The sequence below is a fragment of the Sphingomonas sp. SUN039 genome, assembly GCF_024758725.1.
GTDB lineage: Bacteria > Pseudomonadota > Alphaproteobacteria > Sphingomonadales > Sphingomonadaceae > Sphingomonas_O.
This window is the reverse complement of sequence record NZ_CP096972.1, coordinates 3,180,098-3,234,999: the sequence shown is the minus strand read 5'-3', so window position 1 is coordinate 3,234,999 and position 54,902 is coordinate 3,180,098. Positions and strand designations below refer to the sequence as shown.

At 64.4% G+C, this 54,902-nt stretch carries 66 protein-coding genes (2 of these 66 running past the window's edge); 40 read left to right on the top strand and 26 right to left on the bottom strand.

Going from position 1 to position 54,902, the window contains the following annotated elements:
• From tolB to ybgC, 5 genes are all read right to left on the bottom strand, one after another.
• Positions 1-212, bottom strand: partial view of a Tol-Pal system beta propeller repeat protein TolB gene (gene tolB, locus M0209_RS16020; RefSeq protein ID WP_408988242.1) — the 5' portion only. Its footprint begins 1,174 nt before the window's first position; 212 of the gene's 1,386 nt are visible here — the first part of the coding sequence; its start codon is at positions 210-212; the stop codon falls past the left edge of the window.
• 5 nt (positions 213-217) lie between these two features.
• Positions 218-1,042: a TonB C-terminal domain-containing protein gene (locus tag M0209_RS16015; RefSeq protein WP_258889278.1), complete on the bottom strand. Its 825-nt coding sequence runs from the start codon at positions 1,040-1,042 to the stop codon at positions 218-220.
• Entirely contained in the window at positions 1,029-1,472 is a 444-nt protein-coding gene (gene tolR / locus M0209_RS16010; RefSeq protein WP_258889277.1) for a protein TolR, read from the bottom strand. The genes M0209_RS16015 and tolR overlap by 14 nt, the downstream gene beginning before the upstream one ends.
• Positions 1,473-1,593: 121 nt before the next feature.
• Positions 1,594-2,295 (bottom strand): protein TolQ, encoded by a 702-nt coding sequence (tolQ, locus tag M0209_RS16005; RefSeq protein ID WP_258889275.1) that lies wholly within the window; start codon positions 2,293-2,295, stop codon positions 1,594-1,596.
• On the bottom strand, positions 2,296-2,739 hold the full coding sequence (gene ybgC / locus M0209_RS16000; RefSeq protein WP_258889273.1) for a tol-pal system-associated acyl-CoA thioesterase: 444 nt from the start codon (positions 2,737-2,739) through the stop codon (positions 2,296-2,298).
• A gap of 123 nt (positions 2,740-2,862) precedes the next feature.
• Here ybgC and M0209_RS15995 point away from each other — a divergent pair, with 123 nt between their 5' ends.
• Positions 2,863-3,303, top strand: a complete 441-nt coding sequence (locus M0209_RS15995) for a hypothetical protein (protein ID WP_258889272.1) — start codon at positions 2,863-2,865, stop codon at positions 3,301-3,303.
• Positions 3,300-3,506, top strand: coding sequence for a helix-turn-helix transcriptional regulator (locus M0209_RS15990; RefSeq protein WP_258889271.1), 207 nt, complete (start codon positions 3,300-3,302; stop codon positions 3,504-3,506). The genes M0209_RS15995 and M0209_RS15990 overlap by 4 nt, the downstream gene beginning before the upstream one ends.
• On the opposite strand, the gene ruvB is transcribed toward M0209_RS15990, so the two are convergent.
• The 6 genes from ruvB to M0209_RS15960 form a co-directional block, all read right to left on the bottom strand.
• Positions 3,486-4,541 (bottom strand): Holliday junction branch migration DNA helicase RuvB, encoded by a 1,056-nt coding sequence (gene ruvB / locus M0209_RS15985; RefSeq protein WP_258889270.1) that lies wholly within the window; start codon positions 4,539-4,541, stop codon positions 3,486-3,488. The genes M0209_RS15990 and ruvB overlap by 21 nt on opposite strands.
• A gap of 303 nt (positions 4,542-4,844) precedes the next feature.
• The gene (locus tag M0209_RS15980) at positions 4,845-5,123 is read right to left on the bottom strand and encodes a virulence factor (RefSeq protein ID WP_258889269.1); all 279 of its coding nucleotides are present in this window, start codon (positions 5,121-5,123) and stop codon (positions 4,845-4,847) included.
• Positions 5,123-5,311 (bottom strand): DUF5397 domain-containing protein, encoded by a 189-nt coding sequence (locus M0209_RS15975; protein WP_258889268.1) that lies wholly within the window; start codon positions 5,309-5,311, stop codon positions 5,123-5,125. The genes M0209_RS15980 and M0209_RS15975 overlap by 1 nt, the downstream gene beginning before the upstream one ends.
• A gap of 21 nt (positions 5,312-5,332) precedes the next feature.
• A complete protein-coding gene (gene ruvA, locus M0209_RS15970) occupies positions 5,333-5,923 on the bottom strand; it encodes a Holliday junction branch migration protein RuvA (protein WP_258889267.1) in 591 nt (196 codons plus the stop codon).
• 60 nt (positions 5,924-5,983) lie between these two features.
• Positions 5,984-6,466: a crossover junction endodeoxyribonuclease RuvC gene (gene ruvC, locus M0209_RS15965; RefSeq protein WP_258889679.1), complete on the bottom strand. Its 483-nt coding sequence runs from the start codon at positions 6,464-6,466 to the stop codon at positions 5,984-5,986.
• A complete protein-coding gene (locus M0209_RS15960) occupies positions 6,463-7,206 on the bottom strand; it encodes a YebC/PmpR family DNA-binding transcriptional regulator (protein ID WP_258889266.1) in 744 nt (247 codons plus the stop codon). The genes ruvC and M0209_RS15960 overlap by 4 nt, the downstream gene beginning before the upstream one ends.
• 98 nt (positions 7,207-7,304) lie before the next feature.
• Here M0209_RS15960 and M0209_RS15955 point away from each other — a divergent pair, with 98 nt between their 5' ends.
• On the top strand, positions 7,305-7,958 hold the full coding sequence (locus M0209_RS15955; RefSeq protein ID WP_258889265.1) for a hypothetical protein: 654 nt from the start codon (positions 7,305-7,307) through the stop codon (positions 7,956-7,958).
• An 11-nt stretch (positions 7,959-7,969) separates the two neighbouring features.
• Here M0209_RS15955 and M0209_RS15950 read toward each other — a convergent pair whose 3' ends face one another.
• The gene (locus M0209_RS15950; RefSeq protein ID WP_258889263.1) at positions 7,970-8,212 is read right to left on the bottom strand and encodes a DUF2312 domain-containing protein; all 243 of its coding nucleotides are present in this window, start codon (positions 8,210-8,212) and stop codon (positions 7,970-7,972) included.
• A gap of 179 nt (positions 8,213-8,391) precedes the next feature.
• Between M0209_RS15950 and pyk the strand changes: the two genes are divergently transcribed.
• Positions 8,392-9,849: a pyruvate kinase gene (gene pyk / locus M0209_RS15945; protein WP_258889262.1), complete on the top strand. Its 1,458-nt coding sequence runs from the start codon at positions 8,392-8,394 to the stop codon at positions 9,847-9,849.
• Here the strand turns inward: pyk and M0209_RS15940 are convergent.
• Together M0209_RS15940 and ykgO are read right to left on the bottom strand one after the other, a co-directional pair.
• Positions 9,846-10,454: an HAD family hydrolase gene (locus M0209_RS15940; RefSeq protein ID WP_408988213.1), complete on the bottom strand. Its 609-nt coding sequence runs from the start codon at positions 10,452-10,454 to the stop codon at positions 9,846-9,848. The two genes, pyk and M0209_RS15940, sit on opposite strands and share 4 nt — an antisense overlap.
• Positions 10,455-10,462: 8 nt before the next feature.
• Positions 10,463-10,588, bottom strand: coding sequence for a type B 50S ribosomal protein L36 (gene ykgO / locus M0209_RS15935; protein WP_003046794.1), 126 nt, complete (start codon positions 10,586-10,588; stop codon positions 10,463-10,465).
• A 140-nt stretch (positions 10,589-10,728) separates the two neighbouring features.
• Between ykgO and M0209_RS15930 the strand changes: the two genes are divergently transcribed.
• Genes M0209_RS15930 through gpmA form a run of 6 tightly spaced genes read left to right on the top strand, consistent with a single transcriptional unit; the run spans position 10,729 to position 14,305 of the window.
• On the top strand, positions 10,729-11,283 hold the full coding sequence (locus M0209_RS15930) for a DUF4136 domain-containing protein (protein ID WP_258889255.1): 555 nt from the start codon (positions 10,729-10,731) through the stop codon (positions 11,281-11,283).
• Positions 11,280-12,395 (top strand): M14-type cytosolic carboxypeptidase, encoded by a 1,116-nt coding sequence (locus M0209_RS15925; protein WP_258889254.1) that lies wholly within the window; start codon positions 11,280-11,282, stop codon positions 12,393-12,395. The genes M0209_RS15930 and M0209_RS15925 overlap by 4 nt, the downstream gene beginning before the upstream one ends.
• A gap of 56 nt (positions 12,396-12,451) precedes the next feature.
• Positions 12,452-12,862, top strand: coding sequence for a GNAT family N-acetyltransferase (locus tag M0209_RS15920; protein WP_309547077.1), 411 nt, complete (start codon positions 12,452-12,454; stop codon positions 12,860-12,862).
• Positions 12,863-12,902: 40 nt separating this feature from the next.
• Entirely contained in the window at positions 12,903-13,181 is a 279-nt protein-coding gene (locus M0209_RS15915; protein ID WP_258889252.1) for a hypothetical protein, read from the top strand.
• On the top strand, positions 13,178-13,618 hold the full coding sequence (locus M0209_RS15910; protein ID WP_258889251.1) for a PIN domain-containing protein: 441 nt from the start codon (positions 13,178-13,180) through the stop codon (positions 13,616-13,618). Before M0209_RS15915 ends, M0209_RS15910 begins: the two co-directional genes overlap by 4 nt.
• Complete coding sequence (gpmA, locus tag M0209_RS15905) at positions 13,619-14,305, top strand: 2,3-diphosphoglycerate-dependent phosphoglycerate mutase (RefSeq protein ID WP_258889250.1); 687 nt, start codon at positions 13,619-13,621, stop codon at positions 14,303-14,305. It abuts the gene before it with no gap.
• On the opposite strand, the gene M0209_RS15900 is transcribed toward gpmA, so the two are convergent.
• Positions 14,287-14,853 carry a GGDEF domain-containing protein gene (locus tag M0209_RS15900; protein WP_258889249.1) on the bottom strand — a complete coding sequence of 189 codons (567 nt, stop codon included), beginning with the start codon at positions 14,851-14,853 and terminating at the stop codon, positions 14,287-14,289. The genes gpmA and M0209_RS15900 overlap by 19 nt on opposite strands.
• Before the next feature lie 137 nt (positions 14,854-14,990).
• Between M0209_RS15900 and purE the strand changes: the two genes are divergently transcribed.
• Complete coding sequence (purE, locus tag M0209_RS15895) at positions 14,991-15,491, top strand: 5-(carboxyamino)imidazole ribonucleotide mutase (protein WP_258889248.1); 501 nt, start codon at positions 14,991-14,993, stop codon at positions 15,489-15,491.
• Between the two features lie 10 nt (positions 15,492-15,501).
• On the top strand, positions 15,502-16,569 hold the full coding sequence (locus M0209_RS15890; RefSeq protein WP_258889247.1) for a 5-(carboxyamino)imidazole ribonucleotide synthase: 1,068 nt from the start codon (positions 15,502-15,504) through the stop codon (positions 16,567-16,569).
• A 514-nt stretch (positions 16,570-17,083) separates the two neighbouring features.
• Here the strand turns inward: M0209_RS15890 and M0209_RS15885 are convergent.
• The 4 genes from M0209_RS15885 to M0209_RS15870 form a co-directional block, all read right to left on the bottom strand.
• Positions 17,084-17,635 carry a GNAT family N-acetyltransferase gene (locus M0209_RS15885; RefSeq protein ID WP_258889246.1) on the bottom strand — a complete coding sequence of 184 codons (552 nt, stop codon included), beginning with the start codon at positions 17,633-17,635 and terminating at the stop codon, positions 17,084-17,086.
• Positions 17,636-17,753: 118 nt separating this feature from the next.
• The gene (locus tag M0209_RS15880) at positions 17,754-18,062 is read right to left on the bottom strand and encodes a hypothetical protein (protein WP_258889245.1); all 309 of its coding nucleotides are present in this window, start codon (positions 18,060-18,062) and stop codon (positions 17,754-17,756) included.
• Positions 18,063-18,089: 27 nt separating this feature from the next.
• A complete protein-coding gene (locus tag M0209_RS15875) occupies positions 18,090-20,936 on the bottom strand; it encodes a pitrilysin family protein (protein WP_258889244.1) in 2,847 nt (948 codons plus the stop codon).
• A 70-nt stretch (positions 20,937-21,006) separates the two neighbouring features.
• A complete protein-coding gene (locus M0209_RS15870; RefSeq protein WP_309547075.1) occupies positions 21,007-23,145 on the bottom strand; it encodes an acylase in 2,139 nt (712 codons plus the stop codon).
• A gap of 77 nt (positions 23,146-23,222) precedes the next feature.
• Here M0209_RS15870 and lnt point away from each other — a divergent pair, with 77 nt between their 5' ends.
• The 8 genes from lnt (at position 23,223) to M0209_RS15830 (ending at position 33,213) form a co-directional block, all read left to right on the top strand.
• Positions 23,223-24,767 (top strand): apolipoprotein N-acyltransferase, encoded by a 1,545-nt coding sequence (gene lnt / locus M0209_RS15865; protein WP_258889243.1) that lies wholly within the window; start codon positions 23,223-23,225, stop codon positions 24,765-24,767.
• 48 nt (positions 24,768-24,815) lie between these two features.
• Positions 24,816-26,036 carry a methionine adenosyltransferase gene (metK, locus tag M0209_RS15860; protein ID WP_258889242.1) on the top strand — a complete coding sequence of 407 codons (1,221 nt, stop codon included), beginning with the start codon at positions 24,816-24,818 and terminating at the stop codon, positions 26,034-26,036.
• Between the two features lie 95 nt (positions 26,037-26,131).
• Positions 26,132-27,160, top strand: coding sequence for a hypothetical protein (locus M0209_RS15855; RefSeq protein ID WP_258889241.1), 1,029 nt, complete (start codon positions 26,132-26,134; stop codon positions 27,158-27,160).
• A 66-nt stretch (positions 27,161-27,226) separates the two neighbouring features.
• The gene (locus tag M0209_RS15850; RefSeq protein ID WP_258889240.1) at positions 27,227-27,937 is read left to right on the top strand and encodes a tRNA (guanosine(46)-N(7))-methyltransferase TrmB; all 711 of its coding nucleotides are present in this window, start codon (positions 27,227-27,229) and stop codon (positions 27,935-27,937) included.
• 76 nt (positions 27,938-28,013) lie between these two features.
• The gene (locus tag M0209_RS15845; RefSeq protein ID WP_258889239.1) at positions 28,014-28,502 is read left to right on the top strand and encodes a MarR family winged helix-turn-helix transcriptional regulator; all 489 of its coding nucleotides are present in this window, start codon (positions 28,014-28,016) and stop codon (positions 28,500-28,502) included.
• 28 nt (positions 28,503-28,530) lie between these two features.
• A complete protein-coding gene (locus M0209_RS15840) occupies positions 28,531-30,741 on the top strand; it encodes a TonB-dependent receptor (RefSeq protein ID WP_258889238.1) in 2,211 nt (736 codons plus the stop codon).
• Complete coding sequence (locus M0209_RS15835) at positions 30,741-32,492, top strand: tannase/feruloyl esterase family alpha/beta hydrolase (RefSeq protein WP_258889237.1); 1,752 nt, start codon at positions 30,741-30,743, stop codon at positions 32,490-32,492. Before M0209_RS15840 ends, M0209_RS15835 begins: the two co-directional genes overlap by 1 nt.
• Before the next feature lie 289 nt (positions 32,493-32,781).
• Positions 32,782-33,213, top strand: a complete 432-nt coding sequence (locus tag M0209_RS15830; protein WP_258889236.1) for an organic hydroperoxide resistance protein — start codon at positions 32,782-32,784, stop codon at positions 33,211-33,213.
• On the opposite strand, the gene M0209_RS15825 is transcribed toward M0209_RS15830, so the two are convergent.
• The gene (locus M0209_RS15825) at positions 33,203-34,384 is read right to left on the bottom strand and encodes a PQQ-dependent sugar dehydrogenase (RefSeq protein WP_258889235.1); all 1,182 of its coding nucleotides are present in this window, start codon (positions 34,382-34,384) and stop codon (positions 33,203-33,205) included. The genes M0209_RS15830 and M0209_RS15825 overlap by 11 nt on opposite strands.
• A 134-nt stretch (positions 34,385-34,518) precedes the next feature.
• Between M0209_RS15825 and rimP the strand changes: the two genes are divergently transcribed.
• The 19 genes from rimP (at position 34,519) to M0209_RS15730 (ending at position 50,845) form a co-directional block, all read left to right on the top strand.
• The gene (gene rimP, locus M0209_RS15820; RefSeq protein ID WP_258889234.1) at positions 34,519-35,094 is read left to right on the top strand and encodes a ribosome maturation protein RimP; all 576 of its coding nucleotides are present in this window, start codon (positions 34,519-34,521) and stop codon (positions 35,092-35,094) included.
• Positions 35,094-36,689, top strand: coding sequence for a transcription termination factor NusA (nusA, locus tag M0209_RS15815; RefSeq protein WP_258889233.1), 1,596 nt, complete (start codon positions 35,094-35,096; stop codon positions 36,687-36,689). Before rimP ends, nusA begins: the two co-directional genes overlap by 1 nt.
• On the top strand, positions 36,670-37,398 hold the full coding sequence (locus M0209_RS15810) for a DUF448 domain-containing protein (RefSeq protein ID WP_408988212.1): 729 nt from the start codon (positions 36,670-36,672) through the stop codon (positions 37,396-37,398). The genes nusA and M0209_RS15810 overlap by 20 nt, the downstream gene beginning before the upstream one ends.
• 18 nt (positions 37,399-37,416) lie before the next feature.
• Positions 37,417-39,927 (top strand): translation initiation factor IF-2, encoded by a 2,511-nt coding sequence (infB, locus tag M0209_RS15805; protein WP_258889232.1) that lies wholly within the window; start codon positions 37,417-37,419, stop codon positions 39,925-39,927.
• 8 nt (positions 39,928-39,935) lie between these two features.
• A complete protein-coding gene (gene rbfA / locus M0209_RS15800; protein ID WP_258889231.1) occupies positions 39,936-40,325 on the top strand; it encodes a 30S ribosome-binding factor RbfA in 390 nt (129 codons plus the stop codon).
• 30 nt (positions 40,326-40,355) lie between these two features.
• Positions 40,356-40,619: an AbrB/MazE/SpoVT family DNA-binding domain-containing protein gene (locus M0209_RS15795; RefSeq protein ID WP_258889230.1), complete on the top strand. Its 264-nt coding sequence runs from the start codon at positions 40,356-40,358 to the stop codon at positions 40,617-40,619.
• Positions 40,620-40,628: 9 nt separating this feature from the next.
• Positions 40,629-41,030, top strand: a complete 402-nt coding sequence (locus M0209_RS15790) for a type II toxin-antitoxin system VapC family toxin (RefSeq protein ID WP_258889229.1) — start codon at positions 40,629-40,631, stop codon at positions 41,028-41,030.
• A gap of 1 nt (position 41,031) precedes the next feature.
• Positions 41,032-41,610, top strand: coding sequence for a thymidine kinase (locus tag M0209_RS15785; protein WP_258889228.1), 579 nt, complete (start codon positions 41,032-41,034; stop codon positions 41,608-41,610).
• The gene (locus tag M0209_RS15780; protein WP_258889227.1) at positions 41,574-42,155 is read left to right on the top strand and encodes a GNAT family N-acetyltransferase; all 582 of its coding nucleotides are present in this window, start codon (positions 41,574-41,576) and stop codon (positions 42,153-42,155) included. The genes M0209_RS15785 and M0209_RS15780 overlap by 37 nt, the downstream gene beginning before the upstream one ends.
• Positions 42,156-42,163: 8 nt before the next feature.
• Positions 42,164-43,120 carry a tRNA pseudouridine(55) synthase TruB gene (gene truB / locus M0209_RS15775; protein WP_258889675.1) on the top strand — a complete coding sequence of 319 codons (957 nt, stop codon included), beginning with the start codon at positions 42,164-42,166 and terminating at the stop codon, positions 43,118-43,120.
• Positions 43,121-43,143: 23 nt separating this feature from the next.
• Positions 43,144-43,413 carry a 30S ribosomal protein S15 gene (gene rpsO, locus M0209_RS15770; protein ID WP_258889226.1) on the top strand — a complete coding sequence of 90 codons (270 nt, stop codon included), beginning with the start codon at positions 43,144-43,146 and terminating at the stop codon, positions 43,411-43,413.
• A 147-nt stretch (positions 43,414-43,560) separates the two neighbouring features.
• The gene (gene pnp, locus M0209_RS15765; protein ID WP_258889225.1) at positions 43,561-45,936 is read left to right on the top strand and encodes a polyribonucleotide nucleotidyltransferase; all 2,376 of its coding nucleotides are present in this window, start codon (positions 43,561-43,563) and stop codon (positions 45,934-45,936) included.
• A 100-nt stretch (positions 45,937-46,036) separates the two neighbouring features.
• Positions 46,037-46,384 carry a type II toxin-antitoxin system RelE/ParE family toxin gene (locus M0209_RS15760; RefSeq protein WP_258889224.1) on the top strand — a complete coding sequence of 116 codons (348 nt, stop codon included), beginning with the start codon at positions 46,037-46,039 and terminating at the stop codon, positions 46,382-46,384.
• Positions 46,385-46,388: 4 nt separating this feature from the next.
• Positions 46,389-46,685, top strand: a complete 297-nt coding sequence (locus M0209_RS15755) for a DNA-binding transcriptional regulator (protein ID WP_258889223.1) — start codon at positions 46,389-46,391, stop codon at positions 46,683-46,685.
• A gap of 11 nt (positions 46,686-46,696) precedes the next feature.
• Entirely contained in the window at positions 46,697-46,999 is a 303-nt protein-coding gene (locus M0209_RS15750; RefSeq protein ID WP_258889222.1) for an addiction module antidote protein, read from the top strand.
• A 165-nt stretch (positions 47,000-47,164) separates the two neighbouring features.
• Positions 47,165-47,620, top strand: a complete 456-nt coding sequence (locus tag M0209_RS15745) for a hypothetical protein (protein ID WP_258889221.1) — start codon at positions 47,165-47,167, stop codon at positions 47,618-47,620.
• On the top strand, positions 47,613-48,641 hold the full coding sequence (locus M0209_RS15740; RefSeq protein WP_258889220.1) for a serine/threonine-protein kinase: 1,029 nt from the start codon (positions 47,613-47,615) through the stop codon (positions 48,639-48,641). Before M0209_RS15745 ends, M0209_RS15740 begins: the two co-directional genes overlap by 8 nt.
• A 328-nt stretch (positions 48,642-48,969) precedes the next feature.
• Positions 48,970-49,722, top strand: a complete 753-nt coding sequence (locus M0209_RS15735; RefSeq protein ID WP_258889219.1) for a hypothetical protein — start codon at positions 48,970-48,972, stop codon at positions 49,720-49,722.
• A 160-nt stretch (positions 49,723-49,882) separates the two neighbouring features.
• Positions 49,883-50,845 (top strand): cupin domain-containing protein, encoded by a 963-nt coding sequence (locus M0209_RS15730; protein ID WP_258889218.1) that lies wholly within the window; start codon positions 49,883-49,885, stop codon positions 50,843-50,845.
• Positions 50,846-50,860: 15 nt separating this feature from the next.
• Here M0209_RS15730 and M0209_RS15725 read toward each other — a convergent pair whose 3' ends face one another.
• From M0209_RS15725 to rutB, 6 genes are read right to left on the bottom strand one after another with little or no spacing between them, the layout of a single operon-like run.
• Positions 50,861-51,406 (bottom strand): pseudouridine synthase, encoded by a 546-nt coding sequence (locus M0209_RS15725; RefSeq protein ID WP_258889217.1) that lies wholly within the window; start codon positions 51,404-51,406, stop codon positions 50,861-50,863.
• On the bottom strand, positions 51,397-51,576 hold the full coding sequence (locus M0209_RS15720; protein WP_258889216.1) for a hypothetical protein: 180 nt from the start codon (positions 51,574-51,576) through the stop codon (positions 51,397-51,399). Before M0209_RS15720 ends, M0209_RS15725 begins: the two co-directional genes overlap by 10 nt.
• A gap of 5 nt (positions 51,577-51,581) precedes the next feature.
• Positions 51,582-52,637, bottom strand: coding sequence for a pyrimidine utilization protein A (rutA, locus tag M0209_RS15715; RefSeq protein ID WP_258889215.1), 1,056 nt, complete (start codon positions 52,635-52,637; stop codon positions 51,582-51,584).
• Positions 52,638-52,640: 3 nt separating this feature from the next.
• On the bottom strand, positions 52,641-53,420 hold the full coding sequence (gene rutD / locus M0209_RS15710; protein ID WP_258889214.1) for a pyrimidine utilization protein D: 780 nt from the start codon (positions 53,418-53,420) through the stop codon (positions 52,641-52,643).
• Positions 53,413-53,796, bottom strand: coding sequence for a pyrimidine utilization protein C (gene rutC, locus M0209_RS15705; RefSeq protein ID WP_258889213.1), 384 nt, complete (start codon positions 53,794-53,796; stop codon positions 53,413-53,415). The genes rutD and rutC overlap by 8 nt, the downstream gene beginning before the upstream one ends.
• Before the next feature lie 3 nt (positions 53,797-53,799).
• Positions 53,800-54,528, bottom strand: coding sequence for a pyrimidine utilization protein B (gene rutB / locus M0209_RS15700; RefSeq protein WP_408988241.1), 729 nt, complete (start codon positions 54,526-54,528; stop codon positions 53,800-53,802).
• A 72-nt stretch (positions 54,529-54,600) separates the two neighbouring features.
• On the opposite strand from rutB, the gene M0209_RS15695 reads away from it, so the two are divergent.
• Positions 54,601-54,902, top strand: the beginning of a protein-coding gene (locus M0209_RS15695) for a peptidylprolyl isomerase (RefSeq protein ID WP_258889212.1). 406 nt of this gene lie beyond the right edge of the window; 302 of the gene's 708 nt are visible here — the first part of the coding sequence; its start codon is at positions 54,601-54,603; its stop codon lies beyond the right edge, outside the window.

Sequence of the window (54,902 nt, the reverse complement as noted above, 5' to 3'; positions counted from 1 at the left end):
GCCGTGGTCGCGACCTGCGGCGTCGGCATGACAGGGACCGCGATGACGAGGTCGTTCGACGTTTCGTCGGTGACGTCGACCTTGATCTGCGCGGTCGCGGGGGCGGTCAGTGCCAGCAGTGCTCCTGCGAAAGCAGGAGCCTTGGCGACGCGAGCTAAAGTACAAATCGACAGGGCTCCTGCTTTCGCAGGAGCACATTGCTTGTGGCGCATCCTCATCATCCCAACCTTTTGTCGAAGCCTACCGGCTCCAGAACCTTCCATGCGTCGTAAAGTTCTGCGGGCAGGACGAATGGAGCCGCCAACCGCACCGCCTTGACCGCCGCTTCCTGGTGCAAGCGCACCTGCGCGCGATTGCTGTCAGTGACGCCCGTTGTCTCGATCACCCGCACGGCCGCTACGGTGCCATCGCGCGCGAGCGAGATGCTGAGCGTGGTGCGGAGCTTTTCGGCGTCGGCCCCGGTCGGCGCCTTCCAGTGCGGTTTCAGCTGGCGCAGCACTTCGCGCGCCAGCGACGCTTCGACGGCAGGACCGGCGGCGGCGCGCGGGGTTTGCGCGGTGCTGGCGGTCGGGCGGTCGCTGACGCCTTTCAGGAAATCATTGCCCAGCCGCGACCCGCGCGGCGGCGCTTGCGGCAGCGGTCGCGACAGGTCGAGTGCGAGTTTCGGACGCGGCGGCGCGGCGGGAGCGGGCTTTGCGGCTGGTTTGGGCGAAGGCGTCGCGACTTTCGGCGCGGGCTTCGGCGTCGGCTTGGGCGGCGTCGGCGCAGGCGCGACTTTGGGCAAGGGTGCGGGGGTCGGTTCCGGCAAAGGTGCCTCGACCGGCGGTCCCACCTCGGGTGCGACGCTCGGCGCAGGCTCGACCGGCGACGGGTTCGGCGCAGTGTCGCGCAGGCCCACTTCATCGACAATCTGGATATCGACCGGCTGGGTCAGCGACGGCACCGGCTTCGGCGCGAGCGTCAGCCCGAGCGACAATATCCCGAACAACAGGATATGCCCGACGGCGGCGACGCCGAGGCCGGTCGCTTCAGCGCGCTGCATCCGTCCCCGAACCTTCGACCGTCACCAGCGCCACCCGCGTCAGGCCCGCGCGGCTCAGTTCGCCCATCACGCGCATCACCCGCCCATAATCGAGGCTGCGGTCGGCGCGCAGGAATACCTGCGGCCCTTGATCGCCCGTGCCGCGCGCCGCAACGCGGGTCAGTTCGTCGGGAAGCGCGGCGGGCGCGACTTCGAGGTCGTTGAGGAAAATTCGTCCGTCGGCATCGAGCGACAGCTGCACGGGCTTGGCATCCTGATCGAGCGCCTTCGACCGCGCATCGGGCAGGTTCACCGGCACCCCGGCGACCAGCAGCGGTGCGGTCACCATGAAGATGATCAGCAGCACCAGCATGACGTCGACCATCGGCGTGACGTTGATCTCCGCCATCGGCGCACGGCGGCGGGACGTGTGGCGCGAGGGGGGGGTCATGAGCAACGCTCCTCGCCGAGCGCCAGCGAGGTGCTCGTTCGAGCGCCAGCGAGAACCACAGCGGCGCGGACCTCGCTATCGCTCGGCAGGGCTTCTCGCTGGCGCTCGAAGAAGAGCACGCTCACAGCCCGTCCAACTCCCGGCTAAGCGTGGCGTGGAACCCGTCGGCAAAGCGCCCCAGCCGCGCCTCGATGCGGTTCAGGCGGTGCGAAAAGCGGTTGTAGGCGACGACCGCCGGAATGGCGGCGAACAGGCCGAGCGCGGTCGCAAACAGAGCCTCGGCAATCCCCGGCGCCACCACCGCCAGCGAGGTGTTCTGCGCCGCCGCGATGCCGGTGAAGCTCCGCATGATGCCCCACACCGTCCCGAACAACCCGACGAACGGCGCGACCGAACCGATCGTCGCCAGCCAGTTGAGCCGCTCTGCCAGCTTGTCGATTTCCGCCGCGACACCGGCACCGAGCGCCGTCGACAGGCGGGCGCGGGTGCCATCACGGTCGATCTTGCCGCCACGCCCCTTGGTCGATTGCCGCCATTCCGCAAGGCCCGCCGCGAACACCTTGGCGCTCGGCACTTCGTTCTCGCGGTGCTCGCGCGCAAAGCCCTCGACGTCCTCGGCCTTCCAGAACGCCCGCTCGAAACTGTCGGAGCCCTTGGCCGCGCGTCCGATCCGCACGCTCGAGGCAATGATGATCGCCCAGGTCCAGATGCTGGCAAGCAGCAGCAGCACCATGACGCCCTTCACGACCAAATCGGCCTGAAGGAACAGCGCCACCGGCGACATCGTCGCGGGGTCGGTCGACAGGGACAGCATCTCGTTCATCTACGCACTCGCAATTCGGGTAAAAGCTTCGACCCAGGGTTTCGGTTGCCGCCGCGGCCGCCCCTCGCGGGTCAGGAACGCAGCGGTAACGGTTGCTTCGGTCAGTAGTTCATCGCCGCGCATGACGGCCTGATGAATGGTCGCGGTCGCCGCCCCCACAGCCTGCACCCGGCTGACGACGGTCAGCGCATCGTCGAGACGGGCAGGGCGACGGTATTTAATGCTCAGGTCGGCAACGGCATAAACGCCCTCGCCGCTGTCGAACGCCGCGCGCTGGTCGATGCCGACGCACCCCAGCATGTCCGACCGCGCGCGTTCCATGAAGCGCAGGTAATTGGCGTGATAGACGACGCCCGACAGGTCGGTATCCTCGAAATACACCCGCACCGGGAAACGGTGGACGGGGCCGTCGAAGACACCGGATGCGGGGGTGGGGTTAACCATAGCGCGGCTGTAGCGGGTGCGAGTCAGCGAGGGAATCCCTGTTCGCCGCTCCAAAAGAAACTGCTTGCGGGCATGTAACTCAAAGGTTACATGTCACCTATAGGTTACTCTGGGAGCCGCGCTATGCAGTCCGATCACGCTCTTGCCGAGCAACTGATGAAGCGCCGTGCCAATGCCCTGTTTGTGCTTTCGCTGGTTTTCGTTGTGACACAGGGGAGCTTCATCGGCGGCCATGCGACGCCGGGGCCTCTCAAACTGGCGGCTTGGGTGGTCTTGGCGGTCGTGTTGCTCACCTTCTTCGCATCCGGTGGCGGATGGACGCGGTCGGCTAACGTTCGCGCACTGATGAACGACGAAAGCACACGGGCGCACCGCGCGCGGGCAACGACGATCGCCTTCTATAACATGATGGCGAGTGGCATTGTGGTCTATGGGCTCGGCATGGTGAAACCGGTCAGCGGCGGCGAGGCGGCCCACATCATCATGACGGTCGGCATTGCGTCGGCGCTGATGGCGTTCTGGGGCCTTGAGCGCGCGGCGATGCGGAGTTCCGGCGGCCAATGACCTGCGAAATTGCCAATACCCTGCGCGAGGCGCGCACCGAAAAGGGCTGGACGCAGGCTGAGCTGGCGGACGCCGTGGGGGTCAGCCGCAAGACGATCAACACGGTCGAGAACGGCGTATTCGTGCCCTCGACGACACTCGCGCTGAAACTGGCGCGGGCGCTGGGGCAGCCGGTCGAGACGCTATTTTCCCTCGTCGAATAGGCCGTCCTGCGATCCCGCCGGCGGGTTGAGGCCGAGATGTTTCCAGCCGCCTGCATTGAGGCAGCGCCCGCGCGCGGTGCGGGCGATCAGGCCGAGCTGGATCAGATAGGGTTCGATCACCTCCTCGATCGTGTCGCGCGGCTCGCTCAGGCCTGCCGCCAGCGTTTCCACCCCGACCGGCCCGCCGCGATAGATGTCGGCGATCATGTGCAAATAGCGCCGGTCCATCGCGTCGAGACCCATCGCGTCGACCTCCAGCCGGTTGAGCGCGGCGTCGGCGACCTTGGCGGTCACGCTCGCCTCACCCGCGACATTGGCGAAGTCGCGGACGCGGCGCAGCAGGCGACCGGCGATGCGCGGGGTGCCGCGCGACCGTTTGGCGACCTCCGCCGCGCCATCGGGCGCGATGTGCAGGTCGAGCAGGGTCGCGGCGCGGGTGACGACGCGCTCCAGCTCCTCGACCGAATAGAAGTTCAGCCGCACTGGAATGCCGAAGCGGTCGCGCAGCGGCGTCGTCAGCAACCCCTGCCGCGTCGTCGCGCCGACGAGCGTGAACTTGGGCAAATCGATCCGCACGCTGCGCGCCGACGGACCCTCGCCGATCATCAGGTCGAGCGCGCGGTCCTCCATTGCGGGATAGAGGATTTCCTCGACTGCGGGCGCGAGCCGGTGGATCTCGTCGATGAACAGGACGTCGCCGTCCTCCAGATTGGTGAGCAGTGCGGCGAGATCGCCCGACTTGGCGATGACCGGGCCGGACGTGGCGCGAAACCCGACGCCCAGTTCGCGCGCGATGATCTGCGCGAGCGTCGTCTTGCCCAGCCCCGGCGGCCCGAAGAACAGCACATGGTCGAGCGCATCGCCGCGCGACTTCGCCGCCTGAATGAACACGCGCAAATTATCGCGCGCCGCCTTCTGCCCGACAAACTCGTCGAGCGACTTGGGGCGCAAGGCTGCGTCGATGTCCTCGGGCTGGCGCGACGGGGTGGTGAGGGGGTTGATGTCAGGCACGATCAATAACATCCAGTCGTGCATCGCATCGCGAGCAAATGCGTTCGGGCCAAAGCAAGTACGCTTTTTTCATAAAATAAAGTTCGAACCAGCTCAAGCGATCACTATGAAACTTCAACGGGCTCTTGCCGCACTGCGGGCATTTTGAGAGTAATTGGGTGAAGATACCCAAAATCACAAATCCCGGTACAATTACAAACAGTGCGGAAGGTTGATTAAGAAAGATAACACAGAACGCGAAAGAAGCAAAAAAAACCCAAGATACAATGACGCCTGCAATAGCTACCTCTCTGGGCGAGAATGAGGCCTTGATAATCCTGAACAAGTTCACGATTTCATGAAATCCGTGAAGTCGCTCCAATGCTCGACCTTGAACGCACGGATGTCGCGGACACAGGTCGGGAACCACGGCAGCGCCTTGAGCGCGTTCATCGCGAGCGTCACGTTGACGAGGCTGTCGCCCTGCGAAACGTAAACGCTGCCCTGCACCCGCGTGAAACCATAGCGATTGAGCACCGCGCCGATGTCGGCATAGGCTTGGCTGACGCCCTTGGGATGCGTGTTGCGCGTCTGGTGCCAGAGCAGATCGAAACCGATGGCAAACATCAGTCGTCGAGCGGATCGGCCAGCACTTGTTCGAGCGAATGCTCGACCTCTTCGCCGCTTTCAATGAGATAGATGCGAACCTGCGCTTCGCCCGACGCCGACGGCCCGGTCGGCCCAAGCACTTCATATGGCGGCCCCGCCATGCCGAGACGGCGAACGGTGCCGACCAATGCGCTCATATCGACCATATCGACCTCCTGACCCGCATCCTACCGCCCCACCTTCTTCAACGCCACCCGCACCAGCGCGTCGAGCCCCGCACCTGCCCCAAGCTCCTCCTCCGCCTTCGCCACTGCCGCGCTCGCTTCGGCGGGTTTGAAGCCCAGGCCGGTGAGCGCCGACACCGCGTCCGCCGATACGCCCGCCACCGGCACTGCACCGGGGGTTGACAGCGCGACGCCGCCGACCTTGTCCTTCAGCTCGCGCACGATGCGTTCGGCGAGTTTGGGACCGACGCCGTTGGCGCGGGCGACCATCGCCTTGTCCTGCGTCGCGACCGCGCGGCTGAGTTCGCCCTCGTCGAGCACCGACAGGATGCTGAGCGCGACGCGCCCGCCGACTCCCTGCACGCCGGTGAGCAGGCGAAACCAGTCGCGCTCGGCAGCACTGCCGAACGCGAACAAGGTCATCGCGTCCTCGCGGACTTGCATCTCGGTGAACACCATCACGCTGCCGCCGACCGCGCCGAGAAAGTTGAGCGTCCGCGCCGACGCCTGCACCAGATAGCCGACGCCGCCGACGTCGATCACCGCATGGTCCGATGCGCTTTCCGCGAGAGTGCCGGTCAGTCTTGCGATCACAATTGCCCCCTAACCGGCTTGGCTGAGCTTGTCGAAGCCTCTCACCGCCCTTCGACAGGCTCAGGGAAGTCGCAGACTCCGCGCATGGTGCGCATGGCAAATTGCGACCGCGAGCGCGTCTGCGGCATCGGCACCCGCGAGCTTCGCGCCGGGGAGCAATATCTTGAGCATTGCCTGAACCTGCGCTTTTTCCGCAGCGCCCGTGCCGACGACTGCCTTTTTCACCAGCCGCGTCGCATATTCAGCAACGGGGATGCCGGTGCGCGCCGCGGCGAGCAGGCACACGCCGCGCGCCTGACCCAATTTCAAGGTCGATTGCGCGTTGCTGTTGACGAACACTTCCTCGACCGCCGCCGCTTGCGGGTCGTGGCGCGCGATGACGTCCGCCAGTTCGCGGTCGAGCACCACGAGCCGCTCAGCCAGCGAGGCTTTGGGATCGGTCGATACCTGGCCGTTGGCGATATGGGTCAGCCGGTTCCCGGCAACCGCGATCACGCCCCAGCCGGTGGTGCCGAGGCCGGGATCGAGGCCGAGGATGATCAGGCGAGCTTCTCCATCACTTCGTCCGGCACGTCGTAATTGCCCCACACGGTCTGCACGTCGTCATCCTCGTCGAGCGCGTCGAGCAGTTTCATCAGCAAGGCGGCATCGCCTTCGCCGACGGTGACCATGGTCTGCGGCCGCCACGCAAGCTTCGCGCCTTCGCCTTCGCCGATGGCGGACTCGAGCGCCTTGCCGACCTCGTGCAGCGTCTCGACACTGGTCCAGATCTGGTGGCCGTCCTCGTCGCTGGACACGTCCTCCGCGCCTGCTTCCAGTGCCGCCTCGAACACCGCATCGGCATCGCCCGCCTTGGCGGGATAGGCGATCAGCCCGAGCCGGTCGAAGGCATGGCTGACCGCGCCCGGCGCGCCAAGGTTGCCGCCGTTCTTCGACACCGCCGTCTTGACGTTGGTCGCGGTGCGGTTGCGGTTGTCGGTCAGCGCCTCGATGATGAGGCTGACACCGCCGGGGCCGAACCCCTCATAGCGAATTTCCTCGTAATTCGCGCCGTCGCCCTTCGACGCATTGTTGATCGCGCGTTCGATATTGTCCTTGGGCATGCCGCCTGCGCGCGCGGTAAGCACGGCGGCGCGCAGGCGCGCATTCATGGCCGGATCGGGCAACCCGGATTTCGCCGCGACAGTGATCTCGCGGCTCAGCTTCGAAAACGCCGCTGCGCGCTTTTTATCCTGGGCACCTTTGCGGTGCATGATGTTCTTGAATTTGGAATGGCCTGCCATGGGTTCTTTTTGCTTTGCACGGTTAGTTGGAAGAGGCTGCGGGCGCTTAACTTAGCCGCGTAATCGGGGCAAGTTAGCCGTCGCGAGGAGGATGTCGCATGACGATTGCGGGTAACGAGACAGGCGAGCTCGGCGAAACATTCCTCAGGATGTTGATGAGCGACGCAGTTGCTGCATTGGATCGTCGCGAGACAAACGACAGCCAAACTGCACGACGCGACCTGATTCGGACATTGTTCGCATTCATTGAGGGCGCGGTGTGGACCTATCGCGAGCATATTCGCGAAGTCGCAGCATCGGTTCACGGCGAGTTGCCGCCAGCTACGCAGCTTGCTCTCGCCGAACTCACTTATTCGGTTAGCGAAACCGGTAGAGTTATCACCCAGCCCAAATATCTCTCCCTGACGGCAATGATACGGATGACGACCAATCTAGCGGGGACAATTGCGCCGAATCTGGCGGTCGATTTCGCAGGAGCAGGCTGGTCCAGCCTCAAACGGGCCGTTGGGATCAGAAACCGCGTTACTCACCCCAAGAGCAAGGCCGACCTGATCATCGAACCCAGCGACATTGTCGCGACTTGGGCCGCAATCCGGTGGGTGCTCGGCCTTGTCGAGGGTGCAATGACCGCGACGGTGCAGAGTCAGGCCGAATATCTCCGGGAGCTGAAAGAGCTGGCCGACGATCTAAGGATTGGCAATCCCGCAACGCTGAAGGAATACGAGGCTGTCCGTCGCACCGCGAAGGACTAGCTGCTCTGTGTTCACCCCAGTCCCAAAGCCGCCTTGTACAGATCCAGAATCGCTTCCATTTCCTGCCGGTCTTGATGCGACATTTTGCGAAGGCGGACAATTTGCCGCATGATTTTGACGTCGTACCCCACGCTTTTGGCCTCGGCGTAAACGTCACGAACGTCGTCGGCGATACCCTTTTTTTCCTCTTCGAGGCGCTCGACCCGCTCGATTAGAAGGCGCAAACGATCGTCTGAAACTGTGGCCTCGGCCATGTGATCTCCTTGGTTCAAAAGCAGCGTTCGTGATGAGCGGGCCTGCAGCCCTGGAACGTCGCCAGTCAGAATCGAAGCGGCGTCCCTAGGCGAGTGAATACCTATTCTCAACCGCCTCGCTTTCGTCGGTCGCAAATGGCCGCTATCGATTGCGTCACCCGCCCGTCAGGAGATGTTGTTTGCACCGTTCGCTTGCCCCCCGCGCCCGCAAAGTCCGTGTGCTCGCCACGCTGGGTCCGGCGAGCAACACGCCCGAGATGATCGAAAAGCTGATCCGCGCCGGGGCCGATGCGTTCCGCATCAACATGAGCCACGGGGTGCAGGGCGATCATGCGCCGGTGATCGCGGCGATCCGCTCGCTCGAAAAGTCGCTGGTACGTCCGACGACGATATTGGCCGATCTTCAGGGACCGAAATTGCGCGTCGGCACCTTTGTGGGCGGCAAGGTCGAGTTGGTGACGGGCCAAAGCTTTCGCCTCGACCGCGATCCGGCCGAGGGCGATGCGACCCGGGTGTGCCTGCCGCACAAGGAGATTTTCGAGGCGCTGAAGCTCGGCGCGCGGCTGTTGCTCGACGACGGCAAGCTGGTGCTGCGGGTCAGCGACATGGCCGACGACCATGTCATGACCCGCGTCGAAGTCGGCGGGATGTTGAGCAACCGCAAAGGGCTGAACGTGCCCGATGTGGTCGTGCCGATGGCGGCGCTGACCGAGAAGGACCGCAGCGACCTTGCGTTCGCGCTCGACCAAGGTGTCGACTGGGTCGCGCTGTCGTTCGTACAGCGGCCCGAGGATCTGGCCGAAGCGCGGAAACTGATCGGCGGACGCGCGGCACTGCTCGCAAAGATCGAGAAGCCTGCCGCCCTCGACCGGCTGGAGGAACTGGTCGAACTGGCGGATGCGGTGATGGTCGCACGCGGCGATCTGGGGGTGGAACTGCCGCCCCAGGCCGTGCCGCCTGCGCAAAAGCGGATCGTCGAGACGGCGCGGCGGATGGGCAAGCCCGTGGTGGTCGCGACGCAGATGCTCGAATCGATGATTACCTCGCCCTCCCCGACCCGCGCCGAAGTGTCCGACGTGGCGACCGCGATTTACGACGGGGCCGATGCGGTGATGTTGTCGGCGGAGTCGGCGGCTGGCGCATGGCCGGTCGAATCGGTGGCGATGATGGACGCGATCGCACGATCGGTCGAAAGCGATCCCGGCTATTTCGCGCGGCTGCATTTTACCGAGACCAAGTCGGACCCGACGACCGCCGACGCGCTGGCCGATGCAGCCCGCGAAATCGCGATCACGGTCGGGGCCAAGGCCATCGTGTGTTTCACCGCGTCGGGCTCGACCGCGCGCCGCGTCTCGCGCGAACGTCCCTCGGTACCTTTGCTGGTGCTGACACCCAAGGCCGATACGGCGCGCCGCACGGGAATCGTCTGGGGCACGCACGCCGTCCAGACGCGCGACGTAAAGGATTTCGAGGAGATGGTGGCGAAGTCGAAGCGCATGGCGCTGCGCCACCAGCTCGCCGGTCCCGACGACCGTATCATCATCATGGCCGGCGTCCCGTTCGGCGTGCCGGGGTCGACCAATGTGCTCCACGTCGTGCGCCTGACCGGCGAAGAGCTGAAAGTCGGGGGGCGCTAAAGCAGACCGCGCGCAATGAGGTCCGCAAGCAGAGTCGGTGCATCGACGAAATGATGCCCGACAAACCCCTCGGCTTCGGCACCTTGCACATTCGCCAGATTGTCGTCGATGAACATGGCTTCGCCCGGTTGAAGCCCGAATCGCCGCAGCGCCAGCCGGTAGATCGCGGGATCGGGCTTCACCAGCTTCTCGTCGCCCGACACGACGATGTCGCGGAATGGCGCGAACAGAACAGCTTCGCGCGCGACGAACGGTTTCCAGAACTCGCCCGAAAAATTGGTGATCCCGAACAGCGCTACGTCGCGCGCGGCAAGTTCGGCGACCAGATCGGCCATGCCGGGGATCAAATGCGGAATCGTTTCCAGAAAGCGCGGGCCCCACACCTCGATCAGTGCGCGGTGCTGCGGAAATTCGGCGATCAGTTCGGCGCTGGTTTCGGCGAAAGGTCGCCCCGCGTCATGCTGGAAATGCCACGCGGTCGTGACAACATCGCGCAGGAACGCCGCGCGATCGGCCGCATCGGGGATCAGCTTGTCATAGAGATAGTGCGGGCCCCATTCGACCAGCACCTTGCCGACATCGAAGACGACGGCGTGCACCGCCACCGGGGCGATCAGCCCTGGCGCGCCTTGAAGCGGCGATTCGTCTTGTTGATGACATAGGTGCGGCCACGGCGACGGATCACGCGGTTGTCGCGGTGACGGTCCTTGAGGCTCTTCAACGAGTTGCGAATCTTCATGGCTGCGGCTTTTCTTGATTGTGTCTGAAATCGGAAGCGGCGCGCCTAGTCGGCAGGGGTCGCCAAGTCAAGGCGCATGGGGCGGGGATTGCGGTCCATCCGCCGTTCATCATGCCGCATATAGGCTAGGAGCCATGACGATGAAAAAGCTGTTTGCTGTCGCCGCGCTCGGCGTCGCCCTTTCGACCGCGATGCCGGCAATCGCGCGACCGGTGCAGGTCACCCGATTCGCGATCGCCGAGGCAATCGTGCCCGGCCCGGTCGCCCCGATGAAAACGGCCGTGTCGCTCGAACAATCGACGTACGACACCGCCGTCGTGCAGGAACTGGCGCGCATCGGCTTTTCGGGCGAGGGCGCCGCGCGGTACGATTACACCGTCGAAGTGACCAAAGACGTTCGCCGCGACCCGGTGCGACGCTCGCCGGTGACCATCGGCATCGGGGGCGGCACCGGCGGCTGGGGCGGCGGTTTCGGCATCGGTGGCAGCTTCGGCGTCGGCACCCCGCGCGGTCGCGACACGACAGTCACTCGGCTGTTCGTCCAGTTGCGCGACCGCAGCACGGGCAAGACCGTGTGGGAAGGGCGCGCCGAATCCGAATCGGGTGCCGCAGGCGGCGAGCGGATCGAGCGGCTGGCCGCCGCGCTTTTCCGGGACTTCCCCGGCCAGTCGGGGCGCACTATCAGCGTCAAATGACGCTCAGCATTTCCAGCAATTTCGACTCCGGCAATATCGAGGTTCTCGGCATCGACGGCGACACCGCAACGCTTGCGATCCGCCACGACAAGGACAGCGATTTCTACCAATGGTTCCACTTTCGCGTCGCGGGCGCGAAGGGACGGGCCGTGACGCTCAGGATCGTGAACTGTGCCGACGCGGCCTATCCGCTCGGCTGGCCCGGCTATCGTGCGCGGTTCAGCGACGACCGCCACGACTGGCAGCAGGCTGAAACCAGCTATGCCGATGGCGTGCTGACAGTCGTGCACACACCCGCGCACGATGCCGTCTGGCTCGCCTATCACGCGCCCTATTCGATGGAACAGCATCACGATCTGGTCGCGCGCATCGCCGCTGAGCCAGGCGTGAAGCTGACCGAACTGGGCCAGACGCTCGACGGCCGACCGATCGATTGCCTGACGATGGGCACCGGTCCCAAGGCGATCTGGCTCTATGCGCGCCAGCACCCGGGCGAGAGCATGGCCGAATGGTGGGCCGAAGGGGCGCTCGACCTGCTTGTTTCAGACGATCCGGTCGCCGCACGGCTGCGCGCGGCGGCGACCCTGCACATCGTCCCCAACATGAACCCCGACGGCAGCGCGCGTGGGCATTTGCGGACCAATGCCGTCGGCGTGAACCTCAACCGGGAATGGCACGCACCGAGCCTCGAACGCTCACCCGAAGTATTCCATGTCCGCGCGGCGATGGATGCGACCGGGGTCGATTTCGCGATGGACGTCCACGGCGACGAAGCGATTCCCTATGTCTTTCTCGCCGGATTCGACGGTATTCCGTCATGGACACAACGACAGGGCGACCTCTACATGCGCTTCGCCACCGAACTTGCTGCGCGGACGCCCGATTTCCAGACCAAGCACGGATATCCGGTGGCGGTCGCGGGCAAGGCGAATCTGTCGATGTCGACCAACCAGCTCGCCGAACGCTTTGATGCCGTCGCGATGACGCTGGAGATGCCGTTCAAGGATAACGCCGACGCGCCCGATCCGTCACGCGGCTGGTCGCCCGAACGGTCGCGTCAACTGGCGCGCGACTGTCTGGCCACGCTGGCGGGCATGATCGACGATTTGTAATGCGGCCAAGCACGAGAATTATCGAAGACGATCTGAGCGGGCCGGAAATAGGAGCCTTGCTCGGCTACCACCTCGAACAAATGCACCGCAACTCGCCGCCGGGCAGTGTGTACGCGTTCGATATCGACCGCCTGCGCAGCGCGGACGTGACGTTCTGGACCGCGTGGGACGACGGCATGCTGCTCGGCTGCGGCGCGATGAAAGACCTGGGCGATGGGACGGGCGAAGTGAAATCGATGCGGACGGCACCCGACCATCTTCGTAAAGGCATAGCTGCGGCGCTGCTCGACCACATCATCGGCGTCGCACGGCTGCGCGGGTACCGGCGGCTGAGCCTGGAGACGGGATCCGGCGTAGCCTTCGACCCGGCGCTGGCACTTTATCGGCGGCGTGGTTTTACCGATGGCGCGGCGTTCGGCGGCTATGAACGGAGCGAATTCAACCAGTTCCTACACCTCGAACTCTAGTGGCTAGCCAGTTAGCGCCCATTGTGCTAGCCATGATCCCGTGACCCGCCGCGCCGCCCAGCTCAACATCCGTTCCGACGCCGCGCGGGCGCGCGTCGCCGAGCTTGTCGCCGAGACGGGCAAATCGGCGACGCAAGTCGTCGAAGAGGCACTGCAAACTTACCGTCCTCTGCCGCCGGTCGAGGAGAGTTTGCCGGAGGGTGTGATTCGTAAGGGCCGGTTTCTTGTCCTCAAGGCCGACGGGCGACGGCGGGAAACGATCGAGGAAACGATCGCAGCGATTAACGAAGACCGGGATCGCGACCTTTTTTACCAATGAAGGTTTTGCTCGATAGCAACGTGCTGATTGCTTATTTCGACAGCAATCATGTGCATCACGAACCGTCAACACAGCTGATCGAATGCTGTAAAGATGGCGACTTGCTGATTGCGGCACATTCGCTTTCGGAAGTGTACAACAAATTGACCGGTGGACGGATCGGTCCGCCGTTCGCGCCGGAAACAATATCGTTCATTCTCAACGCATTTGCGCGACGGGTCACGGTTGGTTCCCTTACCGCAGATTTGACGATGGACGCGATCAGAACGTTCGCGCGTCAGAATGGGCGTGGACCAAAACTGTACGACTATCTCATCGGCCAGATTGCTATTGTGCATGGCGCAAATTGCATCGTCACCTGGAACGTCCGCGATATGGCACCGCTTTTTCCAACCCTTACCGTCGTCACCCCCGCAGATTTTATCGGAGTTGCTTGAATGCCCACCCTCGTCCTCATCCGCCACGGCCAGTCGGCATGGAACCTCGAAAACCGTTTCACCGGCTGGTGGGACGTCGACCTGACCGAGAAGGGAGTCGGCGAAGCGCGTGCGGCGGGCGAACTCATGGCCGCCAAGGGCCTCGATTTCGATATTTGCTTTACGTCGGTTCAGTCGCGCGCGATCCGCACGCTCAACCTCGCGCTCGAGGCGATGGGGCGATTGTGGCTGCCGGTCGAGAAGGACTGGCACCTGAACGAACGCCATTATGGCGGGCTGACCGGCCTCGACAAGGCTGAGACGGCCGCGAAGCACGGCGACGCGCAGGTCAAGGTGTGGCGGCGTAGTTTCGATATTCCGCCGCCGCCAATGGAGGCGGGGAGTGCCTACGACCTGTCGGGGGATCGCCGTTATGCCGGCATCGCCATTCCCGCGACCGAGAGCCTGAAGGACACCATCGCGCGCGTCCTGCCCTATTGGGACCGCCGCATTGCGCCCGAACTGAAGGCCGGCAAGCGCGTCGTCATTTCGGCGCACGGCAACTCGCTGCGCGCGCTGGTCAAACATTTGTCGAATATTCCCGACGCCGACATCACCGAGCTGGAAATTCCGACCGGCCAGCCGATCGTCTATGACCTGAACGAGGACCTGACCGCACGCGAGCGTTACTATCTCTCCGAACGCTGACCGCGTTTGCGGTCGTACATGGCCGCATCGGCGCGGGCGATGACGGCGTCGAGCGTGTCGCCGGCGCGGATCAGGGCGTGGCCGATCGAGATCGACACGCGCATCCCGCCGACCGGATCCGCCGCAATCGCATCGGCAAGTGCGGCTGCCTTGGCGACCGCAGCGGCCTCGTCGAGTTCTTCGAGGATCAGGCCGAATTCGTCACCGCCGATGCGTGCCACGATATCGCTCGCCCGCAGTTCCGCCTTCAACGAATAGCCGACGTGCATGAGCGCCGCATCGCCCGACTGGTGACCGGCGCTGTCGTTGATCGCCTTCAGCCCGTCGAGATCGGCGATCATCACCGCAATCGCGCTGCCGTGGCGTGCAACGCGGGCAATGCCGCGCTCGACTTCGCGCAGGAACGCGCGCCGGTTGAGCAGCGGGGTCAGCGTATCGCTGTCGGCCAGCCGTTCGAGTTCGGCAACCTGAAGCCGCAAGGCACGCACCTCTCGCCGGAGTTCGGCGTTCTCGGTACGCAGCGCGGCAGAATCCGGATCGGGACGCATTCGAGTCATCAGGTGCACGAGAAGCGCCGTTTAGCCGCCGGGTGTCAACATCGGGCCTCGGACCGCTCCACGACGGAGCAATTGCGCCCGCCCCCGCCCGACGCTAGGTGCGCGCGGCATCGGGAGGCAATCGGGCGATGACAAGCACTGGGACAGAAACGGGCCCGCAAGTCGGGATCATCATGGGCAGCCAGTCCGACTGGGACACGATGCGCGCCGCCGCCGATGTGCTGGGCGAACTCGGCGTTGCGCATGAAACCCGGATCGTCTCCGCGCACCGCACCCCCGAACGTCTGTTCGACTATGCCAAGGGTGCGGAAGCACGCGGGTTGAAAGTCATCGTCGCGGGCGCGGGCGGCGCGGCGCATCTGCCGGGCATGGCGGCGTCGATGACGGCACTTCCGGTGCTGGGTGTGCCGGTCGAATCGAAAGCGCTGAGCGGGATGGATAGCTTGCTCTCCATCGTGCAGATGCCGGGCGGAGTGCCGGTCGGGACGCTCGCCATCGGCAAGCCGGGCGCGACCAATGCGGGATTGCTGGCGGCATCGATTCTGGCGCTGTCCGATCCGGCGCTGGCCGCGCGGCTGACGGCGTGGCGTCAGGCGAAGACCGACGCCGTGGCCGACGCGCCGCAGTGAAACCCGGGCAATGAGGACCATCGCGCCGGGATCGACCATCGGCATTATCGGCGGCGGACAGCTGGGGCGGATGCTGGCGATGGCCGCCGCGCAGCTGGGCTACCGCGTCCATATCCTCGATCCCGACCCCGAATGCTGCGCGGGCGAAGTTGCAGCAAAATTGATCGTCGCCGGTTATGACGACCGCACCGCGCTCGCTGCCTTCGCCGACAGCGTCGATGTGGCGACCTATGAATTCGAAAATGTCGATGCCGGCCCCCTCGAGGAGGTCGCGGCGCGGACACCGGTCTTTCCGCCGCTATCGGCGCTGAGGATCGCGCAGGACCGCGTCAGCGAAAAGAGTTTTGCTGCGCAGCATGGCGGCACCCCTGCGACATGGGCGGCAGTCGAAAATGCTGCGGCACTGGGTGCAGCATTGGCGGCCGTCGGGACGCCCGCGATCCTCAAAACGACACGTTTCGGTTATGACGGCAAGGGACAGGCGCGGCTGTCGGACCCCGCCGAATCCGAAGCCGGATGGACCGCAATCGACGGCGGTCCGGCGATCCTGGAGGCGATGGTCCCCTTTGCCCATGAATTCTCGGTTCTGATCGCCCGCGGACAGGACGGGGCCACCGTTCTATGGGATTCTGCGGAGAACGTGCATGTCGACGGCATTCTCGCGACCTCGACCGTGCCGCCGCATCGCGACATCGCCGCGCAACTGCCCGGGGCGCGGGCACTGGCCGAACGGATTGCGGCGGCGCTCGATTATGTCGGCGTGCTGGCGATCGAATTCTTTGCCGCCGCCGATGGACCGGTGTTCAACGAAATGGCGCCGCGCGTCCATAACAGCGGCCATTGGACGACCGAAGGCGCGTTCACCTCGCAGTTCGAAAACCATATCCGCGCGATCTGCGGGCTGCCGCTGGGCGATACCGCGCTGGTGACGGCCGGGGTCGAGATGACCAATTTGATCGGCGACGATGTTGCGGCATGGCCCGAACTGATGGCCGAACGCGGTGCACATGTGCACCTCTACGGCAAGGGCGAGGCGCGCCCCGGCCGCAAGATGGGGCACATTACCCGGTTGCGGTGAAACCGCACAGATTCTCCTACATTTCCGGACGCATGTTTCCCCCGCCCGATCCCCTCGCGCGTAAAATGCGACCGGCGCGTCCTGCCACGGGCATCCGGGCGGGACGACTTTGTGGGTCGTTCCAGTCTGGGCACGCTTGGTTAGAGGGTGCCGTATCGCCTTCGTACCCGGCTTCGCATCGATGTGGCTGCGCCGAAGAGTGCCTATAGAAACGAACTATTCGGCGGTCGTTGCCGCAGCGTCAGTCTCTCGCTTATGCGGCGATGATCGCCGTCGTAAGTCCGTTGCCGGACCGCGAGAGAAGTTTCGGGTTCTGTACACCCCGGACAGCCGGGCAACTCGGCGATCCGACGGCGATGCATCGGCTTTTGAAAACCGGATGGCTCCGCGCCGGTCGCATGTCACGGGCGCTTTTGCCCGCGCTGCCAGCCGTTGCGTTGATCGGACGCTCGAGTCGGCAGAGACGTTACTTAACCTATATGGCTATGTTTGTCAAGAACAAAATGCGAACCACCTATGCGGGCCGGCACAGCGGACCGCGCGTGAACGCTTCGCGCGAAATTTCATAGATAACATGTTCGGTCGGCACCCCCGCCATCATCGACATGTCGGTGCGACCGGTCAGCTGCGCGCCGATCCCTTCGATCGCGCGGCGCGAGCGGGTGTTGGCCGCCCCGATCCGGAAAGTAACAGCCGGAAGCACCGCCAGAGCATGGCCGATCATCAGGCGCTTCATCTCGCGGTTGGCACCGCCGCCCCAGTGCGCGCGGGCGACATAGGTCGCGCCGATTTCCGCCGTGCCGGTGGCGGGGTCCACTTCCCAAAAACGCGATGCGCCGATGACAGTGCCGGACGCGCTGTCGATGACGGTCAGCGATCCGCCCGACGCCAGGTTGGCGTCGAAATAGGCGCGGAACACCGGTTCCTTGTAGCGGTCCCACGCCGGATGGACTTCCCACAGCAGCGGGTCCGCCGCGATGGCCCAATGCGCCGCCCAGTCGTCGGGCCGCGTCGGGCGAAGCTCGACGCGGGTGCCGACGAGAATGGGCTGGCGATCAAAGGACATGGCAATAATGCTCTTCTTCGAGCGTCAGCGAGAAGCCACGCCGAGCGCCAGCGAGGTTCTTTGCCTGCTTCTCGCTGACGCTCGAAGGAGCACCTCGCTAGCGCTCGGCGAAAAGAATTCAGCTAACTCGCGTACCCGAAAGGGGCGAGGTGCCGAACATGCCCGCTTTCACCCCGCCGGTGATCGTGTCGCCGTCGACGGTTGCTTCGCATTCGAGCAGCATCGGCATCGGCACTTTCATATCCATGGTCCAGGTAATCTTGTTGTCGCCGTCGAACTTGCCGTTGTCGCAGGTCAGGCCACCCATGGCGCCGGTGTTGTCGCCCGACCACGTGCCGTCACCGTTGTCGGTGACGGTCATGACGGACTTCTGTTCGCCGAGGGGCGATTTGACGACGCAATCCCATTTGCCCGTTGCATTCGACATTCTGGTTTCTCCTGTTGGGCCGCGCACCTATTTGGCGGTCGGCAGTTGCACGATTTCGAGAGGGAGGCCGAGCTTTTCGAGCTGCGGCTTCACCTTGGCGGCGTCGCCGACGACGACGATGGCGAACTTGTTCGCGTCGATTGCCGAACGTGCCGCGCGGTCGAGGTCGGCCGCTGTCATCGAACGGTATTTGTCGGCGAGCGTCGTATAGTAAGTGTCGGGACGCCCGAGCTGGACGATGGTCATGAGACCGCCCATCACGGCGGCGGACGTCTCGAAACTACCCGGCAATTCGCGAATGCTGCCATTGGCAGTGCGGGTCAGTTCGTCAGGCGTCACGCCCTTGGTGGTCAGGAACGCCTTCACATCGTCGAGCAGCGCCTGCACCGATTCACCGGTGCGGTCCGACTGGACCGGTGCACTGATGATATAGGGGACGCGGTTCTCGAATCCGCGCACCGACGAGCCGACGCCGTAGGACCAGCCTTTGGTCTCGCGCAGGTCCATGTTGAGCCGCGACAGGAACGCCCCGCCGAGCACGTCATTGGCCTGATCGAGCAGGGTGCGCGCCGGGTCTTTCCCGGTCATGTCGAGCACCTGCCCCGCGAGGATTACCGACTGCGGCGATTGCGGGCGGTCGGCGAGGTAGATTTTGGTCGCAGCAGCGGCCGGGATCGTGGCGCTGAAGTCCTTCTTCGGGCGCGCCATGCGGTTCGACGGCCAGTTGCCGAACCGTGCCTCGAGCAGCGGCTTGATCTGCGCCATCGTCGTATCGCCGACGATGTAGATCGCGGCATTATCGGGCACGAGCCAGTCGCGCTGGAAGCGGACCACATCGTCGCGGGTCAGTCCCTTGACCGTCGCGACCGTTCCCGCGCCGCCGAAGGGGCGGGCATAGGGATAGGCGTCGCCATAGAGTTTGCCGGGCAGGATGGTGTTGGCAATGCCCGCCGGCTGGCTGAGCGAGGCGGCAATGCGGGCGAGCTGTTCGTTGCGCAGCCGCTCGACTTCCTTCGGATCGAAGGCGGGGTTGCGGACGACATCGGCGAGCAGGTCGAGCGACGGCGCGAGGTTGGCGGTCAGCGCATAGAGCCCGACCTGGCTGCGGTCGAGGCTGCCCCCCGATGACAGCGTCGCGCCCAGCCGTTCCTGCGTTTCGGCGATCTGTGTCGAATTGAGCGACGCCGTGCCCTCGTCGAGCAGCGACATGGTCAGCGACTGGAGGCCGAGCTGCTCCTTGGGATCGGCGGCGGACCCCGCGTCGAAACCGACCGACACCCGCACCGTCGGCACGTCCGAACGCCGCGCGAAATAGACCGGAATGCCATTGGCGAGCCTGGTCCGCTCGATGGCCGGGAAGGTCAGCGACGGGAATTGTCCGAGCGGCGGCGCGGCGCGCGTCGGCTTGGCCGGGGCAGCCTCGGCAACGGCGGGCTTGGGGGGCTCTGCCGGTTTCTGCGCCCCCGCAGGCAGATCGCCGGTAATGGCGAGCGCAGCGGGCGAGGTCTCGCGTTCGCCGGGTTCGACGGTCAGGCGCAGCACCGGACGCGACATCCATTTGCGCGCCGCCGCCGCCACCTTTGCCGGCGTCATTGCCGCAAGGGCTGCCAGATCCTTTTTGTACTTCGCCGGATCGCCCGAATAGACGAGGCCCTCGGCCAGCGCGACTGCCTTGCCGCCGAAACCGCCGACCGATTCGAACCCGCCAATGGTGCCCGCAATCGAGCGCGTGGCGACGCGGCGCACCTCGTCGGCGGTCGGCCCGGTCTTCAGGAACTGCGCGACGACCTCGTCGAGGCGTCGGGCGACGAGCTTGGGATCGGTGCCCGGTTTCACATCGGCCGTGACCGACAATTCGCCGATCTGTTCGAAGGTCTGGACGCTGGCGCTGACGTTCACCGCAATCGCCTCGCCGCGCACCAGCGCATTGTCGAGGCGGCTCGACGAGAGGCCGCCGAGCACGGATGCGGCCACTTCGAGCGCGGTCGTGTCCTTGCCGTTGACGCCCTCGACCGACCAGTAACGCTGGATGCGGGTGTAGGGGACGCGGTCCTTGAGCACCAAGTCCTTCGATGCCGCGAGCGTTGGCACCGTGGAGGTCACCCGCGCGATCGCCGGACCGCGCGGGATCGCCCCGAACCACTTCTCGACAAGCGGTTTGGCGGTCGCGACATCGATATCGCCCGCCAGCACCAGCACCGCATTGTCCGGCCCGTATTTGGCGCGGAACCAGTTCTTGACGGTGTCGAGCGTCGCCGCGCTCAGGTCCGACATCGACCCGATCGTGCTGTGGCGATAAGGGTGCCCCTCGGGCAACAGCGCATTGGCGACGTAATAATCGGTGAGGCCGAAGGGCTGGTTGTCGCCCTGGCGCTTCTCGTTCTGGACGACGCCGATCTGGTTGGTCAGTTTCTCCTGCGTCACCGCGCCGAGCAGGTGTCCCATGCGGTCCGATTCGAGGAACAGCGCGGTTTCGAGCGCCGGAGTCGGGACGGTCTGGAAATAGTTCGTGCGGTCGAACCAGGTGGTGCCGTTGAAATCGGTTGCGCCCACCTGTTGCAGCGGCTCGAAGAAGTCGCCGGGAGAGTTCTCCGAACCGTTGAACATCAGATGTTCGAACAAATGGGCAAAGCCGGTCTGACCCTTGGGTTCGTCCTTCGATCCGACATGGTAGTAGATCGAGGTCGCGACCACGGGTGCCTTGCGGTCGGTATGGACGAGGACACGCAGGCCGTTGGCGAGCGTGAACTGTTCGTAGGGAATGTTCACCTTGGCGACGAGCGCCGACACGGGGGCGGGGGCGTCGGCGGCCCATGCGGGCGCGGCAAGGACAAGTGCCAGGGCAAAGCAGGTGGGGCGGATCATGGGAAGCATCCTCGAATGAAACTCGTTCTTGGGGCCGTGTATTAGCAGCACAAAACGGCCTTGCAATCATGCGGGGCAATCAAGGTCGATAGGTTCGTTTGGCGTGCGCCAAGACGTCTGCCCGCTCGAAATGTACCGGTTTGAACTGCCGCGCCTCGAACAGCTTCATCTGGTCGGTGTAATGCGGGCTGTCGGGCCGTGTCGTCGCCGCGCCATAGGGCTGCACTGACCGGCTCTCGACCTTGCCTGCCTTATCCCAGGCGATCAGCATGATGAAACTGTCGCCGTGCTTCACCCGCATCCGACCGTCCTTCTGCGGTTCCCATGTTGTTGCCGCGCGCAATGTGTCGGTGCCGCCGTTGGCGGGCAGATCGACTTTGCCGCGCTGCAATCGCTGGACGTCGCCAAGCGGGGGATCGATGCGGCCGAAACCCTTCATCAGCGCATCGACCACTTCGCGCAGCTTGGCGCGCGGGTCGGGCGATTTCTCGCCATTATAGGCAGCGCGATTGGCCATGTGCATCATTGCCTCGCCCAGCGCGTCGGCGGGCGCATTGCCGTCGCTGTTCCAGTCCCAGGTGCGGAGCAGGGCCTGCGCGCGCTGCAAATCGGGTTCGGATTTCAAGTCGGCAGCGAGCAGCTTTTCGATCCACGGACCGGCAAAACTCGCGCGGCTGTACGCGGTGTCGAATTTGATCGCGAGCAACCGCTCGGGCGTGATCGGCCCCTTTTCCGCCGACAACAGTTCGATGGCGCGGGTGATGCGGTTGGTCGTCCGCCGCTCGATGCCGAGCATCGGCGAAAACGACTTCGGATCGAGCTCCGACCCCGGCCCTGCCGTCGTGAACGGCGTGTTGTTCGCGTTGAACACCCAGCCGCTCGCCGGATCGACGACCTTTGGCATGGCAGCGAACCCGATGTTGGCATTCCACACATCGCGCGACGTATCGCCGGGCAGCACGCCGCGATAATCGAAGCCGGGCGCGCGCTGCGGGAAGAGCGCATTATAGACGAACGCGATCCGCCCGGTCTTGTCGGCGTAAATGAAATTGGTCGCGGGGATACCGCCGAGCGACATCGCCTGCGTCCACTGGCTCCAGTCCTGCGCCTTTTGAATGCGGAAATATTGTTCGAGGTTTTTGACGCTGTCCTGCGCTGCATAGCGGATCGCGAACGCGCCGTTCTTGTTGACCACCACCGGCCCCTGCACGGCACGATAGACGGTCTTGGGCACCGGCACCGTGAACGGCCCGAATTTGACCGGCAGCCAGACCGTGCGCTGTTCGAGCGGCAGCCATTTGCCGTCGTAGCGGTACGATTTTTTGTCCTCGCCCAGCACGAGCTTGTACACGTCGATCAGGTCGGGTCCGTTGACGGTATTGGTCCAGCCGAGGTTGCGGTTATGGCCGAGCAGCACGAACGGCGAGCCGGGGAACAGCGCGCCCGCCATGTCGAGCCCCTGTTCGCTGTGCACATTCGCCTCGTACCAGGCGACACCGCCTTCATAGGGCTGGTGCGAGTTCGAGATCAGCCAGGTCCGCCCGTCGGCCATCTTTTTCGGCGACACCGCGAACGCATTCGACCCGTTCATCGACGGGTCGCGGCCATAGGGGGTGAGCGCGGCGGTGTCGGTTGCCGACATCGGCTGCGCGGTGCCGCGCGGGGCATCCTTGCCGTCGTTCAAGGCACCGATGGTGCCGTCGAGACCGAAGAAAAACGGCGAGCGGAGGACGAACCCTGCGGCAATATCCTGCCCGTTGACCGGGAAGAGTTTCGACAGGCGCACTTCGCCCGGATGCTTGTCGGCGTAGCGGTTGAGACCGGTCGCATAGCCGTCGAGCACCGCACGGACATCGGCGGGGATTTCGGCATAGTGGCGCGACACCGTGCCGGGGACATCGAGCAGCGCGCGGACGTAATCGACCTTTGCGCCGTCCGCGCCGATCATTGCGCCCGTCCGGCCGCGCGTCATCGCGACGACTTCCTGAAGGGTCGAGAAATCGTCCTCGGCATGGGCATAGGCAAGGCCATAAGCGGCATCGGCATCGGTCTTGCCATAGATATGCGGCACGCCGAATTCGTCGCGGACGATTTGGGCGTCATAACTGCGCGCGGGCGGCGGCGCGGCGGCGGTGACGCTCAGCGGTTCCCACACCAATGCCGCGACCGCGAGCAGCGCAACCAGCACCAGCAACCCCAGGCCGATTCGTTTCAGCACGCACACTCTCCCGCTTTTCGTTGACGTAAGGGTGAAGCCGATTGCGCGCGGCACCGCAAGCGGCGATATCGCGGCGCGTGACACGCTTTCCCAAATCGATCGTACTGGCCGCCGGGTTGGCTTCGGCGACAGGCTTTGCGCCACTGGGATTATGGCCGGTGACGCTGGCGGCGGTTGCGATGCTGCTCATGCTGGTCCGCGACGCCGACAGCGGGCGGGCGGCATTCCTCCGCGGCTGGCTGTTCGGGGTCGGGCAGTTCGCGCTGGGGCTGAACTGGATCGCGCACGCTTTCGATTTTCAGGACGCGATGCCGCACTGGCTGGGCTATCTGGCGGTCGCCCTGCTGTCGCTTTATCTGGCGGTCTATCCCGGCCTCGCCGCGTTGCTGGCATGGCGGATCGGGGGGCGTGCGGGACGCGGGACGCTCACGCTGGCTTTTGCGGCGGCGTGGATCGCGACTGAATATCTCCGCGCGACCTTGTTCACCGGCTTTGCGTGGAACCCGCTGGGTGCGATCGCGGTCGGGACACCGGCGGCGGCGTATTCGACCTGGCTCGGCACCTATGGCCTGTCGGGCCTGTGCGTGCTGGTCGCGGGGTTGCTGTGGTGGCTCGGCGCATGGGCGCGCGATGCCGTGACCGACAAGCGGGGTCGCGATCCTGCGCATCTGGTTGCGGCGGGACTGGTCTCGCTGGTCCTCGTGCTGCTCTATCTGGGCATTCCGCTTCGACCGACCGTACCGGGGGCTGCCGTCCGCGAAGTCGGCCCGGCCATCCGCATCGTCCAGCCCAACCTCTCGCTCGCCCAGCAGCGCGACAGCGACGCCGACGAGCATAATGTGGCGCGGCTCGAGGCGCTGACCGGCCCGCCGACCGCGAGCCCACGCCTCGTGCTCTGGCCCGAAGGTGCGGTGCCCTATTACCTTGCCGAGGAAAGCTGGGCGCGGACGCGGATTGCGCGGTTGCTGGGTCCGCGCGACGTGCTGATGACGGGTGGCAGTCTGCTCCTCTATAATAAGGATCGCGACCTCGTCGCGGCGCGCAATTCGGTGTTTGCGCTCGACGCGGGCGGCGACATTGTGGCGCGCTACGACAAGACGCATCTGGTGCCCTATGGCGAATATCTGCCGATGCGGCCGGTGTTGTCGGCAATCGGGCTGTCACGCCTCGTCGAAAGCGAGATCGACTTTACCCCGGGTGACGGCTCGCTGACGACGCGCCTGCCCGGTTTCGGCAATATCGGCGTGCAGCTCTGCTACGAGATCATCTTCTCGGGCGAAACCGTCGACCGCAACAACCGGCCCGGGGCGATCTTCAATCCGTCGATCGATGCGTGGTTCGGGGCCTGGGGACCGCCGCAGCATCTGGCTCAGGCACGGCTGCGGGCGATCGAGGAAGCACTGCCGGTGGTCCGCACCACCACGACCGGCATTTCGGCAGTGATCGATGCGGACGGCCGGGTGCTGGCCGCGCTCCCGCTGAACAAGGGCGGGTTCATCGCCTCGCGCCTGCCCGCAGCCAAAGCGCCGACCCTGTTCGCGCGTTACGGCAACACCCTTCCGCTGGCGTTCGCGCTGCTGCTTGCCACCCTGGCCATTGCACCGCGCTTTCGTCGCCGCTAGGGGCCGCACATAAAGACATCTTTATATCCGATTCCGAAAGGCCTTTGCATGCGTTCGCAATTCCTGTTCACCTCCGAAAGCGTTTCCGAGGGACATCCCGACAAGGTGTCGGACCAGATTTCGGACGCGATCGTCGATCTGTTCCTGTCGAAGGATCCCGAAGCGCGCATCGCTTGCGAGACGCTGACCACCACCGACTTGGTCGTCCTCGCCGGTGAAATCCGCTGCAAGGGCGTGTTCGAGAACGGCGAATGGGCACCGGGCGCACAGGCCGAGATCGAGGCGACCGTCCGCGCGACGGTCAAGCGCATCGGCTATGAGCAGGACGGGTTCCACCACGCCAATTTCGAATTCATCAACCGCCTGCACGCCCAGTCGGTGCACATCGCACAGGGCGTCGATGCGGCGGGTAACAAGGACGAGGGCGCGGGCGATCAGGGCATCATGTTCGGCTATGCGACCGACGAGACCGACGGGTTGATGCCGGCCACGCTCTATTATTCGCACAAGATTCTCGAAGAGATGACCAAGGACCGCCATTCGGGCGCGGCCCCCTTCCTCGAGCCCGATGCCAAGAGCCAGGTCACGCTCGAATATATCGACGAAAAGCCGGCGCGCGCGACCGCCGTCGTGGTGTCGACGCAGCATGCCGACGATTATTATTATCACGGCGGCGAAGGCGATCCGGCCAAATATGCCGTGCTGCGCGACTATGTCGTCGGCGTCATCCGCAAAGTGATCCCGGCCGAGCTGCTCGGCGATTGGACCGAATATTTCATCAACCCGACCGGCTGCTTCCTGATCGGCGGACCCGATGGCGACGCCGGCCTGACGGGCCGCAAGATCATCGTCGACACCTATGGCGGCGCCGCCCCGCACGGCGGCGGCGCATTTAGCGGCAAGGATCCGACCAAGGTCGATCGTTCGGCTGCCTATGTCTCGCGTTATATGGCCAAGAACGTCGTCGCGGCGGGCATCGCACGGCGCTGCACGATCCAGCTGGCCTATGCCATCGGCGTGTCGAAGCCGCTGTCGCTCTATGTCGATACGCACGGCACCGGGACGGTCGAAGCATCGGCGATCGAGGCAGCGCTGGCCAAGCTGGTCGACCTGACCCCGCGCGGCATCCGCACGCACCTGAAGCTCAACAAGCCGATCTACCAGCCCAGCGCGTCCTACGGCCATTTCGGCCGGACGCCCGAGGGCGATTTCTTCCCTTGGGAAAAGACCGATCTGGTGGACGCGCTGAAGGCGGAACTGTCCGCCTGATTGGCACTTGCTTCCAGCCTGCGCGTTGTTCAGCCTGAGCCATCGGTTCGGGAGGGTATTTAATGAGGCCAGGTCTTTTGATGTGCGGCGCAGCAATGCTGCTGGCGGGGCTCTCCGGTCCCGCCACAGCGAAGCGCGATTTGGCCGTGCCGCCTGCGGCCGGCTGGCAACACGCTGCATCGAAACTGATCTTGATGGGCAAGCTCGGCGGGTTGGCGCGCACGGAGATTTACGACCTCGGCGACAAGGAACTCGATGTCGTTGTGCAATATGCGACGGCCGACAAATCGACACAGGCAACGATCTACCTCTTCAAACCTGCGCTGGCCTCTGTGCCGGTCTGGTTCGATCGCTCCGAAACGCAGATCAGGCTCCGTCCCGCCTTTCGCGGCGTTGCCTCCCGCCAAAATGCACCGCTTGCTTTCCCGGCACCCGGCGCTTCTATCGCTAACGCCCTGCGACAGTCCTTCTCTATCAATAGCGGCGACTTCAAGAGTACGGCGCTTGCCGTCATGCCAATCGACGACTGGCTGGTCGTGGTCCGGCTGAGCTCAAACATCGTCGACGAAGCGCAGATCGATTCGAAAATGAGCGACATTATCGGAGCAATCCGCTTCCCCAGTCCTGCAATCGCGACCGAAGCGGCCGTGCGGGTCGAGCCTTGCGTCACCTCGCAGAAACGATTCCGTGCCCGTTTGATGAAACCCGACATGGCACAGGTGCTGCTCGGCGCATTGATCCCGCAAGTCGAGGCCAAGGCCGTTGCGGAGGCACGGCGCGACGGAAAGTCCGGTGTCGGTGCAAAACCTCTTTGCCGCGACGGACAGGGGAGTTCGGCATTCGGCGTCTATCGAACCGACGACGACGCCAAGGCCTATACCCTGGCGTTCGGGGATGCGGGGCGTGTTGCGACTGTGTCGGCGGGCATTGCACTGTTGCAGCCGAACCCCGGGTTTCAGGTCATTTTGCGTGATTTGGACAGTTCGTCGGTTTACCCCATGTTCGACAAGTTGCCGCAGCCGGAACAGGTTCTGAGCCTCATACAAAATCAAAGTCCGCTCTCGCGGACGACGGGCGGCGACAAAGCCAGCAACATTACAGTGAGCCCAAGCATTCCAAAGTAGGCGAGATGCCAGGCGAAGCGCGCGGACGGACTTGCTCGGACGCTTCCGGTCACGCAAAGCGCGGCTATGAACGACCCCCTCTCGATAGGCCGCCTTTACGGACGTCGTGCAGGCCATAAATTGCGGGTCGCCCAGGCCGAACTGGTCGAGGACTTGCTGCCGCAACTGGCCGTTCCCGAAGGCCCGCTCGATGCAGGGGTCCTGTTCGGCGACGCCAAAGGCTCCGGGCGCCCGCTCGAACTCGAAATCGGGTTCGGCGCGGGCGAGCATCTGGCGGCACGCGCGGCGATGCAGCCCGATCACGGGTTTATCGGGTGCGAGCCGTTCCTGAATGGCGTCGTCGGCGCGCTGGGCCATATCCGCGACGGCGGGCTGACCAACGTCCGGCTGCACATGGGTGACGCGCTCGATGTGCTGAACCGCCTGCCCGATGCCTCGCTAAGCCACGTCTATCTGCTCCACCCCGACCCCTGGCCCAAGGCGCGCCATGCCAAAAGGCGGTTCATGAACACTGGCCCGATCGACATGATCGCCCGCAAGCTGAAACCCGGTGGCGAGTTCCGCTTCGGCACCGACCATCCGGTCTATGTCGCGCACGCGATGATGGTGATGCAGCAACAGGCGGCGCAGTTCGACTGGCAGGTGGAGACCGCGCAGGATTTCCTTGTCCGCCCCGCCGATTGGCCGGAGACACGCTACGAGCGCAAGGCGCGCAACGTGTACGGGCATGAGGTCTGGTATTTCCGCTATCGGCGTCGCCAGCGCACAGCCGATTGACCCCCCGATCGCTTAGTTGTATGGCTTCCATACAATCCCGACACTTTTCGATCGGGATCGGGGAGAGGAACCGCGAGTGCCCAGCGCTTCGGTCACACGAATCGGCGTCACGCCACCGCACCGGAACGATTTCGGCGTCATCGGGTCGCGCCTCGGCTTTTTGCTGCACCTCGCCGACGTTGCGCACATGCGCGTCATCCAGGACATGCTCGGCGAAATCGGGCTGACGGCGACCCGCGCGACGGCGCTCGCCTACATTCGTGCGAACCCGGGATGCGGCCAGACCGAACTGGGCCGCGCGCTCGAAATCAACCGGGCCAGCACGATGGAAATGGTCAACGCGCTGGCGCTGGTCGGGGCTGTGGAACGCCGCAGCGGCCGCGACAAACGGAGCAATGCGCTGTTCGTCACCGCTGTCGGCGAGGCGCTGTTCAACCAGTTCGACGAGATTTCGATCAAGGTCGATGAGGGCATCACGGCCACACTGACGTCCGACGAGGCGCAACTGCTCGCGCGCCTGCTCTGCAACATTCGCGGCACGGCCGCCCGTCACAACAGCATCTGAAAACACACATCGATTCGGGGGAGACGACATGAAAACGATCGCACACACCAAAGCGCTGCTGCTGGCAGCCACCGCCTTTGCCACCGGCGCGACGCCCGCGCTTGCCCAGACGGCACCCGCCAAGCCGAGCGATGGCGTCGAGGAAATCGTCGTCACGGCGCAACGCCGCGCGGAAAACCTGCAATCGGTGAATATCGCCGCGACCGCGATTTCGGGCGACGATCTGGGCGAACGCGCGGTCGTGCGCCAGCTCGACCTGCAGAATATCGCCCCGGGCCTGTCGATCGTGAAGGCGGGCCTGACCGAAGCAGTCAACATCCGCGGCATCGGTCTGGCGAGCGGGTCGCCGAACGTGTCGAACGGTGTGGCGAGCTATCTCGACGGCGTGTTCCAGCCGCCGATCGTGTCGACCGGCAGCTTTTACGACATTGCGGGAATCGAAGTCCTGCGCGGGCCGCAGGGCACCTTGGTCGGATCGAATTCGACCGGCGGCGCGATTTTCATCAACACCAACAAGCCCAAGCTCGGCAAGCTCGAAGGGGCGGTCAATCTCGAGTTCGGCAGCTACCGTCATCTCGGGGCCAATGGCGCCATCAACCTGCCCGTCGGCGACAACCTTGCGGTGCGGCTGTCGGGGCTGTCGACGACGCGGGCATCGTATTACAACGACATCGGTGCGTTCGCGAACCATCCCGACCGCTTGTCCGAGCAGGACATTCGCGGGCAGATATTGTGGCAATCGGGCAATTTCACGGCGCATTATAAGGCCGAATTCATCCAGCGCGAAACCGGCGGCTATGCCTATCAGCCGATCCAGACGACGGGCTATTCGGGGTCGCGCGAGCCCATCCGGTACCAGTTGCAGTATAATACGACGACGCAGAACAGCGAGCGCGCGTTCATAAACAACCTCGAGCTGCGCTACGAAACCGACGGCGGGCTGATCATTCGGGCGCTGGGCGCGTACCAGAACAAGCGCATCCAGAATCTCTACGACACCGACGGCACCTCGACATTTATCTCGAACGCGCTGGCGGCGCGCGGCGGGCAGAGCCAGTTCGTCCGCGAGCGGCAGACGAGCGGCGAAATCAACATCATTTCGCCGACTGGCGGCGCGTTCAGCTACATCCTCGGCGGCTATTACCAGCACAACATCATCAATGTGCGGATCTTCAACTTCAACACGCTGACCGGCACCCCGTCGATCTGGATCGAGCCCGACACCGACAAGACGACGACCGGCTTGTTCGCACAGGCGAACTACAAGCTCAGCGACCAGTTCGAAATTCAGGCGGGTGTCCGCTATTCCTGGTTCAGCGTCGTCGGATCGGGCAACACCTATACCGGGCGTACCAGCACGTTTATCGGCAACCCTTCGCCGCAGACCGGCGAGCATCAGGACGGGGCGTTCTCGGGAAAGCTCGCGATCAACTGGACACCCAACAGCGACCATCTGATCTACGCGTTCGTCGCGCGCGGCTATAAGCCCGGCGGCACCAATCCGCCCGAACCGGTGGGGCTGGACTTCCTTCCCGAGATCGTCACCGATTATGAAATCGGCTGGAAGGGTTCGTTCTTCGATCGCCACCTAAAGACCCAGATCGGCGGATTTTATAACAAATACAGCAATTTCCAGCAGCAGGTGCTGAACACCGCGTCGGGCCGCGGCGGCGTCGCCAATATCTCGGCCGCAACGATCAAGGGGATCGAAGCGCAATTCCAGGCGCGCTTCGGCGGTTTTTCGGTCGACGGCGGGGCGTCTTATGTCAATTCGCAGCTCGGCGCGGGCGCGTTCGTCAACACCCGGCTGGTGCCCGGATTCAACGCGAACGGCGACCTGCCGCAATGCGCAACCGGTGTAGCCCCCGGCGCGACCTGCCGCGACTACACACCCTTTATCGTGCAGACTACCGGCGGTCCCGCGCTCTACGCCCCCGAATGGACGTGGAATATCGGTGCCCAATATACGATTCCCGTCGGCGAGGGTCGGCTGACGCCGCGCCTGAACTATTCGTTCGTCGGCGCGCAGTTCACCAACCTGCTCTACAGTCCGGTCACCGACCGGCTGGAGTCGCACGGGCTGGTGTCGGGCCAGATCTCTTATGAATCGGGTTCGTTGCGGGTCGAGGTCTATGGGACGAACCTCACCAACAAATATTATGTGTCCGGCCAGAACGGCAACAACGAATTCTACGGCGCGCCGCGCGAGTTCGGGATACGGCTGGGGTACCGCTACTGATGAACACGCTGCCCGTTCGCGTCCGGATCGCCATGCCGCTGTTGCTGGCGTTGCCGACCGGCCTGACCTCGCCGGTGACGGCGGCACCGGCGAGGAGCTTCGACGCGAACGGCTGCGCCGCGCTCGCCGCAGCGTCGCTGTCGGGCGCGCCGGTTTCGGGGCTTGCCATCACAGCGGCCAGCTGGCGTGCGGCGGGCACCCAGGTCGAGGGGCGCGGGGGCAAGTCGGCTCCCCTCCCCGCGCATTGCGAAGTCACTGGCCATTACGGCGGGCATGCAGGGACGGTCGGCGGCCCCTATCGCACCGCGTTCCGGATGCGATTGCCGCAGGACTGGAACGGGCGGTTCTTCTTTCAGGGCGGCGGCGGCAGCAATGGCGTCGTCGGCGATGCGACCGGCTTCAACGGTCCCGGCAACCGCACCGGCCTCGAACGCGGTTATGCCGTGTTCACGCAGGACAGCGGGCATGACAATGCCGTCAACAAAGTTGCCGACCATGGCGGCGAGCTGGTGTTCGGCCATGATCCGCAGGCGCGCGCCGATTATGGGCATGCCAGCCTCAAGCCCGGCTACGATCTGGGCATGCATATCGCGAACAAGGCCTATGCCCGCGCGCCGCAGAGCAAGGTCTTCTGGGGCTGTTCGAAGGGCGGACAGGAAGGGATGGCCTTCGCCCAGCGTTACCCGGCTGCGTTCGATGGCATCGTCGCCGCCGCGCCCGGATTTTCACTGCCCCGCGCCGCCGTCGCGCAAGCCTGGGACGTGCAGCAATTTGCCTCGATCCTCCGGGCGGCCGGCCAGACCCCGACAGTCGAAGGGCTGAAAACTGCAATCACCGCCGACCAGTTCAAACTGGTCGGGGACGCCGTCAAACAGACATGCGATGCCGACGATGGCCTCGTCGACGGGATTATCGGTGCCATCGGCCAGTGCACCGCCGCCCGTGTCCTGCCCGCCCTTCGTGCAAAACAATGTTCGGGCGGCGATCAAACCGGTTGCCTGCAAACCGCGCAGATCGACGCGCTGGCACGCGTGATGGGCGGAGCCCGCGACAGCAAGGGTCGGGCGCTTTACGCAGCTTTCCCCTGGGACACCGGCATCGCCGAACCGGGCTGGCGGGTGTGGAAGGTCGGTGCGGAGAACGGCCCGCCTTCGCTTAACGTCATCCTCGGCGGCGGCTCGCTGGCGGCGGTGTTTACCAGCCCGCCGACCGCCTTGCCGACGGACCCTGCGCGACTGCTCGCGTGGCAGCTGGCGTTCGATTTCGACCGCGACGCGGGGCACATCTACCGTGTCGTCGCTCCCTACCGTACCTCGGCATGGGCGGATGTCGGCATGCGCTCGACCGACCTGTCCGCGTTTCGCGCGCACGGCGGCAAGCTGATCGTGCCGCACGGGATGAGCGACCCGGTATTCTCGGCCTATGACACGATCGACTGGTGGAAAGCCGTCGACCGCCGCAACCGGGGCAGCGCGTCGCGCTTCGTCCGCGTCATTCCGGTGCCGGGCATGAACCATTGCGGCGGCGGGGCCGCCACCGACCGCTTCGATAGCCTGAGCGCGCTCGAGGAGTGGATGCTCCACGGCAAGGCCCCGGATGCCATTACGGCAACCGCCGGACCCGCGACACCATGGCCCGGCCGGACACGCCCGTTATGCCCCTATCCGGCGATGGCCATGGCATCGGCGAAGGGTGCTGTCGGATGCAGCTATCCGTCGAACAGGCAGACATCGCGGCGGGGCAGCCGATAGCAGGGAGGCCTGGCGCACGTCAGCGCGGTGCCAAGCCGGCCTCAGTTTCAGCAACCGCCCACCCCGTCCGTGTTGCGCCTGCGGATGCGGCACACGCGCTCGCATTTCGCATGGGAAGCCGAACTGCGGCGGAATTCCCCGCCCGCCCCACCGACTGGCCCTAGACCCTCTACGAACATAAGGCGCGCGACGTGTAAGGGCATGAGGTCTGGTATTTCCGGTATTTGCGGCGCTGACTGGAAAGCGTCACATTCCCGCACCATCTTGGCGAAACGCGATGAGGAGAACCATGATGGCCGTTAAACCGCTCTACACTGCCCATGCCACCGCGACCGGCGGCCGCAACGGCCATTCGGCGTCGTCCGATGGCGTGGTGGCGGTCGACCTGTCGATCCCCAAGGCGATGGGCGGACCCGGCAAGGAAGGCGCGACGACGCCCGAGGATTTGTTTGCGACCGGCTATGCCGCCTGCTTCAGCTCGGCGCTCGATTACATTGCCAAGCTGCAGAAAAAGGACGTGACCGCTTCGACGATCACGGCGGACGTGACCATCGGGACGCGCGACGAGGGCGGCTTCGGCCTGCTGGTGACGTTGAACGCGCACGTGCCGGGGTTCGCGCAGGACGAAGCCGAGGCGCTGGTCGCCAAGGCACACGAGGTCTGCCCCTATTCGAACGCGGTGAAGGGCAATGTGCCGGTGGAACTGAGCGTCACGGTTTAGGCGTCAACCGCAGCAGCCGCCCGCCCGCGCCGTCTTCGAGCACATAAAGCGCGCCGTCCGGTCCCTGTTCGACTTCGCGGATGCGCTTGCCCATGTCGAAGCGTTCGGCTTCGCGTGCTTTCTCGCCATCGAACGATATGCGGACCAGCGCCTGCGACGACAGACCGCCGATAAAGGCACTGCCCTTCCACGCGGGGAACAGCTTGCCCGAATAGAAGATCAGCCCGCCGGGCGAGATGACCGGGTTCCAGCTGACCTTGGGCGCTTCGAATTCGGGACGCGTCGGGTGGTCGGGAATGTTGCGGCCGTCATAGTGATCGCCGTTCGAGACGATGGGGTAGCCGTAGTTCTTGCCCGGCAGGATCAGGTTGAGCTCGTCGCCGCCCTTCGGCCCCATTTCCTGTTCCCACAAGCGCCCCTGCGCGTCGAACGCGATGCCGAGCAGGTTGCGATGGCCGTAACTCCATACCTCCGGGCGGAAACCTTGGGCTGCGAGCGGGTTGTCCGGCGCGGGTTTTCCGTCGGGCGTGAGGCGCAGCACCTTGCCCAGCGTCGCCGACTTGTCCTGCGCGGGATCGAATTTCTGGCGCTCGCCATTGGTGAAATACAGATATTTGCCGTCGGGCGAAAAGGCGATGCGGCCCGAATAATGGCCGCCGCCCGATACAAACGGGGTGGCGCGGAAGATCGTCGTAAAGCCCTGCAGTCCCGGCTGGACCGGACAGGGCGCGCGGATACACTGGATGACGGTATCGGCCAGCCGCCCGCGCCCCAGCGCGACGCCCTTGCCGCCCGGACCCGCTTCCGACCAGCTGAGATAGACCATCCGGTTCTCGGCGAATTCGGGATGCAGCACGACATCCATCAGCCCGCCCTGTCCGCCGCTGTCGACCGCGGGCGCGCCCCGCACGACCGCCCCAGTTTTGCCGTCAGCGCCGACCAGCTTCAGCGCCCCGCCCTTCTCCGTCACCAGCATCCGCCCGTCGGGCAGGAAGGTCATCGCCCAGGGGCTGTCGAACGTCGCGACCGGCGTCGCGACGAACGGCTTGGTCGCACCGGTCTGCGGGCCGGTGATGGGGGCTTGCCCGACCGCAACAGCATCTTGCGCGGTCGAGGCCTGCCCGCAGGCAGCAAGCACAAGGGAGAGGGCAGTGGCGGCGCGTTTCATCATGGTCTCCATCTTCAGGCTTGCTGCGTAACGCGGTTCGGCCTATATCGCTCCTGTCTTCCTTACATCGTCGGTGTTTGGGTTCGGGTCCGCAAGGGTCCGGGCGCGAGACACGCTTGTTTTTGCCGAAAGAATTGATGGCCGATATCGCCGCCCTGACCGCACTGATCGAACCCGAAGCGACCGCGCTCGGGCTGCGGCTGGTGCGCGTCGGTTTCTTCGGCGGCAAGTCCGATCCGACCTTGCAGGTGATGGCCGAGCGGCCCGACACGCGCCAGCTGACGCTCGACGATTGCGCGGTGTTGTCGCGGCGACTGTCGGAAATTCTCGACGCACTCGACGGCACGGCGGACGATCCCATCGACGAAACCTATCGGCTCGAAGTCAGCTCGCCCGGCATCGACCGGCCGCTGACGCGGCTGGCCGATTATGCCGATTGGGCGGGGCATGAAGCGCGGATCAAGCTGGTCGAGCCGATCGAGGGACGCAAGATGTTCGATGCCGATCTGAAAGGCGTCGAAGGGGACGACGTGCTGGTCGTGGCCAGGCATGGCGCGATGCAGTTCCCGTTCACGGCGATTGCGACGGCAAAGCTCATACTGACCGACAAACTCATCAAGGCGACCAAACCGCTGATTGCGGATGGCGCAGACACCGTCGAAGAGTTCAACGAAGACGGCGACAAAGACATCATCGAAGAGGAAGTAAACTGATGGCCTCCACTGCCCCCGCAGCCGCCAACAAGGCCGAGCTGCTCGCAATTGCCGATGCGGTTGCCAAGGAAAAGCTGATCGACCGCGCGATCGTGATCGACGCGATGGAGGACGCCATCCAGCGCGCAGCCAAGGCGCGTTACGGCGCGGAAAACGACATCCGCGCGAAGATCGACACCGAAAGCGGCGATCTTCGTTTGTGGAGGGTTGTCGAGGTCGTCGAGCAGGTCGAGGATTATTTCAAGCAGGTCAGCCTCGAGGGCGGGCAGAAGCTGCAGCCCGGCGCCGCCATCGGCGACTTCATCGTCGATCCGCTGCCTAACATCGAATTCGGTCGCATCGCGGCGCAGGCATCGAAGCAGGTCATTTTCCAAAAGGTCCGCGATGCCGAGCGCGAGCGCCAGTTCGAGGAATTCAAGGACCGCGCCGGCGAGATCATCACCGGCGTCGTCAAGCGCGTCGAGTTCGGCCATGTCGTCGTCGATCTGGGCCGTGCCGAAGGCGTTATCCGCCGCGACGCGCAGATTCCGCGCGAAGTCGTCCGCGTCGGCGACCGCATCCGCGCGCTGATCCTGAAGGTCGTGCGCGAGACGCGCGGACCCCAGATCTTCCTCAGCCGCGCGCATCCCGATTTCATGAAGAAGCTGTTCGCGCAGGAAGTGCCCGAAATCTACGACGGCATCATCACGATCATGGCCGCCGCGCGCGATCCCGGCAGCCGCGCCAAGATCGGCGTGATCAGCCGCGACGGCAGCATCGACCCGGTCGGCGCGTGCGTCGGCATGAAGGGCAGCCGCGTCCAGGCCGTCGTGCAGGAAATGCAGGGCGAAAAGATCGACATCATCCCCTGGTCGCCCGACATCGCGACCTTCGTCGTCAACGCGCTGCAACCCGCGAACGTGAGCCGCGTCGTCATCGACGAAGAGGAAGAGCGCATCGAGGTTGTCGTCCCCGATGACCAGCTCAGCCTCGCCATCGGCCGTCGCGGGCAGAACGTGCGCCTGGCCTCGCAGCTCACAGGCAAGGCCATCGATATTCTGACCGAAGCCGATGCGAGCGAGAAGCGCCAGCGCGAATTCGTCGAGCGTTCCGAGCTCTTCCAGAACGAGCTCGACGTCGACGAGACGCTCGCGCAGCTGCTGGTTGCCGAAGGGTTCACCAGCCTCGAGGAAGTCGCCTATGTCGAGGTCAGCGAAATCTCCGACATCGAAGGGTTCGACGAAGAACTGGGTGCCGAGCTCCAGAACCGCGCGACCGAAGCGCTCGAGCGCCGCGAGGAAGCCAACCGCGAATTGCGCCGCGGCATGGGTGTCGAGGATGCGATCGCCGAAATGCCGCACCTCAACGAAGCGATGCTGGTGACGCTGGGCAAGGCGGGGATCAAGACGCTCGACGATCTTGCCGACCTCGCCACCGACGAGCTGATCCAGAAGCGTCGCATCGAGCCGCGCCGCAAGGTGGTGCCGACCAACGAGCCCAAGGGCGGCATCCTCGCCGAATACAACCTCAGCGAAGAGCAGGGCAACGAGATCATCATGGCGGCCCGCGCGCATTGGTTCGAAGAGGAGGACGCTGTTGCGGAATCCTCGCAATGACACGGTAGCGGTCGACACCGAAAACGAAGCTGGCGGCAACGTCAGCGAGCGGACCTGCGTCCTGACGCGTGCCAAGGGCGAGCGGGGCAATCTCATTCGCCTCGCGCTCGCGCCCGACGGGCAGGTGCACCCCGATGTGCGTGCTAAGGCACCCGGGCGCGGCGCATGGATCGGCGTCACGCGGCCCGTGCTCGATGCGGCGGTCGCCAAGGGCAAGCTCAAGGGCGCGCTGGCGCGTGCATTCAAGACGACCGACATTTCGGTCCCCGACGATCTGGGCGCGCGGATCGAGGAGGCGCTGTCGCGCGCCGCGCTGGAGCGGCTGGGGCTCGAGGCGCGCGCCTCGACGCTTGCGACCGGCAGCGAGCGGATCGAGGAAGCGGCGCGCAAAGGCGCGCTCCACCTGCTCTATCACGCCGCCGACGCAGGGACCGACGGCAACCGCAAGCTCGATCAGGCCTGGCGTATCGGCAACGACGAAGAGGGTTCGGGGCGGCAGGGGTTGATCCTCGCTGTCGACCGCACGATCTTGTCGGTAGCGCTGGGGCGCGAAAATGTTGTACACATCGGCGTGACTGACGCGCGGGCTGCCGAACGGGTGGCTGCCGCTGTCGACCGGTGGCACGGTTTTATCGATCATGCGCCCGTGGGCGAACCTTGCGAAAATGCGTCGCAGGGTTCAGGGCCGCGCGGCGCGAATATGAAGTGAAGGGTTCGGGTTTAATTCATGAGCGAGACTGAAAAGCCGAAACTGGGCATGCGCGCGCCGCTGGGGATCAAGCGCACGGTCGAGACGGGCCAGGTGAAGCAGAGCTTCAGCCATGGCCGGTCGAATACCGTCGTGGTCGAGGTCAAGAAACGTCGCTTCGTCCGTCCTGGCGAGGAAGTTCCCGCGCCCGAGCCCGTCGTCGAAGTTGCGCCGGCACCGGTCGCCGCGCCCGTTGTCGCGCCCAAGCCGGTCGCACCGCCCGCCGCACCGCGCGCGCTGACCCCGCTCGAACGCCGCGAACAGCAGGAACGCCTGCTGCGCGAAGCCGAAGAAGCGCGCATGTCGGCGCTCGAGGAAGCGCGCCGTCGTGACGACCGTGCGAAAATCGACACGACCGAGGACGAAAAGCGCCGCGTCGAAGAAAACCGCAAGGCCGAAGAAGAAGCGCGCATTGCCGCGGAGGAGGCCGCTGCCGAAGCGCTGCGGAATCCGCCCCCGCAGCCCGAGCCCGAAGTTCAGGCCGCGCAGGAGCGCGACGGCGATGCAGGCCGGGTCGTCAAGCCGACTCCGGCGGGTGCCTTGCGTCGCCCCGAACCCGCACGCCCCACGGCACGCCCGCGTGGTGGCGACGACCGCCGCCAGGCCGGCAAGCTGACCGTTACGCGCGCGCTCGAGGGCAATGAAGAAGGTGCACGTGCTCGTTCGCTGGCGGCGCTCAAACGCGCCCGCGAAAAGGAACGCCGCGCCCATGGCAGCGGCCAGCCGCAAGCCAAGCAGATCCGCGACGTCGTCATTCCGGAGACCATCACGGTCGGCGAACTCGCCAACCGCATGGCCGAGCGCGGCAACGACCTGATCCGTGCGCTGTTCAAGATGGGCGTGCCGTCGGCGATGGGCGACACCATCGACCAGGACACCGCCGAACTGCTGGTCACCGAATTCGGCCATAACTACACCCGCGTCAGCGAAAGCGATGTCGAAATCGATGTCGCAATGGATGTCGACGACGAAGCGACGCTCAAGACCCGTCCGCCCGTGGTCACGATCATGGGCCATGTCGATCATGGCAAGACGTCGCTGCTCGACGCATTGCGCGGCACCGATGTCGTGCGCGGCGAAGCGGGCGGCATCACCCAGCATATCGGCGCCTATCAGGTCACGCTGAAATCGGGCGAGCAGATCACCTTCCTCGATACACCCGGCCATGAAGCGTTCGGCGAGATGCGCAAACGCGGCGCGAACGTCACCGACATCGTCGTGCTGGTGGTGGCTGCCGACGACAGCATCAAGCCGCAGACGATCGAGGCGATTACCCATGCCAAGGCCGCCGATGTGCCGATCGTGGTTGCCATCACCAAGATCGACAAGCCCGAAGCCAATGCCCAGAAAGTGCGTGAGGCGCTGCTTCAGTACGAAGTTATCGTCGAGGAAATGTCGGGCGACGTGCAGGACGTCGAAGTGTCTGCGCTCAAGAAGACCGGCCTCGACGAGCTGACCGAAAAGCTGCACCTGCAGGCCGAACTGCTCGAACTGAAAGCCAATCCCGACCGCGCCGCCGAAGGCAGTGTGATCGAGGCCAAGCTCGACAAGGGCCGCGGGCCGCTGGCGACGATCCTCGTCCGGCGCGGGACGTTGCGGGTCGGCGACATCGTCGTCGTCGGCCAGTTCTCGGGCAAGGTTCGCGCGATGATCGACGACAAGGGCCGCCAGCTCAAGGAAGCCGGCCCCTCGATGCCGGTCGAGATTCTCGGGCTGTCGGGCGTCCCCTCGGCGGGCGATCCGATGTCGGTGGTCGAGAACGAGGCGCGTGCCCGCGAAGTCGCGCTTTATCGCCTCAAGACCGCCACCGAACAGCGCACCGTCTCGGCACCCGTCGATATCGAGAATGTCTTTGCCAATTTCGGCGCGGTCAAGGCGATGGAATATCCCATCGTCGTCAAGGCCGATACGCAAGGATCGGTCGAAGCGATCGTCGGCGCGGTCAACCGCATCTCGACCGACGACATCAAGGTCCGCATCCTGTCATCGGGCGTCGGCGGCATCACTGAAAGCGATGTGATGACGGCGGCGGCAAGCGGCGCGCCGGTTATCGGCTTCAACGTGCGTCCGAACCCCAAGGCGGCGGCGCTGGCCAAACGCGACCGCGTCGAGTTCCAGTATTTCGACGTCATCTACCACCTGACCGACCAGGTCCGGAACGCGATGGCCGGGCAGCTGGGGCCGGAAATCATCGAACACGTCGTGGGCCGCGCCGAAATCCGCCAGGTCTTCCCGGCGGGCAAGACCGGCAAAGCGGCGGGTCTGCTCGTCACCGAAGGCGTCATCAAAAAGGATCTGCGCGCGCGCATCACCCGCGACGACGTCATCATCTACAACGGCAAGGTCAACTCGCTGCGCCGCTTCAAGGACGATGTGGCAGAGGTCAAAGCGGGTCTGGAATGCGGTGTTACCTTCGACGCGACGAACGACATCAAGGCGGGCGACTTCCTAGAAACGTTCGAGGTCGAGGAGCGTGCACGCACGCTGTGAGGTGATGTGTGGCTGACCCAAAGGGCGTCGAACGCTCCGTCCGCACCCTTCGGGTCGGCGAGGCGGTGCGTCACGCGCTGTCGGACATTCTCCAGCGCGGTGATGTGCATGACGATGTGCTCGCCGCGCATCCGACCAGCGTCACCGAAGTCCGCATGTCGCCCGATCTCCGCCACGCAACGGTGTTCGTGAAACCGCTGCTCGGCCAGAACGAGGAAGCGGTGCTGAAGGCGCTCCGCACCAACACCGCCTATCTGCAAAGCGAAGTCGCGCGCCGCGTGAACGGCAAATACGCCGCGAAACTGAAGTTTCTCTCGGATGAGAGCTTTGACGAGGGCAGCCATATCGCGGCGGTCCTGCGACGGCCCGAGGTGGCGCGGGATTTGGACGGCGATTGACGCGCTTGTGGTAAGTTGTATCTTACCGGAATGAACGCGCTGACGAAAATGTCGACCAAGGGACAGGTCGTGATTCCCAAAGACGTGCGCGAAGCGCTCGGCTGGCCGGAGGGTCAGCCGCTCGTCGTGCGTCATGCGGGCGGACGCGCCATCCTGGAGCCCCCCGAGCCAAGGCGCGAAACGATATCCTGGGAAGAGTTCCGCCGACGAGTGCCTAAGTACGAAGGTCCGCCGATGTCGATCAAAGACATGGGCGTCAAGGATGACGACGACTACGACGATATGTCGCGCTGACGGTGCCCGATGGTTGCGGTGGATGCCAATGTGCCGTTGCGAATCATCGTCGGTGACGATGCCCGGCAATGTGACATCGCGCTCGCGCTGATCGCGTCGAATGGTATCTATCTGTTACCGACGGTCGTGCTCGAAGTCGAATGGGTGTTGCGGTCGCGGTACAAATTCGACCGTCGGCGCATCGCCGATGCGCTGGCTGCCCTTTTCGCTTTGCCGGGTGTCGATATCGAGCGCCGCATTGCGGTCGAATGGGCCATCGGGCGCTATAAGGTTCGCGGTGAATTCGCCGACCTCCTCCACCTCGCGTGCGTGCCGGTAACGGTCGATGCATTCGCGACCTTCGATGCCGGTATCGCGAAGGACGCCGGTACGACATCGCCGGTCGTCGTTCGTACGCTGGCGTCGGCCTGAAATGGCCAAGCTTTATTTCTACTATGCCGCGATGAATGCGGGGAAATCGACCACGCTGTTGCAGGCGGCGTTCAACTATGCCGAGCGCGGGATGGCGGCGATGCTGTTTACTGCGGCTGTCGACGACCGTGCGGGGTTCGCCAAGATCGGGTCGCGGATCGGACTGGAGGCGGACGCGGTGCCGTTCGATGCGGCGACCGACATTGCCGCACTGGTGCGGGCAGAACGCGCGAACCGCAAGATTTCCTGTGTGCTGATCGACGAGGCACAGTTTCTGACGCGCGCGCAGGTGTGGCAGCTTGCCGAACTATGCGACCGCGACGACATGCCGGTCGTGACCTATGGCCTCCGCACCGATTTCAGGGGCGCATTGTTCGAAGGATCGGCAGCGCTATTGGGGCTGGCCGACAGCCTGACCGAGCTGAAAGCGATCTGCGAATGCGGGCGCAAGGCGACAATGAACCTGCGTGTCGATGCGGCGGGCCGCGCGGTGCAGGACGGCGACCAGACCGAAATCGGCGGCAATGATCGCTATATCGCATTGTGTCGGCGGCACTTCATGGAACGGCTGAACGCATGATTTCGAATAGGCTAAGTGCGGACAATGTTGTCCTAGAACCCTTTGAAGATCGGCACGTCGAGCCGCTCCGCCGCGCCTGTGCGGAGGACAAGCTGATCTGGGATATCTATCCTGTCTCGATGCTGGGAGAACATTTCGATCCCGCGCTCGCCCTGTTTCGCGCGCTACCTGCTTGGGAGATGTTTGCCGTCCTCGACGGCGATACCGTCGTCGGCATGACCAGTTATATCGGCATCGACGAAGCAGCATCCTCCTTGGAAATCGGCGCGACATACATCGCTCCCCGGTGTCGAGGCACGGGTTTCAACGCGCAGATGAAAAGGCTCCTGATCGACCACGCGATTGCCTGCGGATTTAAGTACATCATTTTCAAGGTCGATACCCGGAACGGGCGTTCCATGGCTGCAGTGGTGAAGCTGGGCGCCGTTCACGTCGAGACGCTCGTCGGTGAGCGCACGACGTGGACGGGCTATCTGCGCGATACGGCAGTATATCGCCTCGATGCGGCGAACTGGATCAGCCAGCTCTCGACATCGTCTCGTTGACGGCCCGAGTGCACGGCTGGATCATCCTCGACAAACCGCTCGGGCTCGGCTCGACGCAGGGCGTGAGTGCGGTCAAGCGCGCGCTGCGGCAGGGCGGCTATGCCAAGGTGAAGGTCGGGCATGGCGGCACGCTCGACCCGTTGGCGACCGGCGTGCTGCCGATTGCGCTGGGCGAGGCGACAAAGCTGGCGGGGCGGATGCTCGATGCCAGCAAGGTGTATGAGTTTACGATCGGGTTTGGCGTTCAGACCGATACGCTCGATCTCGAAGGGGTGGTGATGGCCGAGAGCGATGGGCGGCCAACGCTCGCACAAGTCGAAGCAGTCTTGCCGCAGTTTACTGGCTCCATCGAGCAGGTTCCGCCTGCATATTCGGCGCTAAAAGTCGATGGCGCTCGCGCCTATGATCTGGCGCGGGCGGGGGAGGAGGTCGTGCTGGCGAGGCGGGCGGTGACGGTTTTCTCGCTAAAGGTAGAAGAAGGGGCTTCGACAAGCTCAGCCAAGTCGGTTGGGGAATCGCTCTCGCAATCCGACTTGGCTGAGCTTGTCGAAGCCCCCCTTCTTTCCTCGATCACCCTCACCGCCCATGTCTCCAAAGGCACTTACATCCGATCCCTCGCCCGTGACATCGCGCTCGCGCTGGGCACGGTCGGCCATGTCACGATGCTCCGCCGCACGCGCGCGGGGCCGTTCGACCTGTCCCAAGCGATTTCGCTGGACTTATTGGGCGAGGCCGCTAGTGGCGCGACGCTTGAGGCGCACCTGCGTCCCATCGAGGCAGGGCTGGACGGTATCCCGGCTCTTTCTCTCACCCCCGACCAAGCCGCAGCGCTCCGACAAGGGCGCGTGCTTGACGGGGTTGCCGCCTCCGACGGCCTGCACTTTGCGAAACTGGGCGATACGCCCGTGGCGCTGGTGGAGATCGTTGCCGGACTTGTCCGGGTCGAGCGTGGCTTCAACCTGTAAACGATACCGCGAAGGAATAGAATTTGACTGTAGCTGCTGCACGCAAGACCGAAATCATCAAGGACAACGCACAAGCCGAAGGCGACACCGGGTCCCCCGAAGTCCAGGTCGCGATCCTGACCGAGCGTATCGTCAACCTGACCGAGCATTTCAAGACGCACAAGAAGGACAACCACTCGCGTCGCGGCCTGTTGATGATGGTCAACAAGCGCCGCTCGCTGCTCGATTATCTGAAAAAGATCGACGTCGCGCGCTACACCGCACTCATCACGAAGCTCGGGCTTCGTAAATAGTTTCAAACGGCGCCTCAGGGCGCCGTTTGCTTATGTCCCGCATTCGGCGGGGCGCATTGGGCCAATAGCGCCCGCACCGCTCGCAGACCGGATGTCTGCCTTATTGGCCCCCGCAGCATCTGGCTCGCGGGTCGTAAAGGAATACACATGTTCAATATGAAGACAGTCGAAATCGAGTGGGGCGGACAAACCCTCAAGCTCGAAACGGGCCGCGTTGCCCGCCAGGCCGATGGCGCCGTGATGGCGACGCTCGGCGAAACAGTGGTGTTGTGCGCGGTGACCGCGGCACGCAGCGTCAAGGAAGGGCAGGACTTCTTCCCGCTGACCGTCCACTATCAGGAAAAATATTCGTCGGCAGGCCGCATTCCGGGCGGCTTTTTCAAGCGCGAGCGCGGTGCAACCGAAAAGGAAACGCTGGTTTCGCGCCTGATCGACCGGCCGATCCGTCCGTTGTTCCCCGAAGGGTTTTATAACGAGATCAACGTCATCGCCCAAGTGATGTCGTATGACGGCGAAAACGAGCCGGACATCCTCGCGATGGTCGCGGCGTCGGCTGCACTGACGTTGAGCGGCGTTCCCTTCATGGGGCCAATTGCGGCGGCGCGCGTCGGCTATGTCGAGGGCGAGTACATCCTGAACCCGACCGACGAGCAGGTTGCCGAAGGCGACCTCGACCTGGTGGTCGCGGGCACGCACGACGCAGTGATGATGGTCGAATCCGAAGCCAAGGAGCTGTCGGAAGAAGTCATGCTGGGCGCGGTCATGTTCGCGCACCGCGGCATCCAGAAGGTCATCGGCGCGATCATCGATCTCGCCGAACAGGCAGCCAAGGATCCGTGGCCGATGGCCCCGCAGGCCGACCTGTCCGCCGCCAAGGACAAGCTGAAGAAGCTGATCGGCAAGGACATCGCCGCCGCCTACAAGGTGACCGACAAGTCCGCGCGGTCGAACCTGCTCAACGAAGCCCGCGCCAAGGGCAAGGCCGCGTTCGCCGACGCCACCCCGCAGGACCAGATGGCCGCGGGCAAGCTGATGAAGAAGCTCGAGGCTGAAATCGTCCGCACCGCCATCCTGAAGGACGGCGCACGCATCGACGGCCGCACCACCACGCAGATCCGCCCGATCGAGGCGATCGTCGGCTTCCTGCCCCGCACGCACGGCTCCGCGCTGTTCACGCGCGGCGAGACGCAGTCGATCTGCACGACGACGCTCGGCACCAAGGACGCCGAGCAGATGATCGACGGCCTCAACGGCCTGTCCTACTCCAACTTCATGCTCCACTATAACTTCCCGCCCTATTCGGTCGGCGAAGTCGGCCGCTTCGGTGCCCCCGGGCGTCGCGAAGTCGGCCATGGCAAGCTCGCCTGGCGCGCGCTGCACCCGGTGCTGCCGTCGAAGGAAGAGTTCCCCTACACGATCCGCGTCCTGTCGGACATTACGGAAAGCAACGGATCGTCGTCGATGGCCACCGTCTGCGGCGGTTCGCTGTCGATGATGGATGCGGGTGTTCCCCTGAAGCGTCCGGTCAGCGGCATCGCCATGGGCCTGATCCTCGAGGGCAAGGACTTCGCCGTGATCAGCGACATCCTGGGCGACGAAGACCACCTCGGCGACATGGATTTCAAGGTTGCGGGCACGTCCGAAGGCATCACCACGATGCAGATGGACATCAAGATCGCCGGCATCACCGAAGAGATCATGAAGCAGGCGCTGGCACAGGCCGCCGAAGGCCGCACCCACATCTTGGGTGAGATGGCCAAGGCGCTCGACCACACGCGCACCGAACTGTCGGCGCATGCCCCCCGTATCGAGACGATGCAGATCGACAAGTCGAAGATCCGCGACATCATCGGCACCGGCGGCAAGGTCATCCGCGAAATCGTGGCGACGACGGGCGCCAAGGTCGACATCGACGACGAGGGCCTGATCAAGATCAGCTCGTCCGACCCGAGCCAGATCGAGGCGGCGCGCAAATGGATCAGCGGCATCGTCGAGGAAGCCGAAGTCGGCAAGGTCTATGACGGCAAGGTCGTGAACATCGTCGATTTCGGCGCGTTCGTGAACTTCATGGGCGGCAAGGACGGCCTGGTCCACGTGTCGGAAATCCGCAACGAGCGCACCGAAAAGGTCGCCGACGTGCTGAGCGAAGGCATGGAAGTTAAGGTCAAGGTCCTGGAAATCGACCCGCGCGGCAAGGTGCGCCTGTCGATGCGCGTCGTCGATCAGGAAACCGGTGCCGAGCTGGAAGACACCCGCCCGCCCCGTGAAGAGCGCCCGCGCGGCGACCGTCCCGACCGTGGGCCCCGTCGTGACGGCGAAGGCCGTGGCGATCGCGGCCCGCGCCGTGACGGCGGTGGAGACCGTGGCGATCGCGGCCCGCGTCGCGATGGCGGCGGTGATCGCGGCCCGCGCAGCGGCGGTGGCGGCGGCGGCTATGGCGGCGGTCGCGACCGCGACAGCGCCCCCAAGGATGACGGCCCCGCGCCCGAATTCGCCCCCGCGTTCCTGACCCGCGAGGATTAAGAGCTACAGGTTCTGGAGAGGACCGAAAGAGAGGGGGGTCGCCGAGAGGCGGCCCCCTTTTTTTGTTGACCTCGACTAGTGCATTGGATTAGTTTCGGGCATGTCTGATGACCTGCCGATGGCCGTTGTCGAGATGCCGGAATTCATCGCGGCGACGCGAAAGATGCTCGACCACGACGAACGGGAAGATCTGATCGATTTCGTGGCAGGAAATCCGACGCACGGCGACGTCATCGCGGGGACGGGTGGCGTCCGGAAAATGCGATGGGCGTTGCCGGGCCGTGGAAAGAGCGGCGGCGCACGGGTGATCTATTTCTTTCACGATCCCGGCATGCCGCTGTTCCTGATTACGGCCTATCCCAAGAACGAGATGGCCAACATTTCGCACGCCGCGCGGAACGACCTCAAGCGGTTGGTCGGGTTGTTGAAGACCGAATATGGAAGGTGACGCAATGAGCGAAGTCGCAGAAAGCATCCGGCGTGGACTGGAGGAAGCACTTGTTTTTGCCAAGGGCGAGGCAGACGTTTCGCACTACCGTATCCATTACCCCAAGGCGCTCGACGTCCGCGCGATCCGGACAAAGACCGGCATGACGCAAGAGGCGTTCGCCCAACGCTTCGGCGTCAGCGTCAACACGTTGCGCCATTGGGAGCAGGGCAAGCGGCTTCCCGAAGGCCCGGCACGCACGTTGCTGAAGGTGATAGACCGTGAGCCGGAAGCGGTGCAGCGGGCGTTGCGGGCGGCGTAGCATTCAGGTGGATGAAGACGATGGTTGAGACGATCCCCTTCGGCATCGCCGACGAACTCGGCGACGACGAGACGCTGGTGCTCTATCTCGACGAGGCGCTGGCCTCCGGCGACCCCGCCTATTTCGCGCACGCGCTGGGCAAGGTCGCCAAGGTGCGCGGCATGACCAAGGTCGCGCGTGAAGCGGGCCTCAGCCGAGGGTCGCTCTATGCTGCGCTCAGCGAGGACGGCAATCCGACGCTTGCGACACTGATGGAAGTGATGAAGACGCTGGGTTTGAGGTTGAGTGCGGCACCGATGAAGCGGGCGGCTTGATGCGACAGACGCTGATCTAGATTCGGTTGGCATATCGACGGAAATAGCGCCGCGCCTTCCTACTTTACCCGGACGTTTATAGCGCGCGATGAATATATAGCTAAAGAACCGTAGCACGATTCTTCGAAATAGTGCATCAGCCTCTTTAAGGAGCAGACGAGCTAAATGATCACGATAGGAATTCGCGCGCAACCAGCTGGGTTGGTGTTTGCCGTATATGACAGCGATCATAAGGTCATTGTGAATATTGAAGAGATCAGGATTCCTGCCGCATTCGACGTGCCCGAGGGTCTTAAGTATGTACGCAGCAATCTTCTCGACGTGCTGCGGGAGTATAATGTTGAACAGGCGGGTGTTCGCGTCACTGAGCCGAGCGCACGTAGCCCAAGTGTAGATCGCGTGCAGATTGAGGGGGTCGTGCAGGAGGCCTTCGCAAGCAGCACGGTGCGCTCGTTCTACGTCGGTCAGATATCCTCGATATCACGGCGACTGGGAATGGATCGAACTGATTTCAAGGCAATGGTGTCCGGCGGCAAAGATCCGGGCGTTGAGGGTTGGGAGACGCAGGGAAACCTGCAGCGCGAGGCGATCCTGACCGCAATGGGGGCGGCTAATGTTTAACCCGATCGACAGGGGTGAAGTTGAATTCACCAAACTGACCGAGATCGGTCAGGATGGCCAAAACTCCAAGACTTTCACGGCGCGCGATCACCAGCTGGACGCCGACATCGTGATAAAGGAGATCGCCAAGTCGAGCTTGGTCTCGCCTGCAGCCTATTTTGCGGAATCAAAGGCTCTCTACGCCAGCGCGCATCCGAATGTGGTGCAACTCCACTATGCCTGCCAAAGCGCCGACAGTATCTTCATCGCGATGCCCTATTACGCGAATGGATCGATCAAGCCATTGATTTCCGCTGGCTCGCATTTGACGGTCAGACGCATTGTGACGCTTGCTTGCCAGACGCTGAGCGCGCTTCACAATATTCACTCAAAAGGTCTGATCCATTTTGACGTAAAGCCGGATAACATTCTGCTATCTGATCGCGGAGATGCCCTGCTGTCAGATTTCGGGCTTGCGAAGCAGATGACCGGCGGCGTCGCCAACCCGGGGAAAGCATACCAGAAGATGATCCCGCCGGAGGCATTGCGAGGGCAGGCAGCATTCGATCTCCGCTGGGACATTTATCAGATAGGCTTGACGCTATATAGGATGGTCGTTGGCAACGCTGAATTCGATCGCCAATTTGCTACCTATGCCAATGCACAGACATTCAAGGACGATGTACTCGGTGGCCGCTTTCCTGATCGCAAAAGATTTCCGCCGCAGGCGCCGTCTCGTTTGCGAACGGTGATCAAGAAATGCTTGAAGGTCGAACCCGCCGATAGATACCAGAGCGCGATTGAGGTGGCGAACGCCTTGGCGTTGGTTGATGGTGCCGAACTCGACTGGCAATTGACAGAGGTGGCCGGAGCGCGCAAATGGGTCAAGAACGAAAACGGAACAATGGTAGTGCTTGAGGTAAGCGCCGCTGGAGACGCTCTATGTCATAAGCAAAAGGGTGCCGGTAGGGCGCAGCGCGTAACGGCAATGTGCCGCAAGGTGACAGACGCTGAGATCTCGAGGTTCTTGGGTGAGACATGATGGCCAAGATCAAAAATGACCGAAGCCAATATACCAGACGCGCAGACATCTCGCCTGGCGCGCCAGTGAAGCTGTCCAGCGGGCATTTGAAGCCAAATGCTAAGCGGGCTAAGCAAATCACGGACAAGTTCAGTCCGGCAAGGCGGGCGTTTATAGCGCTCTAGCTCATCGTCCTCTGCTGTCATTGAGCCAAGTTGGTTACGGCTGGGCGACTTTCGACGAAGGCGGGTGAAAACCGCCGGTCCGCAGAACGCGAATTCCAGCTGTCCTACACAATAATTCTGCGCCTAATCCCCAAGCCCCACAAACGACTCGAAGGGGCCAAGCCATGTCCGCAAAAACATCCCCCGCGCGGCGCGCTGCGTTCTTCAAGGCGCTGGGCGAGACGGGGAATTACACCATCGCCGCCGCGCATGCGAAGGTTTCGCGGAGTTGGGTGACGTTGCACAAGACCAACGACGCCGAATTTCGCGCGGCGTGCGAGGACGCGGTTGCCGGGGCGGCGGCGCAGGCTCAGGCGCGGGCGGCGGCGGGCGGGTCCGACAGGCCTTCGGCGAAATGGGGCTATATCGACGGGGAGGAGATGGTCGTGCGCGCGGGGAACGGGCGGCGGGCGGTCGTTGCGCGGGCGCGGCTGCGCCAGTGGACGCCGCGGGTCGAGGCGCGCTTTCTGGGGGTGCTGGCGGCGAGCGCGAATGTGAAACTGGCGTGCGAGGCGGCGGGGCTGAGCGTCGCGTCGGCCTATGTCCGGCGGTCGAAATGGCCGGGCTTTGCCGAGCGATGGAAGGCGGCGCTGGAGAACGGCTATGTCCGGCTGGAATTCGCGATGATCGAGCATGCGTGCAACACCTTCGAGCCGGTGATCGAATTCGAGCCCGACCTGCCGATGCCGCCGATGGGGGTGGACGACGCGCTGCAGGTGTTGCGGCTGCACCGGCACGGGGTCCGCGGGGTGGGGAAGCCGTTGCGGCAGTTGCGGGTGCTACCCTCGATCGAAGCGGTGCAGGCGGAGATCGAGCGGAAGGTCGCGGCGCTGCGGCGCGGGCGCGCGGCGGGGCTGAAGTTTCGAGGGGAGAATTAGCTTCTTCTTCGAGCGCGAGCGAGAAGCCCTGCCGAGCGTTAGCGAGGTCTGCGCTGTTCCACTTCTCGCTGACGCTCGAAGGAGCACCTCGCTGGCGCTCGGCGAAGAGGGAGGCGCGATTCATGCTGCGGTCGGCGCGCGCGACTGTTAGGCGGGGGCCATGAACCTCAGCAATTTCGACGTCGACACCTTCCTGCGCGATTACTGGCAGAAGAAGCCGCTGCTGATCCGCGGGGCGTGGGACGGGTGGGCGAACCCGCTCGACCCTGACGAGCTGGCGGGGCTGGCGTGTGAGGAGGGGGTCGAGTCGCGGCTGATCACGCTGAAGCGCGCCGACTGGCGGGTCGAGGCGGGCCCGCTGCCCGAGGAACGCTTCGGCAGGCTGGGCAAGGCACCTTACACGCTGCTGGTGCAGGCGGTGGACCATCATGTGCCGGAGGTGGCGGCGTTGCTCGACCCGTTCCGGTTCGTGCCGGACTGGCGGATCGACGATGTGATGGTCAGCTACGCCAGCGACGGCGGCGGGGTGGGGCCGCATTTCGACCAGTACGACGTGTTCCTGATCCAGGGGCTGGGGCGGCGGCGCTGGCAGATCGGGGGGGTGTGCACCGACGATACGCCGCTGTTGCCGCATGACGATTTGCGGTTGCTGGCCGCGTTCGAGCCGGTCGAGGAATGGGTGCTGGAGCCCGGCGACATGCTCTATGTGCCGCCGCGGGTGGCGCACAACGGGGTGGCGGTCGGTGCGGATTGCATGACGTACTCGGTCGGGTTCCGGGCGCCGGCCCGCAGCGAGCTGATCGCGCATTTCTGCGACCATATCCTCGCCGAGCTCGACGATGACGACCGCTATGCCGACCCCGGGCTGACGGCGGCAGCCGACCCGCGCGAGATTACGGCGGAGGCGCTCGATGCGCTGCACGCGATGGTGCTCGACAAGCTGGGCGACCGGGCGACATTCGCGCGCTGGTTCGGCAGCTATGTGACCACGCCGAAATACGATGACGACGCGGACGCCGGGGGCGACCCTGCGGACCCGGCGACGCGCGCGGCGTTCATCCGCGACGCGGATGGCACGCGGCTCGAATTCGTCAACGGCAAGTGTGTCGATGGTCGAGGTTGAGCCGGTGGACGGCGATCAGGCGGGTTGATCGCGCCACGCCCCTGGTGCCAGCCCGTCGACCGTCCAGTCGCCGATTGCCCACCGCACCAGTCGCAGGGTCGGATGCCCCACTGCTGCCGTCATGCGGCGCACCTGGCGGTTTCGGCCTTCGCGGATGGTGAGTTTCAGCCAGCAATCGGGGATGCTCTGTCGGACGCGGATCGGCGGGGTGCGGGGCCAGAGGTCGGGGTCGGCGATGCGTTCGGCGTCGGCGGGACGGGTTTTGCCGTCCTTCAGCTGCACGCCGTGCCGCAACGCCGACAGCGCGTCTTCGCCGACATCGCCTTCGACCTGCACGAGATAGGTCTTGGGCAGTTTGAACTTCGGGTCGGCGATGCGCGCCTGCAACCGCCCGTCGTCGGTGAGCAGCAGCAGCCCCTCGCTATCGGTGTCGAGCCGCCCCGCCGGATAGACGTGCGGCACGTCGATGAACTGCGCCAAGGTCGGGCGCGGGGCGGCGGTGCGTTCGTCGGTGAACTGGCAGAGGACGCCGTACGGTTTGTTGAAGGCGATCAGGGGCATGCGGGACGCGGCACCCGCCGCCCCTTGGTCCGGCTGGTCAGGTGATAGCGGCGGCAGCGGTCGCAGCGATAGGGGTGGAGCGTGATTGCGGCGGCGCGCACAGCGGCCAGCGCATCGGCTTCGGTCGCGAACCGCGTTTTGCGCGCGCAAACGCTCAGCCGGGTCCGCATGGCCGTTAGCGCGATTTCATCAGCGGCTGAATCTTCGTCCCGAAATCCTCCACGCCCTGCACGAAGTCGTCGAACGTCAGCAGCACGCCACCGGTGTTGGGCACTTCGGCCATTTCGTCGAGCATCCGTGCGATGCTCGCATAGCTGCCGACCAGCGTTCCCATGTTGATGTTGACCGCCCCCTCGGGCGCGGCAAGCTGTCGCACATTGGTGGTGGCATTATGCTTGTCCGCCGCGCCTTGGTCCGCGAGCCACGAGATCGCCGCCACATCGACCCCGGCATTGATGTGCTGCCACCGCGCCATCGCCTCCGCGTCGGTTTCCGCCGCAATGATCATGACGAGGACGAACACCGACACGTCGCGGCCGGTTTTCGCGGTCGCCAGCGCCAGCCGCTCGTTGTTCGACGCGAAGGCGGTCGGCGTGTTGACGCCCTTGCCGAGGCAAAAGGCATAGTCCGCCCATTGCGCGGAGAACGCCAGTCCCTCGTCCGAAGACCCGGCGCAGATGATTTTCATGTCGCCGGTCGGTTTGGGGCGGACGAGGCAGTCGTCCATCTGGTAATATTGCCCCTTGAAATCGCTGCGGCCCGTCTCCCAGCATTCGCGCAGGATGCGGGCGTATTCGTCGAGCATCTGGTAGCGGTTGCGGAAATGCTCGTCGCCCGGCCACAGGCCCATCTGGCTGTATTCGGGGCGCTGCCAGCCGGTGATGAGGTTCAGGCCGAAGCGGCCGTGGCTGATGCTGTCGATGGTGTTGCACATCCGCGCGGCAAAGGCGGGCGGGATAACGAGCGTCGGGCAGGTCGCGTAAATCTTGATCTTTTCGGTGACTGCAGCCAGCCCCGCCATCAGGGTGAAGCTTTCGAGGCCGTATTCCCAGAATTCGGTCTTCCCCCCGAACCCGCGCAGCTTGATCATCGACAGCAAGAAATCGAGACCGTGCTTTTCGGCGGATTGCGCGATGGTTTTGTTGAGGTCGAACGACGGCATATACTGCGGCGCATTCTCCGAAATGAGCCAGCCGTTGTTGTTGATGGGGACGAAAACGCCGACTTGCATGGCTCAGCTCCTCAGAAATTCGATAGCCTTGGTATTGAAATGATCTGCGTTGACGATGTTGCAGGCATGGCCGCCACTCATCACCAAGCCACGTCCGCGAAGCTCCGAAGCCAGCGACATACTGGCGGACGGCGGCACAAGCATATCGTCTTTTGCGGTTATGACGAGCGCGCGGCCTTCAAGACGGCGCGCCTCCTTCGGCAATCGAAACGAGGTTAGCGCCGAGACGCGCTTGCTCAACGATGCCAACCCCGGAAAGTCAGCGACCTGATGTGGCAATTGTGCTTCGAGCCAAGCGTCGTGCTTGCTGATCCAGTCGGGCGGGTAAAGGAACAACGGCTGTGCCCGCAAATAGGCTTCGACACCCGCGTGCCGTAACAGGGCGAGTCGCGCCGCAAAACAGCGTTGGAAATGTGGATCGGGCTTTGCCCAGCCGTTGACAACGATCAGGCGATGCAAGCGCTTGGGCGCAATGGCCGCGAGCGCAAGTCCGGCAACGCCCCCCGCCGCGTGACCGACGATGTCAGCACGCTCGATGTTCTGCCGATCCATCAGTTCGAGGATGTCGCGCGCAAAGTCATCCACTGTGACCATGTCCGGCAACCTGCGTGTGCTACGTCCTGTCCCGCGATGGTCGTAGGTTATAACACGAAAATGTTCGGCCAATGCAGCGACATTCGGCTCCCAATAGGCCGCCGATCCGCCGAGCCCGCTCGACAGGATAACCGGCGGCGCTCGCCGCGCGCCCTGTGTCTCGTAATAAAGTCCGCCGATCTTAGGCAATGTGCGCGACGCTCGCGATTTCGACGAGGCAATCGGGCTTCACCAGATCGCATTTGATGCAATAGCGCGCGGGCTTCGCGCCGGGGAAGTACTCGGCATAGACCGCGTTGAACGCGGCATAATCGGCGAGGTCTTTGAGAAAGATGTGGTTCATCGCGACGTCGGCCAGGGTCGCACCTGCTGCTTCCAGCGTGATCTTGATGACGTCCAGCACATGGCGCGTCTGCGCTGCGGCGTCCCCGACATGCAGCACCACGCCGCCCTCGCCCAGCGCGAGCACGCCAGAGACATAGACGGTGTTCCCCGCCTTCGCGCCCGCCGAATAGGGCGCGATGGGGGTCGGGAATTGCGGCGGGTTGATGGGGGTGAAGGGCATTCGCTACTCCTTGGGGCGCTGGCCGAAACTGCCGCAGAAATCGGCGACCGTGCTGACCCAGCCGAAGAATTTTTCCACGTTATAGACCGTCGCGTCGCGGACGTAATCGGGGCCGAGGTGATGCGTCGCGTCCTCCAGCATCACCCCGAAATATTCGAGGTGGAACCCGTCGCGCAGCGTGCTTTCGACGCAGACATTGCTCGCGATCCCGACGAACACGATATTGCGGATGCCACGGGCGCGCAGGACGCTGTCGAGTTGCGAATTGAAGAACGCCGAATAGCGTGTCTTGTGCAGGCTGATGTCGCCCGGCTGCGGCGTGAGCGCGTCGACGAGTTCATAGTCCCAGCCGCCGCGCGCCAGCAATTGCCCGCTCAGCTCGGGCCGCGCGCGCATCGTCTTCAGCGCGTTCGATTTGTGCCAGTTCGGCGACCCCGGTCCGCCCGCCTCGGCATAATCGGCGTCCCAGCCGTTTTGCAGATAGATCACCTGCACGCCCGCGCCGCGCGCCGTTTCCAGCACCGTCGCGATCCGCCCGATCACCGATGCCGCGCCGCCGATATCGAACCCGGCCAGATCGACATAGCCGCCGGGCGAGGCATAGGCGTTTTGCATATCGATGACGACGACCGCGGTTTCGGCAGCGATCAGCCGCAGCGGTTCGGGCCGTGCCGGGAGGGTCAGGTCGCCGCCCCGTTCGATTGGTTGTTCGGTCGCACTCACCCGCACCAACCTGTCGAAACGCGGCGCGGCGCGCAAGGCACGTTGTTGCCGTCCGCGCCTTCCCGCGTGCATGATCCGCCGATGACGCTCCGATTCGCCGCCGCCGCGCTTGCGCTTCTCGCTGCTGTGCCGCTCTGCGCCGCTACGCCACCGAGACCGGCCAAGCCCCCCGCGTCGCTTCCTGTCCCCGCCAAAATCGTGCCCGCCGATGTCGAACGCGTGGCGATGACGACCGAGCTGGGCACGATCGTTATCGACCTCGACGGCAAGCGCGCACCGCTCTCGACGGCGAATTTCCTGCGTTATGTCGTCGGCAAAAGGTTCGACAATATGGTGTTCTACCGCGTGATGCGGCTGGCGTGGGGCGAACAGCCGAACGGATT

Bases quoted from the DNA above. Each gene is read 5' to 3' on its own strand.
- M0209_RS16015 (WP_258889278.1), bottom strand. From the start codon at position 1,042: ATGCAGCGCGCTGAAGCGACCGGCCTCGGCGTCGCCGCCGTCGGGCAT.
- tolR (WP_258889277.1), bottom strand. From the start codon at position 1,472: ATGACCCCCCCCTCGCGCCACACGTCCCGCCGCCGTGCGCCGATGGCG.
- tolQ (WP_258889275.1), bottom strand. From the start codon at position 2,295: ATGAACGAGATGCTGTCCCTGTCGACCGACCCCGCGACGATGTCGCCG.
- ybgC (WP_258889273.1), bottom strand. From the start codon at position 2,739: ATGGTTAACCCCACCCCCGCATCCGGTGTCTTCGACGGCCCCGTCCAC.
- M0209_RS15995 (WP_258889272.1), top strand. From the start codon at position 2,863: ATGCAGTCCGATCACGCTCTTGCCGAGCAACTGATGAAGCGCCGTGCC.
- M0209_RS15990 (WP_258889271.1), top strand. From the start codon at position 3,300: ATGACCTGCGAAATTGCCAATACCCTGCGCGAGGCGCGCACCGAAAAG.
- ruvB (WP_258889270.1), bottom strand. From the start codon at position 4,541: ATGCACGACTGGATGTTATTGATCGTGCCTGACATCAACCCCCTCACC.
- M0209_RS15980 (WP_258889269.1), bottom strand. From the start codon at position 5,123: ATGTTTGCCATCGGTTTCGATCTGCTCTGGCACCAGACGCGCAACACG.
- M0209_RS15975 (WP_258889268.1), bottom strand. From the start codon at position 5,311: ATGGTCGATATGAGCGCATTGGTCGGCACCGTTCGCCGTCTCGGCATG.
- M0209_RS15960 (WP_258889266.1), bottom strand. From the start codon at position 7,206: ATGGCAGGCCATTCCAAATTCAAGAACATCATGCACCGCAAAGGTGCC.
- M0209_RS15955 (WP_258889265.1), top strand. From the start codon at position 7,305: ATGACGATTGCGGGTAACGAGACAGGCGAGCTCGGCGAAACATTCCTC.
- M0209_RS15950 (WP_258889263.1), bottom strand. From the start codon at position 8,212: ATGGCCGAGGCCACAGTTTCAGACGATCGTTTGCGCCTTCTAATCGAG.
- ykgO (WP_003046794.1), bottom strand. From the start codon at position 10,588: ATGAAGATTCGCAACTCGTTGAAGAGCCTCAAGGACCGTCACCGCGAC.
- M0209_RS15930 (WP_258889255.1), top strand. From the start codon at position 10,729: ATGAAAAAGCTGTTTGCTGTCGCCGCGCTCGGCGTCGCCCTTTCGACC.
- M0209_RS15925 (WP_258889254.1), top strand. From the start codon at position 11,280: ATGACGCTCAGCATTTCCAGCAATTTCGACTCCGGCAATATCGAGGTT.
- M0209_RS15910 (WP_258889251.1), top strand. From the start codon at position 13,178: ATGAAGGTTTTGCTCGATAGCAACGTGCTGATTGCTTATTTCGACAGC.
- gpmA (WP_258889250.1), top strand. From the start codon at position 13,619: ATGCCCACCCTCGTCCTCATCCGCCACGGCCAGTCGGCATGGAACCTC.
- M0209_RS15900 (WP_258889249.1), bottom strand. From the start codon at position 14,853: ATGCGTCCCGATCCGGATTCTGCCGCGCTGCGTACCGAGAACGCCGAA.
- purE (WP_258889248.1), top strand. From the start codon at position 14,991: ATGACAAGCACTGGGACAGAAACGGGCCCGCAAGTCGGGATCATCATG.
- M0209_RS15890 (WP_258889247.1), top strand. From the start codon at position 15,502: ATGAGGACCATCGCGCCGGGATCGACCATCGGCATTATCGGCGGCGGA.
- M0209_RS15885 (WP_258889246.1), bottom strand. From the start codon at position 17,635: ATGTCCTTTGATCGCCAGCCCATTCTCGTCGGCACCCGCGTCGAGCTT.
- M0209_RS15880 (WP_258889245.1), bottom strand. From the start codon at position 18,062: ATGTCGAATGCAACGGGCAAATGGGATTGCGTCGTCAAATCGCCCCTC.
- M0209_RS15875 (WP_258889244.1), bottom strand. From the start codon at position 20,936: ATGCTTCCCATGATCCGCCCCACCTGCTTTGCCCTGGCACTTGTCCTT.
- metK (WP_258889242.1), top strand. From the start codon at position 24,816: ATGCGTTCGCAATTCCTGTTCACCTCCGAAAGCGTTTCCGAGGGACAT.
- M0209_RS15855 (WP_258889241.1), top strand. From the start codon at position 26,132: ATGCTGCTGGCGGGGCTCTCCGGTCCCGCCACAGCGAAGCGCGATTTG.
- M0209_RS15850 (WP_258889240.1), top strand. From the start codon at position 27,227: ATGAACGACCCCCTCTCGATAGGCCGCCTTTACGGACGTCGTGCAGGC.
- M0209_RS15840 (WP_258889238.1), top strand. From the start codon at position 28,531: ATGAAAACGATCGCACACACCAAAGCGCTGCTGCTGGCAGCCACCGCC.
- M0209_RS15835 (WP_258889237.1), top strand. From the start codon at position 30,741: ATGAACACGCTGCCCGTTCGCGTCCGGATCGCCATGCCGCTGTTGCTG.
- M0209_RS15830 (WP_258889236.1), top strand. From the start codon at position 32,782: ATGATGGCCGTTAAACCGCTCTACACTGCCCATGCCACCGCGACCGGC.
- M0209_RS15825 (WP_258889235.1), bottom strand. From the start codon at position 34,384: ATGATGAAACGCGCCGCCACTGCCCTCTCCCTTGTGCTTGCTGCCTGC.
- rimP (WP_258889234.1), top strand. From the start codon at position 34,519: ATGGCCGATATCGCCGCCCTGACCGCACTGATCGAACCCGAAGCGACC.
- nusA (WP_258889233.1), top strand. From the start codon at position 35,094: ATGGCCTCCACTGCCCCCGCAGCCGCCAACAAGGCCGAGCTGCTCGCA.
- infB (WP_258889232.1), top strand. From the start codon at position 37,417: ATGAGCGAGACTGAAAAGCCGAAACTGGGCATGCGCGCGCCGCTGGGG.
- M0209_RS15795 (WP_258889230.1), top strand. From the start codon at position 40,356: ATGAACGCGCTGACGAAAATGTCGACCAAGGGACAGGTCGTGATTCCC.
- M0209_RS15790 (WP_258889229.1), top strand. From the start codon at position 40,629: ATGGTTGCGGTGGATGCCAATGTGCCGTTGCGAATCATCGTCGGTGAC.
- M0209_RS15785 (WP_258889228.1), top strand. From the start codon at position 41,032: ATGGCCAAGCTTTATTTCTACTATGCCGCGATGAATGCGGGGAAATCG.
- pnp (WP_258889225.1), top strand. From the start codon at position 43,561: ATGTTCAATATGAAGACAGTCGAAATCGAGTGGGGCGGACAAACCCTC.
- M0209_RS15760 (WP_258889224.1), top strand. From the start codon at position 46,037: ATGTCTGATGACCTGCCGATGGCCGTTGTCGAGATGCCGGAATTCATC.
- M0209_RS15755 (WP_258889223.1), top strand. From the start codon at position 46,389: ATGAGCGAAGTCGCAGAAAGCATCCGGCGTGGACTGGAGGAAGCACTT.
- M0209_RS15750 (WP_258889222.1), top strand. From the start codon at position 46,697: ATGAAGACGATGGTTGAGACGATCCCCTTCGGCATCGCCGACGAACTC.
- M0209_RS15745 (WP_258889221.1), top strand. From the start codon at position 47,165: ATGATCACGATAGGAATTCGCGCGCAACCAGCTGGGTTGGTGTTTGCC.
- M0209_RS15740 (WP_258889220.1), top strand. From the start codon at position 47,613: ATGTTTAACCCGATCGACAGGGGTGAAGTTGAATTCACCAAACTGACC.
- M0209_RS15735 (WP_258889219.1), top strand. From the start codon at position 48,970: ATGTCCGCAAAAACATCCCCCGCGCGGCGCGCTGCGTTCTTCAAGGCG.
- M0209_RS15730 (WP_258889218.1), top strand. From the start codon at position 49,883: ATGAACCTCAGCAATTTCGACGTCGACACCTTCCTGCGCGATTACTGG.
- M0209_RS15725 (WP_258889217.1), bottom strand. From the start codon at position 51,406: ATGCCCCTGATCGCCTTCAACAAACCGTACGGCGTCCTCTGCCAGTTC.
- M0209_RS15720 (WP_258889216.1), bottom strand. From the start codon at position 51,576: ATGCGGACCCGGCTGAGCGTTTGCGCGCGCAAAACGCGGTTCGCGACC.
- rutA (WP_258889215.1), bottom strand. From the start codon at position 52,637: ATGCAAGTCGGCGTTTTCGTCCCCATCAACAACAACGGCTGGCTCATT.
- rutC (WP_258889213.1), bottom strand. From the start codon at position 53,796: ATGCCCTTCACCCCCATCAACCCGCCGCAATTCCCGACCCCCATCGCG.